This is a genomic window from Actinophytocola sp. (assembly GCF_036402745.1).
Lineage (GTDB): Bacteria > Actinomycetota > Actinomycetes > Mycobacteriales > Pseudonocardiaceae > Actinophytocola.
Genome location: NZ_DASWSJ010000180.1, coordinates 1 through 48,438 on the forward strand (window position 1 = coordinate 1; position 48,438 = coordinate 48,438).

A 48,438-nucleotide genomic window follows, 5' to 3' on the forward strand; every position below is an offset into this window, starting at 1 on the left:
GCATTCGTGCTGCACGACCCGGGCATGGAAGCCTTCGGCCACGCGGTCGATGGCCTGCCCCTGCGGATCGACCCCGGTGTAGCGTATGCGCCTGAAACGCGGCACGACGCCGCGCATGCCGGGTACCGAGAGGCAGCCTTCCCAGTCCTCGTCGGGGTCCGGCATGGTCTCCGGGAGCTCCGTGGTCTCGAGCATCGGGTTGACCACGACCCCGCGCAACTGCACGCCGGCCACCTCGTCGGGGCAGTCGTAGACGAACACCCGCAGGTCGACGCCGACCTGGTTGGCGGCGAGCCCGACGCCGGGAGCGGCCGCCATCGTCTCGAACAGGTCCTCCACCAACGAGCGAAGATCGTCGTCGAACTTCTCGACCCGGCGCACCGGGTTGTGCAGCACAGGGTCACCGACGATCCTGATCGGGCGAATGGCCATGCGGCTGACCATAGCCAAACGACTCGTGCGGCGTTTTCGTCCACACGGCCGGCCGGCACACTCGGTAGCGTGATGTAATGGCACCCGGCGAATCACAGTCGTGTGATTCGCCGGGCAGCAGAGAACCTCGTGGCGAGGAGCCAGATGGACGCCGCAGAGTTGCCGGCACAGCCCTCCGAGCGGCCTGTGCGCGCGCTGCCGCCGACCGGTGAGCCGGTCGAGGAGCCGGCCGACGGCCTCACTCAGCGGGAGCGCGAGATCCTCGCGTTCGAGCGCCAGTGGTGGAAGTACGCGGGCGCCAAGGAGCAGGCGATCCACGAGCTGTTCGGCGTCTCGCCGACCCGGTACTACCAGCTCGTCAACCGGCTGATCGACAAGCGTGAGGCGCTGCAGGCGGACCCGATGCTGGTCAAGCGGCTGCGTCGGCTGCGCAGTGGCCGGCAGCGGGCCCGCTCGGCGCCGCGGCTCGGTCGATGACCTCACCCGACTCGCCCAGCGCCACGCGCCCGCTGCGGGTCGCGGGCCTCGCGTTGCTGGGCCTCGCCGCGGTCGCGCTGGTCATCGGCCTGATCTCGGTCTTCGGCGGCGGTGACGGCGGCAACAACGCCCAGCCGCCCGCGTCGAGCACGGCCAAGCCACCCGGGTCGTCGGGCTCGCCTGCGCCGTCGTCCAGCCGTCCGACGACCTCGAAGGCACCGTCGTCCAGCCGCCCGCCCGGCACCACCACGACGCCGCCCGGTGGCACCGCGACGACCCCGCCCCCCGGCGGTGACGGCAACGGCGAGCCCGGCAAGACCGAGCCGGTCCACGTCTACAACAACAGCACGATCAAGGGCCTGGCCGCCCGCGCCGCCGACGACTTCACGGCGGTCGGCTGGAAGGTCGTCGACACCGGCAACTACTCCGGCGGCATCATCCCGACCACGACGGTGTACTTCCGCCCCGGCACCGCCGAGGAGGCCGCGGCCCGCGCGCTGGGTGCGGAGTTCGGCATGCGGGTGGAGCCGCGCTTCCCGGGCATCGAGGACTTCCCGCCCGGCGTGGTCGTGATCGTGACCAACGACTACGGCAGCGGCGGCAAGAACGGCGGCGGCAAGAACGAGGGCTGACCGCCTTCACCGGCCCGTCAGCGGGACTTCGCGTAGGTCTCCAGGGCGACCAGCTGCGCCGGGTCGAGGGAGCCGCGCACCGACTCGCGGGCCGTCTCCAGGTGGGTGGCCGTGACCACCGTCGCGTCCAGGGACTCGCGCATCGCGGTCAGCGCCGCCTCGCGGATCAGGGCCGCGCAGTCCGCGGCCGAGTAGCCGTCCAGCTCCGCGGCCAGCGACGCGATGTCGACGTCGTCGGCCAGGGGCGTGTTGCGGGCGGCCGAGCGGAGGATCTCGGCCCGGGCCTCGGCGTCGGGCGGGGGTACGTAGACCAGGCGCTCCAACCGGCCGGGGCGCAGCAGCGCCGGGTCGATCAGCTCCGGGCGGTTCGTCGCGCCCAGGATGACCACGTCGCGCATCGGCTCGACACCGTCGAGCTCGGTGAGCAGGGAGGCCACCACGCGGTCGGCGACGCCGGAGTCCGACGACTGCCCGCGCCGTGGCGCCAGCGCGTCGACCTCGTCCAGGAACACCATCGCCGGCGCGGCCTCGGCGGCCCGGCGGAACAGCTCGCGCACCGCCCGCTCGGACTCGCCGACCCACTTGTCCATCAGCTCGGCGCCCTTGACCGAGAACACGTTCAGCTTGCCCGTGCCGGCGAGCGCCCGGACCAGGTACGTCTTGCCGCAGCCGGGCGGGCCGAACAGCAGCATCCCGCGCGGCGGCTCGACCCCGAGGCGCGCGAACGAGTCCGGGTACTGCAACGGCCACAGCACCGCCTCGGTGAGCGCCTGCTTGACCTCGACCATGTCGCCGACCTGGTCCAGCGTGAGCCCGCCGGTCTGCAGGGTGTCCGAAGTGGACATCGAGGTCGGCCGGACGGTGGTCAGCGCGCCGACGAGGTCGTCGAAGGTGACCGTGGGCTCCTCGGCGGCCTTGTGCCGCAGGGCGGCGCGGACGGCGGCCTCGCGGCGCAGCGCCACCAGGTCGGCGGCCACGAAGCCCGGCGTCCGGTCGGCGATGGCCCCGAAGTCCACTTCGGACTCGATGGGCACGTCGCGGAACAGCACGCGCAGCAGTTCCGTGCGCACCTTGGCGTCCGGCAGCGGCAACGACAGCGACCGGTCCAGCAGGTCCACGCCACGCACCCGCGGGTCGAGCGCCTCCGGGTGCGCGGTGGTGGCGACGATGGCGAGCTTCGGCGTGCGGATGGCGGCCCGCAGCGTGTCGATCACGACCGTGGCCACCGGCGCCGGGTTGCTGGCCGGCAGCAGCGCGTCGAGGTCGGTGATGAGCAGCACCGACGGGAGTTCCGGCCGGGTGCGCGCGATGGCCCCGGCCAGCCGGCGGGCACCCGCGTTGGGCTCCAGCGCGGCGATCGTGGGCCCTGCCAGCTCGACGACCTCCGCGCCGGTCGCCTGCGCCACCGACCGCACCAGGGTGGTCTTGCCGACACCCTCCGGCCCGGTGATCAACGCGCCGAGCTGGGCCGCGGCACCCAGCCTGGCCAGCAGCTCCGGGCGTTGGAACGCCAGCTCGAACCACTCGGTGAGCCGGTCGGCCGCCTCGCGGGCGCCGACGAGGTCGGTGATCGGCGGCGGGGGCGCGACGGGCTGGGCGACCGGCTCGACGAGGTCGCCGTCGACCGGCTCGTCGTCGGTGACCACGCGCAGCGTCGCGCCGCCCGGGCCGGCGAGCTGGGCTTGCGGGGCCGCCTCGCCCGTGCGCGCGCCGTCCCGCCAACCGACCACAGTGGACGGATGGACGGCGACCGGGCCGGCCGGCTCGGTGGCGGTGACGGTGAGCAGCTCGTTGGTCCACGTCATGCCGATCGCGCGGGAGAGCTTGCCCCGCACGGCCCCCAGGTCCGACCCGGGCGGCGGCGCGAGGTCCTGCGGCAGCAGCGAGACCGCGTCGCCGACGGTGAGGATCTTGCCGATCAGCGCGAGCCGCACGGTCTCCGGCGGCAGCGACACCGACGCGAGCCGCGAGCCGGCCACGGTCACCGACCGGCCGGGCGACACGGCCGCCGGCGCCACCACGACCTCCGCGCCCTCGGTGACGCCGACGTTGGACATCGTCACGTCGTCGAGCAGCACCACGCCCGGCGCGCTGGCCCGGTCGGCCTCGGCGGCAAGCGCCGCGCTCACCCTGGCCCCGGTCAGCTGCACCCCGTCCCACTGCTCCAGCCCGAGCGCGTCGAACACCTCGGGATGCAGGCGCACCACGCCGCGGCGGGTGTCGAGCGCCGAGGGCTGCAGCCTGGCGGTGAGCGTGATCTGTGGCATGAGTCCGGAGACTACTGGTCCCCGCGGGTGGGCCGGGCCTGGTTGCGGCGCAAGCCCGTACGCCGCCAGCCGCGCCCGCGCACCGCCCGGCGCACCCGGCTGGAGTCGGTGGGCAGCACGACCGTGCCGGAGGTGTGGCCGTTGCCGCCGTTGCGGCGGGCGGCCGAGACCGCGCGCCGGGCGGCGCCGGCGACCTTGCGGATCGGCGGCCGCAGCCCGAGGCGCCGGCCGGCACCGTGGGCCCGGCGGATGGCGCGGCGCTCGCGTGGCGGCACGTCCCACGCCTCCGGGTGGTTGGCGAGCCAGTGGCTGCGCCGCACCGCGTACGGGATGTGCAGCAGGTAGCCGAGCAACGCGCTGGCGAGCGCGACCATGGGATAGGTGATGACCGCGGCGGCCAGCAGGCCGACCAGCACCAGCAGCGGCGCGACCGCGCGCGCCGGCACCCGGATCGTCTTGAGCGACAGCGTGGGGATGCGGCTGATCAGCAGCGCCGCGATGGCCAGCGTCCACGCGGCGACCAGCGGGCCGTTGGACCACCAGCCGTCCCGCTCGATCTGCACCCGCAGGATCAGCGGCAGCAGGAGCAGCAGCCCGCCGGCCGGGGCCGGCACGCCGACGAAGAACTCCTTGGCGTAGGGCGGCTGCTCGGTGTCGTCGAGCAGCGTGTTGAACCGGGCGAGGCGCAGGATGATGCACACCGCGAACACCAGCGCGATGACCCAGCCCAGCCGGTTGCCCTCGAACCGCCAGACGTAGAGCACCAGCGCGGGCGCGACGCCGAAGGAGATGGCGTCGGCGAGGGAGTCGAGCTCCGCGCCCATCTTGCTGGTGGCGTCGAGCAGGCGGGCGATGCGGCCGTCGAGGCTGTCCAGCACCGCGGCGACCGCGATGGCCGCGATGGCCGCGGCGAAGTTGTGGCTGAGCGCGAACTGGACCGCGGACAGCCCGGCGCACATCGCGAGCACCGTGAGCGCGTTGGGCAGGAGCCGAACGCCGGGCGAGCGGGTGACCACTCAGCCCTCCGTCCGCGTCCCAGTCCCAAGTGGACTGTCGGGCAGCTCGGCCAGGATGGTCTCGCCGCCGATCGTGCGCTGCCCCGGCTCGATCAGCACGCGCGAGTCGGTGGGCACGTAGAGGTCGACTCGGGAGCCGAACCGGATGAGCCCGTAGGTCTCGCCGGCGCGCACCTTGTCCCCGGCCCTGACCTGGCAGACGATCCGCCGCGCGATGAGCCCGGCGATCTGCACGACCGCGACCTCGTGGCCCTCGGGGGTGGTGAGCAGCAGCGAGTTGCGCTCGTTGTCCTCGCTGGCCTTGTCCAGGTCGGCGGAGAGGAACTTGCCCGGCTTGTACTCCACGCGGGTGACCTCGCCGGTGACCGGCGCGCGCTGCACGTGGACGTCGAACACCGAGAGGAACACGCTGATCCGCAGCCATTCGCCGGACCCGAGGCCCAGTTCCGGCGGCGGGCTGGCGAGCACGACCTGGGACACCGTGCCGTCCGCGGCGGCGACCGCGATGCCGGCGCGCGCCGGCGTGACCCGCTTGGGCTCGCGGAAGAACCAGGCGACCGCGCCGGTGAGCACGGTGCCGACCAGGCCGAGGCGGCGCGACAGGCGGCGCAGCACCAGCGTCGCGGCCGCGGCGCCGAGCACGAACGGCCTGCCGGCCGGGTGCAGGGGCGGCACGACGCTCCTGGTCAACGCGATGATGTGGGCGAGCCTGCCGGAATCAGGGGGCTCGTGAGGTTCGGTCATCTGGCCGGACATTCCTCGCACGGGTGCGGTTATCAGATACGCAACCACGCTACGCCCATTGCTGACGGTGACCGGTGGGGGAGGCTTCACCCGCCCGTCGCGCCGGCCGGCCGTGCATCCCCCGACGACATGCACCGCCGGCCGGTTGACCTACGGTTCAGCGCACCGGCAGTGTACGCCCGCACACGTGCGGTGAGCAATGGCCTGCTGTAGGTAGTCGGTCACTGACGGTGGCCGGTCCGGCCCCTGCCGGCGGCCTGCACGAGGCGGAGGACCACCAGCAACACGATGGCGCCGAGGGCGGCCACCCCCAGGCTGGGGAAGTCGAACTCGAAGGTCTTCTCGCGGCCGGTGACCCACTTGTAGAGCAGCCCGCCGAGGGCCGCGCCGACCACCCCGACGAGCACGCTGACCAGGCATCCCTGGCGTTGCCGGGCGCGCCCGCCGACCACGATGTTGGCCACCCAGCCGACGATGGCCCCGAACACGACCCACGCGATGAATCCCACGCCGCCACCTTATTGGCCGGCCGGCCCGGTGTGCGGGTCAGCGCAGCAAAACCACGTCGACCTCGGCGCCCGCGGGGATCATCGTCTCGTCCTCGGGCACCACGATGAGGCAGTCGGACGCGGCGAAGGACGCCAGCAGGTGAGAGCCGGGCCCGCCGACTGGGGTGACGTTGCTCCCGTCGCGCTGGCCGCGCCGGTACTGCCGCTTGCCGATCGGTGAGCGCAGCTCCTCGGTCGTCGTGGCGCGGGCCGTCGGCCGGTCCACCGCCTGGTGACCCATCGCGGCCAGCAGGGCCGGGCGCAGGAACAGCTCGAACGACAACGCCGTCGACACCGGGTTGCCGGGCAGCGTCACCACCGGCAGCGACCCGAACCGGCCGCTGCCCTGCGGCCCGCCCGGCTGCATGGCCACCCGCAGGAACTCCACGCCCTGCCCGGACAGCGCGTCCTTGACCACCTCGTACGCGCCCGCGCTCACCCCGCCCGAGGTGATGAGCAGGTCGGCGTCGGCGGCGTGCTCGGCGATCGCGGCGTGGAACGCGGCCACGTCGTCGGGCACGAACCGCAGCACGGTCGGCGCGGCGCCGATCTCGCGCACGGCGGCGGCGAGCAGCACGCTGTTCGACTCGTAGATCTGGCCGTGCAGCAACGGGTTCCCCGGCTCGACCAGCTCGGAGCCGGTGGACAGGACCAGGACCCGCGCCGGCCGGTGCACCGGCAGCCCGGCGCGGCCGATCGCGGCGGCGAGCCCGAGCTGGGCGGAGCTCAGCACGGTGCCGGCCCGCAGCACGGTAGCGCCCTCGGCGACGTCCTCGCCGGCCCGGCGGATGTGCGTGCCGGGCGCGACCGGCGCGCGGACCGCGACCCGCTGCTCGCCGCCGTCGGTGTCCTCCACCTTCACGATCGCGTCCGCGCCCGGCGGGACGGGGGCGCCGGTCATGATCCGGTGTGCGGTGCCGGGCAGCAGCGCCACGATGTCGGTGCGCCCGGCGGGGATGTCGACCGGGACCGGCAGTGCGACCGCGGCGTGCCGCCCGGCGCCGGCGACGTCGGCGGCACGCACCGCGTAGCCGTCCATCGCCGAGTTGTCGAACGGCGGCATCGCGACCGAGGACACCAGGTCCTCGCCGAGCACCAGGCCGAGGCATTCGGCGAGCGGCCGGAGGACGACCGGGGCGGCGGGCACCAGCTCGGCGATCCGCGCGCGGTAGTCGTCCACCGACAGCGGGGACGGGACGGCTGTGCTGCTGGCGGGTTGTGACACGGTTCGCATCCTGCCCTCTCACGCACCGCGCACGGCACCGGTCCCATGCCAGACTGTCCGCCGATCATCGACTCACGGAGCCTCACGGAGGGCTGGTTGTGCAGGTCCGCACTCGGCACACCCCGGCGTTCGGCGTCGCCCGGCTGCTGCTGGCGCCCGGTGAGGTCGTGCAGGCCGACTACGCCGCGATGCTCGCCACCAGCTACGGGATCGTCGTCGTGCCCGGTCGGGGCGGCGCGCGGGGCAAGGTGCGGCGGGCCACGTTCACCGCGCCGGCCGAGGGCGGCTGGGTCGACCTGGCCCCGGCCCTGCCCGGCGACGTGCACACCCTCGAGCTGGACGGGATGGCCGGCTGGTGCGTCGCGCGCGGCAGCTGGCTCGCCGCGGCGGCCACGGTGCGCGCCGACCCGCAGTGGCCGAACTTCCGCGGCCTCTTCGGCGCGGACATCGGGTTCCTCGAGCACGTGTCCGGTGACGGCGCGATGGTGCTGGCCTGCTGCGGCTCGCTCGACGTGGTCGCCCTCGAGGCCGGCGAGGTGATCACCGTCGAGCCCAGCTACCTGCTGGCCTACAGCGAGGTGACGCAGAGCCGGCTGCGTGCGGTGAGCCCGTCGGTGCCGCAGTCGGTGCGCACCGGCGAGGGGCTGCTGCTGGACTTCGCCGGGCCCGGACAGGTACTCGTCCAGACGCGCAACGCCCGCGCCATGGCAGCCTGGTTGGAGGCGGGCGGCGGTCGCTGACCCCGCTCGGTAACGGCCAGGTCCCGGATGCGGGCGAACCGCACGCGGGGTCGACAGGTCGAACGTTAGGCTTCGCGTGGCGATGGGCCAGCCGCACCACCGGCCGAGCTGCGGGGCGCTCGGGTCGTCGCGGACGGCCCTGACGACGAATGGATGGGTTAGTGGCGGAGGACCTCACCGGGCGTCGCCTGGGGCATTACCGGATCGACGGGGTGCTCGGCAAGGGCGGCATGAGCGTGATGTACCGCGCCACCGACATCCGGCTCGGCCGCAAGGTCGCGCTCAAGGTCATCGCCGAGCACCTCACCGAGGACCCCGAGTTCCGCGAGCGGTTCGTCGACGAGGCCCGCAACACCTCCGCCATCGACCACGCCAACGTCGTGCCGCTCTACGACTTCGGTGAGGTCGACGGGCTGCTCTACATCGCCATGCGGCTGGTCGACGGCTCGGATCTCGCCTCGCTCATCAAGGACGAGCCGCTCAAGCCCGAGCGTGCGGTGGCGCTGCTCAACCAGGTCGCCGAAGCCTTGGACAACCTGCACGAGCGGGGCCTCGTGCACCTCGACGTCAAGCCGGCCAACGTGCTGGTCACCAGCCGCGAGTCCACCGCCGAGCACGTCTACGTCGCCGACTTCGGCCTCACCCGGCGCGGCGCCACCGGCCACCGCACCCGCGGCGGCGACTTCCTCGGCTCGCCCACCTACGCCGCGCCCGAGCACCTGCGCGGCGAGCCGGTCGACGCGCGCACCGACGCGTACTCGCTGGCCTGCGTGCTGTTCGCCTGCCTCGCCGGGCGGCCGCCGTTCCAGGGCCCGGTGCCCGAGGTCATCCAGGGCCACCTCAACCGCGAGGTGCCCGCGCTCACCGACTTCGTCCAGCTGCCGCCGGCCATCGACGACGTGATCCGGCGCGGCATGGCGAAGAACTCGAAGACCCGCTACGCGAGCTGCCGCGAGCTCATCGCCGCCGCCAGGCAGGCCCTCACCGCCCCGGTGCCGCCGCCGCGGCCGGTGCACCGCGGTCCCGCGGTGCCGGTCGGCCCGGTGCCGCGGCACAACACGGCGCCGCTCCCCACCGGCCCTGGCGGGCTGCCGCACGGGCCCGGCGGCTACCAGCCGCGGCCGCCGTCGACGCCGCCGGGCGGCTACCCGCGCCCGGTCCCCGTGGGCACGCACTCGTCCTCGGCCGACCCGGTGCGGCTGCGCCCACCGGTGCCGGCCGGGCCCAGCACCGCGTTCACGTCCTCGGAGTCCAATGGCGGTTCGCGGTGGATCGCGCCGGTGCTCGTGGGGCTCGTCGCGATCGGGCTGATCGTCGGCGCGATCCTGTTCTTCTCCGGCGGCGGCAACGGCGACAACAGCCCCGGCGGCGGTGGCGGCGGCACCGAGCAGACCACCACCAAGCGGTCCGTGCCGTCCATCAAGGTCGGCGACGGCGGCGGTTCCCGGGGCAGCGGACCCACCGGCAGCGGCTCCGCGAACCCGCCCCCGAGCGGCGGACGCTGACCTGCGTTTCTTGCACTCTCCGGGGTAGAGTGCTAAACACGGTTCTGGCAGTCGGTACATCCGAGTGCCAGCACACCTGAGGTCGGGACGGTGAGGCAAGCTTCCGTGTTGCGGAGGCGGGCCGTCCGTCGCGGGCACCGAGCCTGGCCGAGCTATGTGACGTCCAAACGATCCCGGGCCCGCCCGGGATCAACAACGGAGGACTAACACCGCAATGGCCAAGTTGATCGCGTTCGACGAGGACGCGCGCCGCGGTCTCGAGCGCGGGCTTAATACCCTCGCTGACGCCGTCAAGGTGACGCTCGGCCCTCGTGGCCGCAACGTCGTGCTCGAGAAGAAGTGGGGCGCGCCCACCATCACCAACGATGGTGTCTCCATCGCCAAGGAGATCGAGCTCGAGGACCCGTGGGAGAAGATCGGGGCCGAGCTCGTCAAGGAAGTTGCCAAGAAGACCGACGACGTCGCTGGTGACGGCACCACCACCGCGACCGTGCTCGCCCAGGCGCTCGTGCGCGAGGGCCTGCGCAACGTCGCCGCCGGCGCCGACCCGCTGTCGCTCAAGCGCGGCATCGAGCAGGCCGTCGAGGCAATCACGGAGCAGCTGCACAAGATGTCCCGTGAGGTCGAGACCAAGGAGCAGATCGCCGCGACGGCGTCCATCTCCGCCGCTGACACCACGATCGGCGAGCTCATCGCCGAGGCGCTGGACAAGGTCGGCAAGGAAGGTGTCGTCACCGTCGAGGAGAGCAACGCGCTCGGCATGGAGCTGGAGCTCACCGAGGGCATGCGCTTCGACAAGGGCTACCTGGCCGGTTACTTCGTGACCGACCCGGAGCGCCAGGAGGCCGTCCTCGAGGACCCGTACATCCTTCTGTACGGCTCGAAGATCTCCGCGGTCAAGGACCTGCTCCCGGTTCTCGAGAAGGTCATGCAGGCTTCCAAGCCGCTGCTGATCATCGCCGAGGACGTCGAGGGCGAGGCCCTGGCCACCCTGGTCGTCAACAAGATCCGCGGCACGTTCAAGTCCGTCGCCGTCAAGGCCCCGGGCTTCGGCGACCGTCGCAAGGCGATCCTCCAGGACATCGCCATCCTCACCGGTGGCCAGGTCATCAGCGAGGACGTGGGTCTCAAGCTGGAGAACGCGGACATCTCGCTGCTGGGCCGCGCCCGCAAGGTGGTCGTCACGAAGGACGAGACCACCATCGTCGAGGGTTCCGGTGACCCGGAGCAGATCCAGGGCCGGGTCAACCAGATCCGCGCCGAGATCGACAAGAGCGACTCCGACTACGACCGCGAGAAGCTGCAGGAGCGGCTGGCCAAGCTGGCCGGCGGCGTCGCGGTCATCAAGGCCGGTGCCGCCACCGAGGTCGAGCTCAAGGAGCGCAAGCACCGCATCGAGGACGCGGTGCGCAACGCCAAGGCCGCCGTCGAGGAGGGCATCGTCGCCGGTGGTGGCGTCGCTCTGCTCCAGGCTGCCGAGGAGGCCTTCGCCGGTCTCAAGCTCACGGGCGACGAGGCCACGGGTGCCAACATCGTGAAGGTCGCGGTCGAGGCTCCGCTCAAGCAGATCGCCATCAACGCCGGCCACGAGGGCGGTGTCGTGGTGGAGAAGGTCAAGAGCCTGCCCCAGGGCCACGGCCTCAACGCCGCCACCGGCGAGTACGAGGACCTGCTCGCCGCCGGCGTGCCGGACCCCACCAAGGTGACCCGCTCGGCACTGCAGAACGCCGCGTCGATCGCCGCACTGTTCCTCACCACCGAGGCCGTCGTCGCCGACAAGCCGGAGAAGACCCCGGCTGCCCCCGGCGGCGGTGACCCGACCGGCGGCATGGACTTCTGATCCAGCCGTAACCGCTTTACCCGCTTCACCCCGCGAAGGGCCCGGACCGTGTGTCCGGGCCCTTTCGCCGTGCGGCTCAAGTTCGGGCCCAGGCGGTTCCAGGTCTCGTCGGGCCGCATGGCGCGGCGTGATCTGCTCAGTCGTCCAGGGGGAGGCAGGTCCGGCAGAAGTCCTCGCCGAAGGGGGTCAGGTGGATGCTGCGTCGCACGGTTCGCGGGGCGCGGCCGGCCTTCGCCATCGCGGACTGGACCTCGGGTTGGACCTCCACCACCTGGTACCGCGACGGCTCGACCTCCTCGCGGGAGAACCACAGCAGGCCCAGCCGGAACAGGTTGTTCAGGTAGGCGTTGGTACGGCCGAGGTTCCGCACGCCCGCCTGCCGGCCGATCATCGACAGGCCGGCCTCGATCAGCTCAGAGCCGATGCCCAGCGGCCGGTTCGTGCGCACGTCGACCGTCGGCTGCGGGCCTTCCTTCGCGAGCAGGCGCAGGATGCGGGCCTCGTCCGGGGTGAGCTCGCCCAGGATGCGCTCGTACGCCGGGTGCATGTCCTCCACGAACTGCACGTCCGCGGACCGGCGCAGCAATTCGGCGCCCCGGGCCCGCAGCTCGGCGGCCGACGAGTGGTGCCCGGTCGGCGCGGGATCGGGCGGCGGGCCGGCCCCGAGCGCCGACTCCGCGGCCGACCGCAGGTCGACGCCCAGCTCGGTCACGATCTTCACCGGCGACTCGCCGGCCGCGATGCCCCGCACCACCCGCGTTCCTGTGTGGACGGTCGTCCGCACCATCCACCGCACGGTGCTGAAGCCCGCGCCGGCCGCGATCCGCAGCAGGCCCACGCCCTCGCGCAAGGCCTCCGCGGCGCCGTTGGACCCGCTGGGGTCAGCAGACATGTCAGACTCCGAAGATCGCTAGATGGATCAGCCCGGCGCCGATGCCGAGCACGCCGCCGTGCACGAACAGCAGCCACTCGTCCTGCTTGATCGCCGAGCGCAGCAGCTCGTTGAACTCGTCGTAGCGCAGCTGGCGCAGCTGCCGCGCCACGAACCGCTTGATCTTGGTCGACTGCCGCCTGCCGAACTCCGCGTCGCCGAACGCGGCGGCGAACTCGACCGCCTCGCTCGCCACGGCGTCGCGGATCCGGTCGTAGCGCTCGGTTCCCATGCCGACCCGCACCGCCGACCGGGCGAAGCCGACCGCGCTGTCGATCGCCGGGCGCAGCGACCGCTCCAGCATCTGCCGGGTCCGGTCCGAGCGCGGGCCGTGCAGCAGCTCGTCGCCGATGTTCTTCATGTTGATGATGTCGTCCGCGATGATCCCGGCCAGCACGTCGCTCACCTCGGGCTGGCGGCGCAGGAACAGGCCGTGGAAGAGCACCGGACCGATCTTGCGCGGGAACACCGGCTCGAAGATCAGCTTGATGCCGATCCAGTTCACCACCCAGCCGATGACCGCGCCGCCCAGCGGCAGCACCCACCAGTACGGCAGCACGTCGAGGACGAACACCAGCCCGATGCCCATGGGGAAGCCGAAGTAGAAGCCGAAGTTCTGCATGAACCGCAGCTCCTTGCGGCCGACCTCGCGGAGCATGTCGTTCATCAGCTCCGGGTGCTCCTCGAAGTGCCGGATCACCAGCAGCTTCGCGTCGATGAGCTGGTCGATGTACTCGCCGAGCTGGTCGGTGAGCCCACGCACGATCACCGGCAGCCGCTGCTCGATCCGCGCGTGCACGGCCTCCTTGACCACGGGCGGGAGGTCGTGCCACAGCTGCGGGTGCTCGCGCAGCATGATCCGCTCGACGACGCCGCGGATCTCGCCGCGCGCGGTGGCCGCGATGTGGTCGGCGATCTTGTCCGGCTCGAACTCGCGGTAGAAGTCGCCGATGCTGCCGACCTTCAGCAGCGCCTTGTCGACGGAGATGCTGGCCATCTTGGACACCCGCGACGGGATGATGCCCTGCCAGCCGAACCGGCCGTCGTGGGTGATCGCGGGGATCACCTGGACCCGGCGCGGCAGGTAGGAGTACAGGAACCGCAGGCCCGGGATCCTGATGCCGTGGAAGCGCATCGGCTGGAACAGCATGATCACGCCGGTCCAGTTGGTGATGTAGCCGATGACGCCGGTGAACAGCGGGACGGAGATCAGGTGCGTCAGGAAGCGCGGGTCACTCCACGCACTCGCCATGACAACCATCCCGATCCCGCCCGTCGTCGCGCGACGCCCCGCCGGCCACCATGGTCAGCTGCCGGCGATCTTTACACAAACCCCCTCAACCGGCGCCGAGCAGGATGAACGGCCGGCGCAGCGGGTCGGCGGCGGTCGCCTCGGCGAGCGCGCGGGCCGGCCGGGTGCCGGACGCGAGCCTGCGGTGGTAGTCGGTCATCGTCTCGGCCAGGTCCTTCGCGGAGCCCGTGCTGGCCAGCCGCCGGTGGTAGTCGGTCATCGTGAGCGCGGCCGAGCGGTGCCCGACCCGGTTGACCGCGGCCACCACCGTGCGCGAACCGCTGGCCAGCATCGCCCCGGCGAACCCGAGCGGCTCGTCACCCGGCCGGATGTGGGACAGCGCCAGCTCGCACGCGGCCAGCACGATGTGCTCCGGCGAGCGGTGCAGCCGGGCCACCTCGTGCGCCAGCAGGCCGCCGTCGGCGAGCTCGAGCCGGGAGAACATCGCGTTGGCAGGCTCGTGCGTGCCGTGCGCGGCGATGTGCACGAGCTTGGCGCCGTCCATCGCCTCCAGCACCGCCGCGCTCGTGGCCTGCTCGCCCTGCAGCACCACCGCGTCCGGGTACACCTCACGCAGGTGGTTGAGCTCGAGCACCGACTCCGGCAGCTCCGGCCCGCTCACCAGCACGACCCGCCCCGCGGTCGGCTCTGCCTCGGCCGCGCTCACCCACGCCGTCGCCGACGGCGCGACCGACACCGCGCGCCCGTGCAGGGTCGGCAGCGACTCCCACGGCACCGAGTACAGCCCGCCGAACGGCACGACGACGAGCTCGCGGCCCTCCAGCAGCTCGACGGGGATGCGGCCGGGACCGAACAGCTGCTGGTCCAGCGTCGCGATCCGGTGCAGTGCCGAGTGGGACACGGCGTTGACGAGCGGCGCGATCAGGTCGTCCGGCGCGAGCGCGTCGAGGTCGGCGTGCAGCTGCCGGGCCACCTCGAGCACCTGCTCCTGGCTGCCGAGCCGGAACAGCCGGGTGCGCCCGCCGCTGACGACGATCGCCGCGAGGTCCTCGCCGGGCCCCGCGAAACTGATCATCGCCCGGTCCCCGAGCCGCTCGATGACCTCGCCCGAGGAGGACACCGGCCGGGGCTTGCCCCAGTGGCTGGTGTGCCAGCCGAGCCGGTTGACCTCGCGCTGCAGCGCGGTCATCCGCCGCTCGAGGTACCCGGTCGGCCGCCGCTCCAGGCGGGCCTGCTGCACGGTCCGGGTGACCGATCGCAGCTCGCTCACCCGGCTCGCGAGCTCGGGGTCGTCGATGACGGGCAGCGGCTCGTAGCGGTACACCTGCGCGCGGGTGCGCTCCTGCCAGTCCAGCAGCCGGCGCGCGTCGGCGTCGCTGCGCGCGCCCTCCAGCACGAGGTTGACCGCGAGCCGGGCCAGCTCCAGGCCGTGGACCGCGGTGCCGCACACGAGGTCGAGCCCACCCATCCGGTCGCGCGCGGCGCCCAGCTCGGTGAGCCCCGCGCGGGCCTGCGCGAGCGCGCGGCGGGTCTGCCCGCGGGCGAGCGCCACCTCGGCCCGGCACAGCCGCAGCAGCATCTTGTGGTCGATGGGCGCGATCTTGCGCGGTGGCGGCACCTGCTGGAGCAGGGTCTCGGCGGTGTCGGTCTGCCCTCGGCGCAGCGCCAGCCGCACCGCGAGCATCGTCGCCATCGCGGCCTCGTCGACGAGGTTGACCGCGGCGAGGCGCTCGGCGAGCGAGGCCGCCTTGGCCGGGGTGGCCGCGGTGGACCGGCCGGCGAGCGTGGCGGTGGCCTCGGCACGCATCTTGGTGAGCGCGGCGACCTCGGCCCACGGCGCGCTGCCGCGCTTGACGAACCGGCGGTAGGCGGAGCCGGCCAGCTGCTTGGCGAGGGTGAGGTCGCCCATCAGCAGCGCGGCGCCGGCCCGGGCCACCTCGGCCTCGGCGAGGTCCTGGCTGATCCGGTACTCCCGCAGCACGGGCAGCGCCTCGTCGAGGTGGCGGGCGGCCTCGTCGGCGAGCCCGGCGGTCATCAGCGCGCGGGCCTGGTCGATCTGGGTGCGCGGCACGAGACCTGGCGCCAGCGTGCGGAAGGCGCGGTCGGCCTCGCCGTAGTGGTGCAGCGCGCTGGGGATGTCGCCGACGAGCTGGGCGACGTCGCCGAGGTTGCTCTGCGCCTTGGCCTTCTCCTGCGGCATGCCCGCCGCGACGGCGAGCGCCATGCAGCGGCGCATGTTGGCCTCGGCGCGCCCGGGATCGCCGAGCGTGATGTAGGTGAGGCCGCGGTTCATGATCGCGCTGACGAGCAGCTGCGGGTTTCCCGCGGGCGTGCCCTCGGCACGCTCCAGCAGCGGGATGGCGCGGTCGAACAGCTCGAGCGAGTCGGCGGTGCGGCCCTGGCGCAGCAGGATCAGCGCGTGCTGGTGCTCGACGAGTCCCTGCAGTGCCAGCCGGTGCGGGCCCGAGTGCAGGCCGCGGACGAGGTCGCTCGCGGTGCCGAGATGGACCAGGCCGTCATCGACCGAGCCCGTCTCGGCCTCCGCGTACGCGAGCGTCGACAGGACCCTGATGCGCACCGCGGTCGCGTCGAGGTTGCCCGACGTGACCGGGAGTGCGCGCAGTGCCTGGTGAAGCAGCTTGATCGCGTCGGCGGACCGGCCGCCCCGGGCCACGTCCACGGCCCGCTGACGCAGCTCGCCGGCCGCCTTGATCCCCGCGCCGAGCGTCTCGTCCGGCGTTGGCTGGGGTCGCGCGGTCACAGGGTCCGCAGAGCGGGAACGTGGCACGCCTCCATCGCAGCACATGAACGCAACCGAGGCGTGCCCAGGTCCCGAAGGAAAAATCAGACCTCGTCGGTTCCGGTCGGCGCGGCCCCGGTGCTGTGGTGCCCCGTGGTGTGGTCCGTGGAACCACAGATGGTGCACGGCGGACGCGGGTCGATCGGAGGCTTCGGTGGCTGTGGGTTGGTCATGATTGCTTACTCCCCTTTCAGCAGGCTTGCTGTGCTTCGCCTTCCAAGAGACAAGAGGCACTCATGCACAGCGAGATACATGACAATATCTGCCGAATGGGGGAATGGGGCCATCTGGGTTACAAGTCGACAGTGGGAGTTACGACTGTCCGTGACTGTTCGGCGTTCATCCGCACCAGCAACTGGGTGGTCCCGCGCGGCACCTCGGTGAGGACGAAGCGGCCGCCCTCGTCCGCCGTGGTGGTGGACGAACCGTGCTCGGCGACCCGCACCTCGACCCCGTGCGCGCCGGCCGGCACCAGCCAGCCGTCGATGCGCTGGCGCTCCCCGGTGCGGGTGACGTTGACCATCACGGTCAGGTCTCCGACGAAGAACGTGATCGTGCCGGGCAGCCCGCCGCGCACGCCGGCCAGCGCGTGGCTGTCCGCCCAGAGCGCGACCTCGAGCTCGACGTCGTCGATGTCGTCGATGGCGACGGCGAACTGGGCGCGTTCGACCAGCCCGGGCGGGGGTGGGTCGAGCTCGTCGACCAGCCGTGCCACCTGGTCCATCAGCTCGTCGTCAGCCGGTTGCGTTCTCATGATCCACTGTCCCCGTGGTACAGGGCGCGGAGGCTGTTGAGGCAGCGCCCTCTGGTCGGTCCGATACTGCCGTGCGGCATGTGCAAGGCCTCGGCGACGGCGCGGTACTCCGCGCGGCCGGCGAGGACGGTGAGCCGGAGCAGCTCCTGGCAGCGCTGCGTGAGCTTGTGGAAGGCACCCCAGAGCTGGCGGTCCCGCTCGTCGCGCAGCACCTCGTGCTCGGGTGACGGGTCCGTGGTCGGCAGCTGCTCGGCGACCTCGCTGGACAGCTCCACCTGGCCGGAGCCGCGGTGGTTGACCCGCTGGGCCTCCCGGCGCGTGGTGGTGATGAGCCAGCCGGCCAGCGCCCGCGGTTCGGACAGCCGGTTGATGTGCCGTAGCAGCGCGAGCCACACGGTCTGCACCACGTCCTCCGCACTGGTCCGGTCGAGCCCGTTGCTCCGCGCCACGTGCCACACGAGAGGCGTGAGCTCGGCGACCAGGACGTCGAACGCCGAGCGGTCACCCGCCTGCGCGGCGATCATGCATGCCGCGTGCCGGTCCCGCCCGTCGAGCCCTTCCCATGGTTTCGCCACGCTCGCGGTCTGGAGTTCTGTCACCGCTTCCCACCCCGCTTTGGTGGTTGAGTTCCTCGCCACTGTTCTCGCCACTGTTAAACGATAGATCGTCTCACCACTCAAGAGCGTGAGCTTATTGGCCAGATACCGGCCATTCGGGTGGTTACCGGCCGGTTCACCCGTTTCTCGAGATCAACAGGAACAACGCCGCAAGACCGAGCACGGTCCCCGCGAGCAGTGTCCCGCAGCCGCGGCCGACGACGGTCCCGATCGTGCGGGCGCGGAGGGCGAGCACGGTCGCGGTGACGGCGGAGATGAGCACGACCAGGCAGAACACCGCCGTGGCCAGCACGGCGGCGCCGGTGAGGTGCGGTTTGTCCAGAACGGAGGAGCCGAAGGCGAGAACGACGAAACAGACCAGTGCGCTCGCCCCGAACGACAGCACGGCGGCGAGCAGCACCAGTGCCCGGGCCGTGCCCAGGCGCGAGACGGTCCGGCGTCCTGGCTCCTCGGTCACGGCCGCCACTGTAGAGCCGCCCTGTCAGCGCTGTTGTCCGTGCTGTGGTCCGCGGTCCTGGCCGCGGGTGTTGGCCGTGGCTCAGGCCTCGGGGACGACCAGCCAGGCGATCAGGTAGAGGACGGCGCCGGTGCCGAAGCCGAGCAGGGTGGCCGCGACCAGGATGATGCGGACGAGCGCGGCGTCGATGCCGAACATCTCGGCCACGCCCCCGCACACCCCGGCGACCATGCGGTCGGAGCGGCTGCGGCGGAGCTTGCGGACGGGTGCGGTCTGGGTCTCTGTGTCGTACATGGCTCCAGCCTCGCTCGCCGGCGGGCGCCCGGCATCGGGGACTAACCCTGGTCGGACCCGGATCCCGGGTCGGGGTAGGCCCGGGACAACTACAGTCGCAGGCGTGGTGAATACGTCGTGGGCGCCGGTGGACTCCCCGGAGGGGCTGGCCGACTCGCTCGACCGGGTCGGTTACCTGGCGGACGAGGGGGTGTCGACGGCGGCGTTCCTCGCGCTGCGGCTGGGCAGACCGCTGTTCTGCGAGGGCGAGCCGGGCACCGGCAAGACGTCGCTGGCCGCGGCCCTGGCCGAGGCGCTCGACGTGCAGCTGATCAAGCTGCAGTGCCACGAGGGCATCGACTTCACCCAGGCGCTCTACGACTGGGACTTCCCCCGCCAGCTGCTGCACCTGCGCGCGCTGGAGGCCGCCTCGCACGGCGAGCTGGACTCCGAGGTCGCGGAGCGCTCGCTGTACTCGCGGCGCTTCCTGCTGGCCCGGCCGTTGTTGCGGGCGCTGGAGGAGTCGCCGTGCGTGCTGCTGATCGACGAGGTCGACCGCGCCGACGACGAGTTCGAGGCGTTCCTGCTCGAGGTGCTGGGCGAGAACGCGGTGACCGTGCCGGAGCTGGGCGAGGTGCGGGCCACGGTCCCGCCGCTGGTGATCCTGACCTCGAACCGCACGCGCGAGGTGCACGACGCGTTGAAGCGGCGCTGCCTCTACCACTGGCTCGAGCACCCGGCGCTGGCCCGCGAGGTGGCGATCCTGCGCCGCCGGCTGCCCGGGTTGTCCGCGCAGCTGGCCACCCAGGTGGCGAGCGCGGTCCGGCGGCTGCGTGAGCTCGAGCTGCTGAAGCCCCCGGGGGTCGCGGAGTCGATCGACTGGGCGGAGGCGCTGGCGGCCCTGGGCAGGTCGGAGCTCGACGCCGCCGCTGCCGCCGCGACGCTGGGCGCGGTGCTCAAGTACCGCGAGGACGCGCAACGCGTGGTGGCCGCGGGCCTGGACCAGATCCTCGCCGGCTGACCGCGAGAAAGCGGCCGCGGCGCGGGGAAAATCGGTCGCGGTCACGCGAGGGCTTGGCGCATAGTTGGTCCCGGCGCGCCGACCACAGGAGGACATCGTGAACACCGCACTCAGGGGGAGCCTGCGGTAGTCCGGTGTCCCCAACCGGATGCGGCCGTCGCGGCTGCGCGGGCCTGTCGCGGTGCCCCGCCCGCGGCGGCTGCCATCCGGTCGCCGGAGCCGTCCCTTCAGCTCCGAAGCGGGCGGCTCCTCGAGCCACCTTCCGGCACCCGCGCCCGGCTCCGCTACCTGGCCATGGTCGCGGCGGGGAGCCCCCGCCTGACGCCGGCCGCGACCCGGCCGGCGTCAGGTCAGGCTCGCTTCCCGGCGACGGTCTCGGGACCACCGTCGCGGCCGCGGGCATTATTGCGAGACACATCGCGGGCAATTCATATCGTTTTGATCACCCGCCTTTGTTGGCTATAATTTGGCCAAATGTCCGGTCCATGGCCGACCCGAGTGGGCGGAAAGGGTGAATTCCTTGCTCCGCTATGGTCGGCGCCGCGCCCACCGGTAAGGCTGCTTCCTTGTCGAGATCGACGGACAGGACGACACCCACAATTCAATCCCTGTGTGTCAGGTGACGCAGAACAATTGCCACCCCCATGTGACTCTCGAATTGTCGAGGTGGTCGGGGACGAAGGGGGGCAAGAGCGTGCAGACTTACCTGCCGATGTCGTTCGCGCTCAAGCTGGCGGTGTTCTGCCTGGTCGTGGGGTTCGTCGCCGGAATGTGGCTCAGCTCGGCAGCGATGTCCACACCGGACTCCCAACCGAACCGCCCGCCGTCGACCCAGGTGCCGGATGGGGCGCCTGGGCAGCCGGTAGGAGAGGACGGGTCATGGAGTCGCACCGGTTCGGGGACCTGGTGACGTGGTTGCTGTCGTTGGTGTCGGCCACTGCGTGAGATGACTGGGGGTAGGGACCGCCGGCCGGTGCTCGGAACCGGCCGGCCCACTCTTTTTCAGCCTTTCCATTGCACCCCGTAGGCGAATCCCTGGCGCGGCTCGGGGAATACCTGGTGGATTTCCCCGGCGGCATCGGGACTGAGCAGCTCGCCACTCGGCTGACCGTCGTCGACCACCCGCAGCGGGCTGTCGGTCACCCGCCACAGCGTCCGCGGCAGCCGCAGCGGGTCGAACCGCAACCGCAGCTCGAACGCGTCGCACCGGCGGTACGGCACGAACAGGTAGTGCGGTCGCACCGGTTGTCCCGCCGGCACCCGCAGCCGCAACGCGTACTCGTGGTCCTGCCCGATCGCGAGCTCCGCCGGCAGCTCGACGGTGAACTCGAAGTGGCTCTCCGAGCGCCGCTCCCGCCGCACCAGCCGCCCGCCGTAGAGCATCGACACGCCGAGGTCGTGCGTCGGCCGCCGGTCGGCCGGATGCCGGGGCAGGCTGAACTCGGTCTCCAGCTCGCCGATCCCGTCCCGGGTGGCGACGATCGTCCGCGTCTCGGTGACCTCCGGCGCCTGTCCGTCCAGCCGCACCAGCGCGCTGAACCGCCGCACGTACCAGCCGTCGCCGGGCTCGGCCGGCTCGTCGGGCAAACCGTCGACGACCTCGGCCAGCAGCTCGCAGGCCTGGTCGGCGCGCCGCCGCGCGGTCCGCGAGTCCCTCGCCAGCCGGGCGGCGAGCCACTCCAGCCGCTCGCCGAGCCGCGGGTGGGTGGTGTCCTGGTGCAGGCCGAGCGCGGCCAGCAGGGCCAGCCGCAGGTCGTCCGGCAGCCGGCCGGAGAGATCCCGCAGCGTGGTGACGAGCCGGTCGCGCACGGCGGCCGGCGGGTCGTCCGGGCCGATGCCGCACAGCCGCCGCAGCGCGGGCCCGGCCCGCTCGGTGATGTTGGCAGAGTTCACGCCGCGGCCCTTGCGGAGGCGCTTGAGTTCGTCGGTGAGCGTCGCGTGGTCCGGCATCCGAGATCCGTCGTGGGAAGTAACCCTGAAACTAGCGGGTTGAACAAGTAACAATAGGAGGATGCCGTTGTCCGACAAGCTCGACCCACTGCCGGGTCTGGTCGGGTTCGCCGCCGCGCTGCGCGAGGCGGGGCTGCCGGCCGACGCGCAGCGGGTGCAGGCCTACCTCGGGGCCGTGCGGGCCGTGGACATCGCCGATCCGGACCAGCTGTACTGGGCGGGCCGGCTGACCCTGTGCGCCGAGCCCGACGACCTGCCTCGTTACGACGACGCGTTCGCCGCCTGGTTCACCGCCACGCAGCCGCGCCGGCGCCGGTCGTCGATGCCGCCCAAGCCGCGCCAGGCCACGATGGCCGCGCTCACCGACGTCGCCGGCAACGGCTCGTCCCCGGAGCCCGCGGACGAGGACCTGAAGGTCGCGGCCAGCGACACCGAGGTGCTGCGGCACCGGGACATCTCCGCGCTCACCGCCGCCGAGCGCGAGCACCTGCGCGAGCTCATCGCCACCCTGCGGCTCGACCCGCCGCGGCGCCGGTCGATGCGCCTTCGCCCCATGAAGTCCGGCCGGCTCGACGTCGCCAAGGTGCTGCGGGCGATGCGGGCCGCGGGGGGCGAGCCGATCCGGCTGGCCTACCGGGGACGCGGGCGGCGGCCGCGCCGGGTCGTGCTGCTCGTCGACGTGTCCGGCTCGATGACCCCCTACGCCGACGCGCTGCTGCGGTTCGCGCACGCGCTGACCCGGGCGGCGCCGGCCACCACCGAGGTGTTCACCGTCGGCACCCGGCTCACCAGGCTGTCGCGCCAGCTGCGGGCCCGCGACCCGCAGGAGGCGCTGTCCGCGGCGTCGCGTGCGGTGCCCGACTTCGCCGGCGGCACCCGGCTCGGCGAGACGCTGCGCGCGTTCCTCGACCGGTGGGGCCAGCGGGGGCTGGCCCGGCGGGCGGTCGTCGTGCTGTTCTCCGACGGCTGGGAGCGCGGCGACGCGTCGCTGCTGGGCGAGCAGCTGGCCCGGCTGCGCCGGCTCGCGCACGCGGTGCTGTGGGTCAACCCGCACGCCGGCCGGGACGGGTACGCGCCGGTGCAGTCCGGCATCGCCGCGGCCCTGCCGCACCTGGATCTGCTGCTGGCCGGGCACAGCCTGGCCACGCTCGAGGAACTACTGATGGAGGTTCGCCGTGCGTGACGTGCTGGACGAGCTGATGCGCCGGTACTCGGCCGGTGAGACGACCGCGCTCGGGACGGTCGTGGCCACGTTCTCCTCGGCGCCCCGCGCGCCGGGGGCGGCCATGCTGGTCGCGTCGGACGGGACGGTGTCCGGCAGCGTGTCGGGCGGGTGTGTCGAGGGCGCGGTCTACGAGCTGGGCCAGCAGGTCCTCGACGACGGCGAGCCGGTGCTGCAGCGCTACGGCGTCAGCGACGACGACGCGTTCGCGGTCGGGCTCACCTGCGGCGGGATCATCGACATCTACACCGAGCGGATCTCCGCGGCCGACTTCCCGGAGTTCGTCGACCTCGCGAAGTCGATCCAGAGCGAGGATCCGGTCGCGCTGGCGACGGTCGTCGCGCACCCCTCGCCGGAACGGATCGGGCGGCGGCTCGTGGTGTGGCCCGAGCGGACCGTCGGCGACCTGGGCACCACCCGGATCAACGACGCGGTCGCCGACGACGCGCGCGGCATGCTCGCCAGCGGGCGGACCGGCACGCTCCACTACGGCGTCGAGGGCGAGCGGCGCGGCGAGGGCATGTCGGTGTTCGTCAGCTCGTTCGAGCCGCCGCCGCGCCTGCTGGTGTTCGGCGCGATCGACTTCGCCGCCGCGATGGCCCGGCTCGGCTCGTTCCTCGGCTACCGGGTCACCGTGTGCGACGCGCGCCCGGTGTTCGCGACGAAGAGCCGGTTCCCGGAGGCCGACGAGGTGGTGGTCAACTGGCCGCACCGGTACCTGGCCGCCGAGGTGGAGGCCGGCCGGATCGACCGGCGGACCGTGATCGCGGTGCTCACCCACGACCCGAAGTTCGACGTGCCGGTGCTGGAGGTCGCGTTGCGTGCCGACGTGGGCTACGTGGGCGCGATGGGCTCCCGGCGCACGCACGACGACCGGATGGCGCGGCTGCGCGAGGCCGGCCTGTCGGACGAGGAGCTGGCCCGGCTGTCCTCGCCGATCGGGCTCGACCTGGGCGCGCGCACCCCGGAGGAGACGGCGGTGTCGATCGCGGCGGAGATCATCTCCCTGCGCTGGGGCGGCGTGGGCAGCAGGCTCACCGAGGCGAGCGGCCGCATCCACCGCGACACCTAGGCCGGCCGCGGCGGTTCCAGCGCGCGCGGGGTGCGTGACCGGCGCATGCCGTCGGTCGTCAGCACGACCAGGCCCAGCCACACGATCGCGAAGCCCAGCCAGCGCTCCGGCGGCATCTGCTCGTGGAACACCAGCACGCCGAACGCGAACTGCAGGACCGGCGCGAGGTACTGCAGCAGCCCGATCATCGACAGCGGGATCCGCACCGCCGCGCCGCCGAAGGCGAGCAGCGGGAACGTGGACACGACCCCGCCGCCGACCAGCAGCAGCGCGTGCCCGACGCCGAGGGAGAAGAACGTCCCCGACCCCGACGCCTCGAGGAGGCAGAGGTAGGCGAGGGCGGGGACGAGCGTGATGCCGGCCTCGATCGCCACCGACTCGAAGGCGTCGACCCCGGCGAGCTTCTTCACCAGGCCGTACGTCGAGAAGCTGAACGCCAGGATCAGCGCCACCCACGGCACCTGCCCGTACCCGATCGCGAGCACCACCACGGCGACCGCGCCGAGCCCGACCGCCACCCACTGCCAGGTCCGCAGCTTCTCGCCCAGCAGCAGCACGCCGATCAGCACCGACACCAGCGGCCCGGTGAAGTACCCGAGCGCCGTCTCGACCACCCGCCCGTGGTTCACGCCCCAGATGTAGGCGCCCCAGTTGAACGCGATCAGCACCGCCGCGACGGCGAGGAGCCCCAGCTTGCGGCGCGACGCCAGCACCGCGCGGACGGGTGCGAAGCCGGTGCCCCGCCGCCGGCCCAGCCACCACAGCACGCCGACCATGACGACCAGCGACCACACCATCCGGTGCGCGAGCGTCTCCAACGCGCCGGCCGAGCCGAGCAGCGTCCAGTACAGCGGGAACAGGCCCCACAGCCCGTACGCGGTCGCGCCGAGCACGACGCCGCGCCGGTACTCGGGAAAATTGTCCGTATCAGCCCGCTGACCAGCGACGGAGGAGACCACGTAGTCGATCGTAAGCGCTGCGAACGACCCTACGCGCGGATGTAGCGGAGGATCACATGCCCGCTGTCGAACGTGGTGACATCGCCCGTCCGCTCCAGCGCGGCCACGTCGAACTCACCCGACATCATCGGCACGCCCGTGCCGATGATGATCGGGTACAGCTTGACGATCACCTCGTCGATCTCGGCCTTCAGCGTGCCGGCCAGCCGGGCGCCGCCGGCGAGGTAGATGTCCAGCCCGTCCTCGGCCTTGAGCTCGCGGACCCGGGCCACCGGGTCGCCGGAGACGACCTCCACGGCCGGGTCGGCGGCGGACAGCGTCGTCGAGACCACCAGCTGGCGCAGGTGCGCGTACGGGCTGGTGACCCCGAGGTCGAGCGCCGGCTGGTAGGCCACCCGCCCCTGGATGACCGTGTCGAAGTGCTTGTTCGGCGCGTCGGCGATGCCCAGGTGCGGCCGCGCGTGCGTGGGCAGCGTCTCCGGGTACTCGTCGCACAGATACCGCAGGTAGGGCTCGGGTGTGGGGTACATGTCGAACTCGCCGCCCGGGCCGGCGATGAACCCGTCGACCGACATGGCGACCAGGTACGTCAGCTTCCGCATGGGCGCTCCCCTCCGATTTCGCGCACAGATCCACTTTTCCACGCCTGGACTTGTCCGATCGCTCCGGCGGGGGCAGGCTCGAGGGCTGTGAGTCAGCTCACGCACGTCCCGAACCGACCAGCCGAGGCCGTCTGTGTCGTATTGGAGGCCCCATGCGCATCACCGTGACCGTTGACGGAACCAAGTACACCGACGATGTCGAACCACGCCAGCTGCTCGTGCACCATCTGCGCGAACGGCTGGGGAAGGTCGGCACGGTCGTCGGCTGCGACACCAGCAACTGCGGTGCGTGCACCGTGCATCTCGACGGGCACAGCGTGAAGTCGTGTTCCGTGCTGGCCGTGCAGGCCGACGGGTGCGAGGTCACCACGATCGAGGGGCTCGCCCGCGACGGCCAGCTCCACCCCGTCCAGCAGGCCTTCCATGCCAACCACGCCCTGCAGTGCGGTTTCTGCACGCCGGGGATGATCATGCAGTCGATCGACCTCCTCGCCGACAACCCGGACCCGGACGAGCAGGCCGTGCGCGAGGGCCTCGAGGGCAACCTCTGCCGCTGCACTGGCTACCAGAACATCGTCCGCGCGGTGCGCGACGCCGCGAGCCACATGAGCGGCGGCGCCGGCCCCGAGGCCGAGCAGGTCAGCAAGACCAGCGGCGTGGTGGGAGGCGGCAACTGACATGACAGCCACCATCGAGCCCGAGGTCGGCAAGGCCCGCAAGCGCAAGGAGGACGCGCGGCTCATCACCGGCCGCACCCGCTGGACCGACAACCTCACCCTGCCGGGCCTCGTGCACATGGCGATCCTGCGCAGCCCCTTCGCGCACGCCCGGATCACCAACGTCGACGTGTCCGCGGCGAAGGACATGCCCGGCGTGCTCGCCGTCGTGACCGGCGCCGACCTCGCCGACGAGCAGGGCAGCCTGCCGTGCGCGTGGCCGATCACCGCGGACATGAAGTCCCCGAGCGCCCCGTCGATCGCCGTGGACAAGGTCAACTTCGCGGGTGAGGCGGTGGCCATCGTGGTCGCGCGCAGCGCCTACGAGGCCGCCGACGCGCTCGAGTCCATCGACATCGACTACGCCGAGCTGCCCGTGGTGCTCGACATGGCGGCCGCCGTCGAGGACGGCGCCGACCTCGTCCACGAGGACCTCGGCACCAACTCCAGCGCCACCTGGATCTTCGACTCCGGCGAGGCCGGCTCGGGCGGCGACGTCGAGCAGGCCATCGCCGGGGCCGAGGTGCTGATCGAGCGGACCTTCCGCCAGCAGCGGCTGATCCCGGCGTTCATGGAGCCCCGCTCGGTGGTCGTCGACCCGACCGGCGAGCAGTTCACCATGTGGTCCTCCACCCAGGTCCCGCACATCCTGCGGGTCATGCTCGCGATGACGCTGTCCGTGCCGGAGCACAAGGTCCGGGTGATCGCGCCGGACGTCGGCGGCGGGTTCGGCGGCAAGCTGCAGGTCACGCCGGAGGAGATCCTGACCTTCCTGGTGGCGCGGCGGATCGGCAAGCCGGTGAAGTACACCGAGTCGCGCAGCGAGAGCCTGCTCTCGGCCCACCACGGCCGCGACCAGATCCAGAAGCTCACCCTGTCCGCGCGCCGCGACGGCACGGTCACCGGCCTCAAGGTCGAGCTCCTCGCCGACATGGGCGCGTACCTGCGGCTGGTCACCCCGGGCGTGCCGATCCTCGGCGCGTTCATGTTCAACGCGATCTACAAGTTCCCGGCCTACCGGTTCGTGTGCACCAACGTCTTCACGAACAAGGTGCCGACCGACGCCTACCGCGGCGCCGGCCGCCCGGAGGCCACCTTCGCCATCGAGCGGCTGATGGACGAGCTGGCCGCCGAGATCGGCGTGGACCCGATGGAGATCCGCGAGCGGAACTGGATCAAGCACGAGGAGTTCCCGTTCACCACGGTCGCCGGCCTCACCTACGACTCGGGCAACTACGAGGCGGCCACCGACAAGGCCAAGGAGCTGTTCGGGTACGACGCGCTGCGCGCCGAGCAGGCCGAGCGCCGCGAGCGCGGGGACAAGGTCCAGCTGGGCCTCGGCATCTCGACGTTCACCGAGATGTGCGGCCTCGCGCCGTCGCGGGTACTGGGCTCGCTGTCCTACGCGGCCGGCGGCTGGGAGCACGCGGCGATCCGCATGCTGCCCACCGGCAAGGTCGAGGTCGTCACCGGCTCCTCGCCGCACGGCCAGGGCCACGAGACGGCGTGGAGCCAGATCGTGGCCGACCAGCTGGGCGTGCCGTTCGAAGACGTCGAGGTCCTGCACGGCGACACCCAGTCCTCGCACAAGGGCATGGACACCTACGGCTCGCGCTCGCTGACCGTCGGCGCGATGGCGGTGGTGCAGGCCGCGGACAAGGTGAAGGCCAAGGCCGTGAAGATCGCCGCGCACATGCTCGAGGCCAACGAGGCCGACGTCGAGTTCGCGGCGGGCTCGTTCCGGGTCAAGGGCGCGGGCACCGAGGCGTCCGGGGCCAAGTCGGTGTCCATCCAGGACATCGCGCTGGCCGTGTTCGCCGCGCACGACCTGCCCGACGGCGTGGAGCCGAACCTCGACTCCGAGGCCACGTTCGACCCCGAGAACTTCTCCTTCCCGCACGGCACCCACCTGTGCGCCACCGAGGTGGACACCGAGACGGGCCGGGTCACCATCCGCTCGTACGTCTGCGTCGACGACATCGGCCGGGTGGTCAACCCGCTGATCGTCGAGGGCCAGGTGCACGGCGGGCTCGCCCAGGGCATCGCGCAGGCGCTGTTCGAGGAGGCCGTGCACGACGAGTCGGGCACGCTCACCACGGGCACGCTCGCCGACTACCTCGTGCCGTCGGCGGCGGACCTGCCGAAGTTCGTCACCGACCGGACCGAGACGCCGGCGACGTCGAACGTGTTGGGTGTCAAGGGTGTCGGCGAGGCCGGCACGATCGCCTCGACCCCGGCCGTGGTCAACGCCGTCGTGGACGCGGTGCGCCACCTCGGGGTGTCCGACATCCAGATGCCGTGCACGCCCATGCGCGTGTGGCAGGCCATCCGCACCGGCCGGACCGACGCCGGTGGGCTCGGGAGTGAGGCCGGCGGCGGCCTCGGTTCGATCGACACCTCCGGAGGTGCCCAGTGATCCCCGCCGCTTTCGACTACGTCGCACCGACCACTGTGGACGACGCGGTCCGGGCGCTGGCCGAGGCGGGTGAGGACGCCAAGGTGATCGCCGGCGGCCAGAGCCTGCTGCCGGTGCTGCGGATGCGCCTCGCGGCGCCCTCCAAGCTCATCGACCTGGGCAAGGTCGCGGAGCTGCGCGGCATCCGCGAGGACGGCGACAGCATCGTCATCGGCGCCATGACCACGCACTACGACGTGCAGCGCGACCCGCTGGTCGCCGAGCACGCCGCGCTGCTGGCCGAGGCGACCAACACGGTGGCCGACCCGCAGGTGCGCCACCGCGGCACGTTCGGCGGCTCACTCGCGCACGCCGACCCGGCCGGCGACCTGCTGGCTCCGGCGCTCGCGCTGGACGCCGAGCTGGTCGTGTCCGGAATGGACGGTCGGCGCACGGTCGCCGCGGCCGACTTCTTCACCGACTTCTTCACCACCTCGCTGCGCCCCGGCGAGATCCTGGTCGAGGTGCGGGTGCCGAAGAAGACCGGCTGGACGGCGCACTACGAGAAGTTCAACCGGGTGGCCCAGGCGTGGTCGATCGTCGCGGTGGCGGCCGCGGTGCGCGTCGAGGGCGGCTCGATCGCCGAGGCCAGGGTCGGGCTGACGAACATGGCCGCGACCCCGGTCCGGGCCACCGCGGTCGAGCGGGCGCTGGTCGGGCAGCCGGCCACGGCCGAGGCGATCAACGCGGCGGCCCAGCACGCGGCGGAGGGCACCAGCCCCACGGCCGACGGCAACGCCGACGCCGAGTTCCGCCAGCACCTCGCGAGGGTGCTCACCTCTCGCGCGGTATCGGCGGCTGTCGGCGCCTAGTCTGGACACACGGCCCCGGGCGACGGAGTCCCGTCGCCCGGGGCCTTGGACTTCCCTGAGGGAGGGCTTGTCGTGAAGCTCGAGCACTCGTTCGTCGTGCCGGCGGACCTGGACACCGTGTGGGCGGCGGTGCTGGACCCCGAGCGGGTCGCGCCGTGCATGCCCGGCGCCAGCCTCAGCGAGGTCGACGGCGACGCCTTCAAGGGCACGGTGAAGGTCAAGGTCGGCCCGATCTCGCTGCAGTACAAGGGATCCGGCGAGTTCCTGGAGAAGGACGAGGCGTCCCGCAAGGTCGTCATCAAGGCCTCCGGCAAGGACACCCGCGGCAACGGCACGGCGTCGGCCACGGTCACCGTCACGCTGCGGGCCGAGGGGGAGGCCACCGCGGGCTCGGTCGACACCGACCTGTCGATCACGGGAAAGCCCGCGCAGTTCGGCCGCGGGCTGATCTCCGAGGTCGGCGGCAAGATCCTCGACTCGTTCGCGGCGTGCCTGGCCGACAAGCTCGGGCCGGAGCAGGCGAGCGAACCGGCCGAGGAGGCGCCTGCCGCCGACTCGCCCAAGCTCTCCGTCGTGGAGTCCGACAAGGCCGAGGCGGTCGCTGCCGGTGCGAAGGCCGGCGCGGCAACGGCCAAGGCGAGCAAGCCCGCGAGCAAGCCGGCGGCCAAGCCCAAGCTCGCCGCGGTGGAGCCGCAGCCGGAGTCCGAGCCGATCGATCTCCTGGCCTTCGCGGGCCCGTCGGTGCTCAAGCGGGTCGTGCCGCTGGTGGCAGCGGTCGTCGCTTTGCTGGTCCTGATCTCGTTGCGTCGGCGAAGGGGCTGACTTTCGGGTCTTGAACACACCCCGGCGTCAGGGAAGGATGTCGCGGGTGCGCCGGTGGCTGGTGGTCTTATGCGGTATCACCGCGCTGGTCACGGGCTGCGCGAAGCCGGGTGGGGTCGGGGTCCCGGAGCCCGTGCCGCCGCAGGTCAGCGGCCAGACGGTCACGCCGTCGCGCACGCAGGCCCCGGCCGAGCAGGCGTTCACCGTGCTGGCCACCGGCGACGTGCTGATCCACCCGGCGCTGACCGGGCAGGCCACCGCGGACGGCGGTGGCAAGCGGGACTTCACCGACCTGTTCGCCGGGGTCCGCCCGGCCGTCGAGACCGCCGACCTCGCCGTCTGCCATCTCGAGGTCCCGCTCGCCGGCAAGAACGGGCCGTTCGAGGGCTACCCGCTGTTCTCCGCGCCGCCCGAGGTCGCGACCGCGCTCGACCAGACCGGCTACGACACGTGCTCGACGGCATCGAACCACACCTTCGACCACGGTGCCGCGGGCGTGACGACGACGTTGGACGCGCTCGACGGCGTCGGCATCCGCCACACCGGCTCGGCCCGCACCGAGGCCGAGGCGGCCACCCCGCTCGTGCTCGATGTCGCGGGCGTGAAGGTCGGCCAGGTGTCGTTCACCTTCGGGTTCAACCGGGGCGCCGAGGCGCCGGCGCCGTGGATGGGCAACGTGATCGACGTCCCGCGCGTGCTCGAGGCCGCGCGGGCGGCCCGCAAGGCGGGGGCCGAGGTGGTGATCGCGAGCCTGCACTGGGGGATCGAGAACCAGCACGAGCCGACCGCGGAGCAGCGCGCCATCGCCGCGCAGGTGCTCGCCGACCCGGCGGTGGACCTGATCGTCGGGCACCACGCGCACGTCGTGCAGCCGTTCGAGAAGATCAACGGCAAGTGGGTCGCGTACGGGCTCGGCAACCAGGTGGCCCGGCACGAGACGCCGCGCGGCACGACGGAGGAGGGCGTGATGGCCCGCTTCCGGTTCGTCCGCGGGGCGTCCGGCTGGACCGTCGACCGCGCCGAGTACCTGCCGACGCTGGTCGACCTGGGCCCGCCGATCCGGTTGCGCGACCTCACCGCCCCCTCCGACGTCGACTCCGCGCGCCGGGCCGAGGCGCTCGCCAGGACCGACCAGGTGGTGCGCTCGCTGGGTGCTGCCGAGGAGGGCCTGCGCCGGCCCGGTGAGTAAGTTCAAAGCCATGGAGAGTGTGCGTGCGGTGGCCGGCTGGCCGGTGGACAACGCGGCCGCGGCGGTCGTCGGTGCCGACGGCTCGGTGCTGGCCGGTCAGGGTTCGATGGCGCGGGAGTTCAAGCTGGCGTCGGTGACCAAGCTGCTCACCGCGTACGCCACGCTCATCGCGGTCGAGGAGGGCGCGGTCGAGTGGGACCAGCCGGCCGGGCCGGAGGGCTCCACGGTGCGGCACCTGATCGCGCACACGTCCGGCCTGGCGTTCGACGAGCACAAGGTCGTCGCGCGGCCCGGCACCCGCAGGCTGTACTCCAACCCCGGGTTCGAGGTCCTCGCCGACACCGTGCACGAGGCGTCCGGGATCCCCTTCGCCGAGTACCTCACCGAGGCCGTGCTGGGGCCGCTGGGCATGACGTCGTCCCGGCTGGCCGGCACCGCGGGCGCGGGCGCGGTGTCCACATGCGACGACCTGGCGCTGTTCGCCGCGGAGCTGCAGGCACCGACGCTGCTCTCGCCGGACACCCTCGCCGAGGCGACGACGGTGGCGTTCCCGGGCCTGGGCGGGGTCCTGCCGGGCTTCGGCTACCAGAAGAACAACGACTGGGGTCTGGGCTTCGAGCTGCGCGACCATAAGAGTCCACATTGGACGGGCAAGAACAGCTCGTCGCGCACGTTCGGTCACTTCGGCCAGTCCGGCACGTTTGTCTGGGTGGACCCCGAGGCGCGGCTGTCCTGCGTGGTGCTCACCGATCGGGCGTTCGGCCAGTGGGCCGTGGACGCCTGGCCCGAGTTCACCGACGCCGTGCTGGCGGAGGTCGCCTGATGCGTCGCATGTCGCGTGCGGAGTGGCTGGCCTTTGCGCTGCAGGGCACCCGAACGGGGAAGCTCGCCACGGTCCGGGCGGACGGGTCGCCGCATGTCGCGCCCGTCTGGTTCGTCATCGACTCCGCCGACCGGATCGTCTTCACCACCGGGGCCGACACCGTCAAGGGGAAGGCTTTGCGGCGGGACCCTCGGTTCTCCCTGTGTGTCGACGACGAGCGGCCGCCGTTCTCCTACGTCGTGTTCCACGCCCGTGCTTCGCTGTCCGACGACGCGGCCGCGAAGCTTGCCTGGGCCACCCGGATCGGGGCTCGGTACATGGGGCCGGAGCGGGGGGAGGAGTTCGGGCGGCGCAACGCCGTGCCCGAGGAGCTTCTCGTCATCGGCACGATCACGTCGGTCGTCGCCGCGGCCGACATCGCCTCCTGAGCGGCAGCGTCCGGAGCAACGGCGGTCTAAGGCCTGTCTCGTAGATCATCGTGTGAAGTCCTGCGCCGACCACCGGAACCTCAGGGGACCGTGACGGCACCCAGCCACCATCCACCTCGATACCCGCACTATTCGCTGGAACGCAACGCACACTGTTAATCCCGGGGAGGCGGACTAGCCCGTGACCTCCGGAAGTGCCGGGCCCAGGAAGTCGTCCGCGTCTCGGATCGTGTACGCGTAGCCCTGCTCGGCCAGGAAGCGCTGCCGGTGGGCGGCGTAGTCCGTGTCCAGGGTGTCGCGGGAGACGACCGAGTAAAAGTGGGCCTGCCGGCCGTCCTCCTTGGGGCGCAGCAGTCTGCCCAGGCGCTGGGCCTCCTCCTGGCGTGACCCGAACGTCCCGGACACCTGCACCGCGACCGTCGCCTCCGGCAGGTCGATCGAGAAGTTGGCCACCTTCGACACCACCAGCACCCGCAGCTCGCCGCGACGGAAGAGGTCGAACAGCCGCTCGCGTTCCGCGTTGCGGGTCGAGCCCTGGATGACCGGGGCCTCCAGGGCCTCGCCCAGCTCCTCGAGCTGGTCCAGGTACGCGCCGATCACCAGGGTGGGCTCGTCGGGATGGCGATCGAGAATCTGGCGCACCACCGGCATCTTCGTCTCGACCGTGGAGCACAGCTTGTACCGCTCCTCCGGCTCCGCGGTGGCGTACGACAGCCGCTCGGCGTCGGTGAGGGTGACGCGTACCTCGATGCACTCCGCGGGCGCGATCCAGCCCTGCGCCTCGATGTCGCGCCACGGGACGTCGTAGCGCTTCGGGCCGATCAACGAGAAGACATCACCCTCGCGGCCGTCCTCGCGCACCAGGGTGGCCGTGAGACCGAGCCGGCGCCGGGACTGGAGGTCAGCGGTCATCCGGAACACCGGGGCGGGCAGCAGGTGCACCTCGTCGTAGACCACGAGGCCCCAGTCGCGGGAGTCGAACAGCTCCAGGTGCCGGTACTCACCCTTGGACTTGCGGGTCATCACCTGGTACGTGGCGATGGTGACGGGACGGATCTCCTTGCGCTCGCCGGAGTATTCGCCGATCTCGTCCTCGGTGAGCGACGTCCGGGCGACCAGCTCGCGCTTCCACTGCCGGCCCGCGACCGTGTTGGTGACGAGAATGAGCGTGGTGGCCTGCGCCATCGCCATCGCGGCCGCGCCGACGAGGGTCTTGCCGGCCCCGCAGGGGAGGACGACCACGCCGGACCCGCCGGCCCAGAACGTGTCCGCCGCCTGGCGCTGGTAGTCGCGCAGGTGCCAGCCCTCCTCGTGCAGCGAGATGGGGTGGTGCTCACCGTCGACGTACCCGGCGAGGTCCTCGGCCGGCCAGCCGACCTTCAGCAGCGCCTGCTTGAGCCGCCCGCGCTCGCTGGGGTGCACGATCACCGTGTCGTCATCGACCCGGTCGCCGAGCATGGGGCCGATCTTCTTGTGCCGCAACACTTCCTCGAGCACGGCGCGATCGGTGGTGGACATGGTGAGCCCGTGCGCGGGGTGGTTCTGCAGCTGCAACCGGCCGAACCGGCCCATCGTGTCGACGATGTCGATCAACAGCGGCTGCGGCACGGGATAGCGCGAGAACCGGGTGAGCGCGTCGACGACCTGCTCGGCGTCATGCCCTGCGGCACGGGCGTTCCACAGCGCGAGCGGCGTGACCCGGTAGGTGTGCACGTGCTCCGGCGCGCGCTCGAGCTCCGCGAACGGCGCGACGGCCATCCGCGCGTCGTTCGAGCTCGGGTGACCGACCTCGAGCAGCAATGTCTTGTCGGACTGCACGATCAGCGGGCCATCGGTCACGTCTCGCGGTCTCCTCGTCTAGATTGCCGTCATGACAACGCCGCCGTACCGGTCGTCACAGCCAGGACCCTACGGGCAACAGCCCAACCCCTACGGCCAGCAGCAGCCGGGTCAGGGTCAGCCGGGCAGATACGGCGAGCAGCCCGGCGGGTACGGCCAGCAGCCGGCCCAGCCCTACGGCGGCGGGCAACCGTCCTACGGCAGCGGACAGCAGCCCTACGGCCAGCCACAACAACCGTACGGCCAGCAGCATTCCTACGGCCAACCATACGGCCAGCAGCCCGGCGGCGGGTTCGGCCAGTACGAACCGCCCGAACCGCCCAAGGGCAACAGGACGACGATCATCATCGTGGTCGTCGCCGTGCTCGTGCTGATCGGCGCCGGCGCGGGCGTGTACCTGCTGACCCGCGGCGACAACACGCCGAGCAACGCGAGCGGCAAGAACACCACCGGCCGGTCGGCCCCGGCGACCGGCGAGTCCGGGCCGGCCCAGCAGACCACAGAGGACACCCCGGTCGGGCCGGGCGCGGTCACCGACGCCGCGGTGGGCGACTGCATCAAGGTCAACAACGCCAGCGCCACCAACGCGGACGTCGAGACCATCGACTGCGCCGACCCGCTCGCCGTCTACAAGGTGGGCGTGAAGAAGGAGAGCGACAGCGAGAGCTGTCCCCAGGGCGACTACGTCGAGTACACCGAGACGGGCAGCTTCAAGCTCTGCCTCGTGCTCAACGCCAAGCAGGGCGAGTGCTTCAACGAGAGCTCGCAGGAGGACAAGCGGGTCGACTGCTCGTCGCCGGACGCGAGCTACTCCGTGCCCGCGATCCACGAGGGCAGCGCCGATCCCAGCCAGTGCGGTGCCAACGCGGACAACGCACTGACGTACGCGGAACCCCCGTTGGTGGTGTGCAGAGCCCCGGTCGGTTGATGTCTGCGCGACCGGCCGATGACGGACGGTGTTCGTTCGGTGCGGTTCGTCGGGTTCCGCCCACAGCGGTCGGTGCTACCGCGTACATTGCTGCTCTCCGAACAGGACTCTCTTCATCTGGTCGGTGACCAGAATCCGCGAGGTGCTCATGAACAACCCCAACTACCCGCCGTCCGGCCCATACGGCCAGCCGCAGGGGGGCCCGCAGCAGGGCGGCCCCTACGGTCAGCCCGGTGGCCCCTACGGTCAGCCCGGCGGCCGGCCGCCGCAGACCCCGCCCGGTGGCCAGCCCTACGGCCCGCCCGGCGGTCAGCCGTACGGTCCGCCTGGGGGCGGTCCCGGCGGTGGCCCGTACGGCCCGCCCGGCGGTGGCCCGGGTGGCCCCGGCCCCGACAGGCCTGGCGGCCCCGGTGGGCCCGGTCCGCAGACGCCGCCCGGTGGCCAGCCGTACGGCTCGCCGGGTGGCCCGCAGCCGCCCGCCGGCTTCCCGGTGGCCACGCCGCCCGCCGCGCCCGCGCCCAAGAAGAGCGGCGGCAGGACCATCAAGATCGTCATCGGCCTGGTCATCGTCGCGGGCATCATCGCCGCGGTGATCTACTCGCAGACCAAGTCCGCGTCCACCGCCGAGGTCGGCGACTGCATCAAGGTCAACAACGCCAGCTCCACCAACGCCGACGTCGAGAAGATCGACTGCACCACCAAGGAGGCGGTGTACAAGGTCGGCGTCAAGAAGGAGAGCGACGGCGACAAGTGCCCCGCCGGTGACTATGTCGAGTACACCGAGCAGGGCGGCTTCAAGCTCTGCCTCACCCTCAACGGCAAGGTGGGCGACTGCTTCAAGGAGGACACCCAGCAGGACCTCCGGGCCGACTGCGCCACGGCGGACTACAAGGTGTCCAAGGTGACCAACACGGGCAAGGCGGAGGACTGCGGACCGGCGGACGCGCCCAACGCGCTCGTCTACTCCGATCCCAAGCAGACCATCTGCCGGGTGGCGGCGGGGGCCAACGCCGGATAGCTCCACTCGTGTTCCCGCCCGGGCGACGACTCGGGCGGGAACACGCTTTCCGTGAGGTAGCTTGATCGGGTGAACCGCTGTCTCACCCCACGTCAGCAAGAGCTCGTCGACATCGCCGGGAAGCTCGCGGACACGTTCGCCGAACGCGCCCCGGAACACGATCGGGACAACACGTTCCCCCGCGAGAACTACGACGACCTGCGTGCCGCGGGCTTCCTGCGGCTCACCGTCCCCACCGAGCTGGGCGGCCAGGGCGCCTCGCTGGAGGAGCTGGTGCCGGTCCTGGAGCGGCTCGCCATGGGGGACGGCTCGACCGCCCTCGCCGTGGCGATGCACATCTCGCCGATCGGCCAGTGGGCCGGCGTCTGGCGGCGTACCCGGAACCCGCGGCTCGCGGACCTGCTCACCCAGGCCGCGGAGGACAAGCTGATCTGGGCCTCGGTCACCAGCGAGCCGGGCATGCGCAACGACATGACCGACGCGAAGACCGCCGCGGTCAAGGTCGACGGCGGCTTCCGGCTCACCGGCCGCAAGGCCTACGCCACCAACACCGCGGTGGCCACCCACTGCTCCACGACGGCCCGCTACGAGGAGGCCGAGGGCGGCCCGCGGCTGCTGCTGTGCCGGGTGGCGCTGACCGATCCCGGGGTCACGATCCACCAGACCTGGGACACGATGGGCATGCGTGGCACCCAGAGCAACGACGTGGTGTACGAGGACGTGTTCGTCGCCGACGAGGACGTCGTGCACTCGCTGCCCGTCGGCCACCTCGACGCGCGGGTGTTCGAGACCGTGTGGTCGTGGGCGATGGGCGCGTTCGCGGCGGTGTACACCGGCATCGCGGCCGGCGCGCTGGACTGGACGGTCACCCAGCTCGCGGCCCGCGGCAAGGGCGCGGATCCCTTGGTGCAGGACACGATCGGCGAGTGCGAGATCCTCGTGGAGAGCTCGCGGGCGCTGAACTACCGGCACGCCGAGGAGGTCGCCTCGCGCCGGCTGTTCGACCTCGGCGTGCAGGAGGGCATCGCCCGCTGCGCCCTGGTGAAGTACGTGGCCAGCAACAACGCGACGCTCGTGCTGCGCAGGCTGGTCGACGTGCTGGGCGGCGCGAGCTTCTCCCGCAAGCTGCCGTACGAACGAATGTGGCGCGACGCCCAGGCGGGCACCTTCATGCCGATGAGCAACCAGGCCGCCCGCAAGATCATCGGCGCGAGCGCGCTGGGGGTGGAGATCGCCCCGGTCATCGGCTTCGCCGAAACCGGCCCCGAAAGCCGGGCACGTGAGCGGTAGCGACGGAGCGTTCGCCGTCTGGACCGTGAGCGGGAGCGCCGGAGCGTTCGCCGTCTGGACCCGTGAGCGGGAGCGCCGGAGCGTTCGCCGTCTGGACTGACGAGCGCGCGCAGGCGCGTCAGCGCCGAGCACGGGAGGAGGGAAGACGGCGAGTAGCGCAGGAGCGAAGCGAACCATCCAACACTGTGAGCGAAGCGAACCATCAGACACAGGGCACGTGACGAGGGAAGACGGCGAGTAGCGCAGGAGCGGCGCGAACCATGAACACAGTACGAGAGGTCACCCGGGACCTCATGCGGTCGCTCGGGCTCACCACGATCTTCGGCAACCCCGGGACCACGGAGATCGGTTTCCTGCGTGACTTTCCCGAGGACTTCCGGTACGTGCTCGGCCTGCAGGAGTCGGTCGTCGTCGCGATGGCGGACGGGTACGCGCACGCAAGCGGCCGCGCGGTGCTGGTCAACCTGCACTCGGCCGGCGGGGTCGGGCACGGGCTCGGCCACGTGTTCACCGCGTACCGCAACAACACCCCGATGATCGTGCTGGCCGGTCAGCAGGTGCGTTCGCTCCTGCCGGGCGAGCCGTTCCTGGGCGCGCTCGACGCGACCAACTTCCCGCGCCCGTACGTGAAGTGGGCCGTCGAGCCCGCGCGGGCCCAGGACGTCCCGGCCGCGCTGGCGCGGGCGTACCACGTCGCGACCCAGCCGCCGTTCGGGCCGGTGTTCGTGTCGGTCCCGGCCGACGACTGGGACGCCGAGACCGACCCGTACCCCGAGCGCCCGGCGATCCCCGGCTTCGGCCCGGATCCGATGGCGCTGGCGGCGCTCGTGTCCGCGCTGGACGCCGCCACCAACCCGGCGCTCGTGGTGGGCCCGGGGGTGGACGCCGAGGGCGCGATCCCCGACGTGGTCGAGCTGGCCGAGCGGGCCAGGGCCGGGGTGTGGGCGAGCCCGATGTCGTGGCGCAGCTCCTTCCCCGAGGACCACCCGCAGTTCCTGGGCTTCCTGCCGCCGGAGGAGCGCGGCACGGTCGAGGCACTGCAGGGCCACGACCTCGTGGTCGTGCTCGGCGCGCCGGTGTTCCTCTACCACGTCTACCGCGGCTCGTCCGACCTCACGTTGCCGGCGTTGTTCCTGGTCAGCGACGACGAGCAGGTGCTGGCGAGGGCCCGCGAGGGCGTCGGCATCCGGTCCGGCGTGCGGGCCGCGGTTCGCGCCCTGGCCGACTCGGTGGCCGAGCCGGCGCGCCCGGTCCCCGCGGGCCGCACCCGCCGGCCGCGACCGCCGGAGTCGACGCCGATCACGGCCGAGTGGGTCTTCGCGACGATTGCCGACGAGCTGCCCGAGGACGTGCTGCTGGTGGAGGAGATCCCGAGCCACCTGCTGGTGCGCCGGGAGTACCTGCCGGTGCGGGCCACCCGCACGGGTCTGCTGAGCACCGGCGGCGGCGCGCTGGGCTACGGCCTGCCGGCCGCGGTCGGGGCCGCGCTGGGCGCGCCGCATCGCAAGGTGGTGGCGGTGCTGGGTGACGGGTCGAGCATGTACTCGATCCAGGCGTTGTGGACCGCGGCCCGCGAGCACCTGCCGGTCACGTTCGTGATCGTGGACAACGCCCAGTACGCGGCCGTGGACATCCTGGCGGGACCGGAGAACGGCAAGATGCCCGGCGTCGAGCTGGGCGGCATCGACTTCTCCGCGCTCGCGGCCGGCATGGGCTGCCACACCCACCGGGTCGAGCACCCGCACGAGCTGAAGGCGGCGCTGACCAGCGCCCTCGCCGACGACCGGCCGACCGTGGTGCACGTCCACGTGGACCCGAACCCGACCGTTCTCTACTGACCCGGCGTCGAACGAGGCGCGCTGCCGCTCCCGAGGGGCCGGCTCAGCGCGTGGACTGCTGGCGTGCTTCCTCCCGCTCCGCCTCGAGGAAGCGTTCCGCGGCCCGCTCCTCGTCCGACTTCGACGAGTCGGCCGGCGCCGGCTCCGCGGTGGTGGCCGGCGTCTTGTCGTGCAGGAGCCGGGCGATCTCGGTGCGGAGCTCGACGAACGTGGCCGACCCGCGGGTGGTGATCTGGTCCCGCTCGGCCGGCAGGTCCACGGTGAGGTCGGCGACGATCGACGCGGGGGAGCGGGACAGCACGAGCACCCGATCGCCCAGGTAGACGCTCTCGTCGATGTCGTGGGTGACCAGCAGCACCGTGCTTTCGTGCTCGCGGCGAACCCGCAGCAGCAGGTCCTCGAGCTCGGCCCGGGTCTGCGCGTCGACCGACGCGAACGGCTCGTCCATCAGCAGCAGCGACGGCTGGCAGGCCAGCGCGCGGGCGATCGACACCCGCTGCTGCATGCCGCCGGACAGCTGCCACGGGTACTTGCCCGCGGCGTCGGACAGCCCCACCCACTCCAGCGCCTCCAGTGCCCGCGCGCGCCGCGCCGAGCGGTTGGACACCCTGGTACGCAAGGGAAACTCGACGTTGCCGCGCACCGACAGCCACGGGAACAGCGAGCGGCTGTAGTCCTGGAACACCACCGCGAGGTCGTCCGGCACGCCCTGCACCGGGTCGCCGTGCAGGGTCACCGAGCCCTCGGTGGGCCTGATCAGCCCGGCGATGCACCGGAGCAGGGTCGACTTGCCGCAGCCGGACGGCCCCACGATGCACGCGAGCTCGTCCTCGGCGACGGTGAACGTGAGGTCCGACACCGCCACGTGCGCGCCGGCCCCCGCTCCGTACCGGTGCGCCAGGTCGCGCACCTCAAGCATGGTCGGCATGTCACCCTCCTGCCTTGGCGGTCTGAACGGCGGCCCGGGTCGGCTGCCAGCGAAGTGCCCGGCGCTCGACGGCGAGCAGTGCGAGGTTCAGGCCGTATCCGATGATGCCGAGCAACACGATCCAGGCCCACATCGTCGTGAACTCGAACAACGACTGCGCGTTCCGCAGCTGGTAGCCGATGCCGCTGGTGACGCCCACCATCTCGGACACCACCATCAGGATCACCGAGATCGCGAGGCTGAGCCGCAGCCCGGCGAAGATCTTGGGCAGCGCCGCCGGCAGCACCACCATCATCACCCACTGGCTGCGCGGCGTACGAAACGATTTGGCCGTATCGGTCTTCACCGAGTCGACCGAGCGCACGCCGTCGACCGTGTTCAGCAGGACCGGCCAGATCGCGGCGAACACGATCAGCGCGATCTTCATGCCGGACTCGATGCCGAACAGCAGCAGGAACACCGGCAGCAGCGCCGGCGAGGGCAGTGCCCGGAAGAACGCGAACAACGGGCCGACGTAGTCCATGCCGGTCCGCGACCGGCCGAGCGCGGTGCCGACGACGATGCCGATCACCGCCGCGAGCGCCCAGCCGAGCAGCACCCGGCCCAGGCTCGGGAGGATGTCGACGTAGACCGTGTCGGCGATGGCGAACCCGCCGGTCGGGCTGGTGAGCCACAGCTCCTTGCAGCGCCGCAGGATCTCCAGCGGGGTGGGGAAGTAGGGGTCGGCGCCGGCCTGCGTGACCAGCTGCCAGGCCACGACGGCGACCGCGAACACCAGCCACCGCGTCGCGAACCCAGAAACCCGCCTCACGACGACCCCTCGCTCGCACGCTCACTCATGACAGCGCCTCCGCGCGGGTGGTGTCGCTCCACCGGAACATCCGCTTGCCGAGGCGCTCGAAACCCTCGTTGACCAGGTAGCCGACGAGGCCGATGACGATCGTGCCGGCGAGCACCTCGTCCATGCCGTCGACGCTGTTGGCGCCGTTGATGATGAACGCGCCGACGCCGAGGTCGCTGCCGGCGAGGTACTCCGTCGAGACGGTGACGATCAGCGCGATCGCCGCGGAGAGCCGCAGGCCGGTGAACGCGAACGGCGCCGCGTGCGGCAGCGCGACCGTGGCGGCGACCCGCAGCCGGCTGTTGCCGAACGAGCGGGCGGTGTCCACGAGCAGCGGGTCGATGTCGTCGAGCGCGTAGATGATGTTGAACAGGATGGGCCACACGGACGCGTACACGGCGAGGGTGATCTTCGCCTCGGGTCCGGAGCCGAGCGTCATGATGATCAGCGGGATCAGCGCGACCGGCGGGATCGGGCGGAGGAACTCCACCAGCACCCGGGTCGCCATCCGCACGGACGGGAGGCTGCCGAGCAGCAGGCCCGCGGGGACCGCGATCGCGATCGCGACCACCAGCGCGATGAGCCACGCCAGCACGGTCGCGATCACGTCACGGAGAAAGGTCTCCTGACCGAGCAGGCCTACCAGCCGGGCGAACACGTCGGTCGGCGTCGGCAGGAAGACCCGCTCGATCAGGTTGAGCCGGACGGCTCCTTCCCAGAGCAGGAAGAAGCCGACCAGCCCAATCAGGTTTCTGATGAATGGACGCAACGAACTCAGCTGGACGGAGCAGACGCGACGACCATCTTCGACGCGTCGATCGTGTTCTTGATGACGCCGAACTCCAGCATCAGGTCCGGCACCCGCTGGAGGCGCGTGGCGTCGAGCTTGGACTGGAAGGTCAGCAGCGTCGCCATCTTCGCGGTGTCCTCGTCGACGCCGGAGAACTCGACCAGCAGCGGCTCGACCAGCGAACGGTCGGACAGCGCCAGGTCGGTGCCCTTCTGCATCGCGCGCTGGAACGCGGCGATGGTGTTCGGGTTGTCCTTGACGAACTTGCCGGTGGAGCCCCAGCCGGCGACCGGCATGTCAGCGGTCGGGCCGACGGCGGTGTCGAAGATCGGCTGCGCGCCCGCGACCCGCATCGTCTGGGTGAGGAACGGCTCGGTGACGAAGGCCGCGTCCACCTCGTGCGCCTTGAGCCGCGCGGCGGTGTCCGGGAAGGGGGTCTTGACCCAGGTGATGCCCTTCCAGTCCACGTTGTTGGTCTTGAGCGTGGACATCGTGAGCAGGTCGGAGATGGTGCCGGTCGCGGTGATCGCGACCCGCTTGTTCGCCATGTCCTTGACCGACTTCACCGACGAGTCCGGCGTGGCCACGACCATCGTGCTGCCGGGACCGGCGGACGCCGCGTCGGCGACGATCTTGATGCCGCCGTTCTTCTGTGCCGCGCCCTTGCTCTCGGCGAGGAAGAAGGGGGTGTAGCTGGAGTAGGAGATGTCCACCTCGCCGGCGACCAGCTTGGTCACCGACTCGCCACCACTGGGTGCCTGGACGAACTCGACCTTGAGGCCCTCTTTGTCGAAGAAGCCCTTCTTCATGGCGAGGTGGAAGGGCGCGAGGTCGGTGGTCTTCATGATCGAGACCTTGATGGAGGTCTTCTCGAGACCGCCGCTCCCGCCTTGGGCGGGTGCGTTGCTCGCGTCGGAGCCGCCAAGCAGCCCACAGCTGGTCAGGGTCGTGACCAGCGTCAACGCGGTCGCGACTAGGGGAAGACGGGAGCGGAGGCCGCGCCCGGTGACGCCGTTCGGCATTGGAGCCTCTCCTCGTGGGTGAGGGTGTCGTGAAAAGCCAACATGGGTGGTGCCCCGTACACCAGGTCGCCACTCTAGAGAGTGTCTCCCCGAGGTCACAATCAGTGCCCGGGTTCTGCTATCCAGGTGATGACTACGGGTGAAACGGAGCATGTCGAGCGTCATCCCACATGCACAGAGTGGATGTTGGAGACAAACAGACGTCACGACCTGCGATGCAACCGCTACTGTGAGGGACCTTCATCACCCGTTGGTGGACGCCTCGAGCTAAACCGATCGAGAAAAATCGTTGTCTGGGTGTGACTTTTCAGACCCTGATGTGTGACCATCCGTCCGGAGGGCTTACATCAACGGGTAGACTCCGCTACCTTCTGTGGCCACAGTGAGGTAGAGGTTCATCGAAGCGGTTAAGGAGCGCGCCCAGATGTTCTTGCGCGTGCTTCCCGGCAGTGGGAGCTGGGAAGTGGAGCTGCATGGGTGCGCAACCGCTGGGGGCGCCCGGTGGGTCGGCGTCCTCACTGGGGTACTTGTCCGTTCGAGCTGGCGGGCTACCGGCTTGACAACCAGGGAGAGTGCTGGGAGTGCCCGACCACACTGCTGACGTCCCACGCCGCGCCGGCAACCGCACCGACTATGGTGCCGCCGTGCCTGACCAGAAATCCGCACCCGGCCGCCGTCCGGTGCCGCCGAACGCCATGAAGGGCGGCTCCCGCCTGCGTATGCGCAACTGGCGGCTGCGAACCAAGGTCATCGCCGTCATCATCGTGCCGACGCTCACCGCGTTGATCCTCGGCGGGCTGCGCGCGAAGGTGGACCTCGACCGAGCCGGCGAGTTCCGGCAGACCGTGAGCCAGGTCGACCTGGCCCGGAACGTGACCAGCGTCGTGCACGAGCTCCAGAAGGAGCGCACGATCGCCGTCGCCCGGGTCGCCAACGGCCGCCAGGGCGCGCGCACCGAGCTGGACACCCAGATCAACCTGGTCAACCAGGCCGTCGAGTCGGCCCAGGCCGCGGCCCGCACGCTGGACACCAGCGACGAGGCCGCGAAGCAGCGCTACAACATCGGCCTGCAGCGGCTGTCCGCGCTCACCGCGATCCGGCGTACCGCCAACGACACCGCGTACCCGGACTCCGCCGTCTTCGCCGCGTACTCCGCGGTGCTCGACGCGCTGGTCCGGCTGGGCCGCGAGATCAACACCGCGGTCACCGACCGGGACCTGCTCCGCGAGAGCAACGTCATCCAGTCGCTGGCGGAGTCCAAGGAGAACGTCGGCAAGGAGAACGCGATCCTGCAGATCGCGGCCGTGCGCGACGAGTTCCCCGCCGACCTGCTGCAGCGTGTCCGTGACGCGCAGTCCAGCGCGGCCAGCGCGCTCGCCGACTACCGCGCGAACGCCTCGACCGAGCAGCTGCAGCTCTACTCCGACACCGTCTCCGGCCGCGAGGTCGACGACCGGCAGCGGATCAAGGCGCAGGCCGTCGCCGCCGCCGAGGCGTCCACCCCGGAGAACCGGGTGTCGCTCAACATCGACGACGCCAAGCTGACCAACACCGGCTCGGCGACGCTGGAGCACCTGCGCGCGGTCGAGACCGACCTGCTCAACGGCCTGCGGGACGACGCGAACGCCCTCGCCGACCAGGCCACCCAGTCGGCGTGGCGGGACTCGGCGATCGTGCTCGCGGCCCTGCTGCTCGCCCTCGCCCTCATGACCATCGTCACCCGGTCGCTGCTGAAGCCGCTGCGGGTGCTGCGCCGGGAGGCGCTGGAGGTCGCGAACCGCAGGCTGCCGGCCTCGGTGCAGCGCATCCTCGCCGACCCGGACCCGGCCGAGGCCGCCAAGCACGCGGTCGAGCCGGTCGCGGTGTTCACCCGCGAGGAGACCGGCCAGCTGGCCCGCTCGTTCGACGCGGTCCAGGAGCAGGCGGTCCTGATGGCGACCGAGCAGGCCCTCCTGCGCGACAACATCAACTCGATCTTCGTCAACCTGTCCCGCCGGTCCCAGGCGCTGGTCGAACGCCAGCTGTCCCTGATCGACCGGCTGGAGCAGGACGAGCAGGACCCCGACCAGCTGGCGAGCCTGTTCGAGCTCGACCACCTGGCCACCCGGATGCGGCGGAACTCGGAAAGCCTGCTGGTGCTCTCGGGCACCGGGCTGTCCCGCCAGCTCAACCGTCCGGTGCCCGCGTCCGAGGTCGTCGGCGCGGCGGTGTCCGAGGTCGAGCACTACGCCCGGATCGAGGTCGCCTCGGCGCCCGAGGTCGCGGTGCAGGGTCGCGCGGTCTCCGACCTCGTGCACGTCATCGCCGAGCTGCTCGACAACGCCACCTTCTTCTCCGAGCCGGAGAAGAAGGTCATCGTCCGGATGGCGATGACGCGCAAGAAGGAGCTCGCCATCCAGATCACCGACCAGGGTGTCGGTATGTCCGAGGACGAGATCGAGGCGGCGAACGCCCGGCTGGCCGACCCGCCGGACCTGGACGTCGCGGTGACCCGGCGCATGGGTCTGTACGTGGTCGCCCGGCTGGCCAAGCGGCACAACATCATCGTGCGGCTGCGGGACAACGAGGACATCGAGGGCGGCCTGATCGCCCGGATCAACGTGCCGGCGGAGCTGGTCCAGCCGGCCGGCCAGGCGCCGAGGTCGATGTCGGCCACGTCGACGACGTCCTCGCTCGCCGCGGCCGCCTCCGACGCGCCGACCGGTATCGGCCTGGGCAGCCCCAACGTGAACCTGCCCACCCGCAACAGTGGTATCGCCGGCGCGTTCACCGGCGGCATGCCGCGGCTGCGGCCGGACGGCACCTCGGCGGGCGAGCCCGGCCAGGAGACCCGGCAGGACCGCACGCCCGAGGAGGTCGCCGGCTACCCGGCCTTCACCCTCGGCTACGACAACACCGGCTCGGCCACCGCCAACGGCGTGTCGACCGAGCCGCCGACCGTTCGCCAGCCCGAACCGGGCCCGCAGAACGGCCGGCAGGACGAGCAGCACACGGTCGCCCTGTTCGGCAACCCGCTGCCCGAGCCTGGGCCCGCGGACAGTACGGACACGGGAACCGGCGGCTACCCGCCGCTCGGTGCCGGCCGCCCGGTGCAGGACGGGGTCGACCTGAGCGTGGACGCGCCGACCGAGCGACTGCCCATCTATGAGGCCGTGCTGTCGCAATGGTTCGAGGCCGCGGACACCGGGTCCACCCCGCGCCAGCCGGCGCAACCGCCCGAGCAGCCCCCCGCCGGGGTGCCGGTCGAGACGATCACCAACGGCACCAACGGTTCGAACGGCACCAACGGCACCAACGGCTCGCACCACGCGGCGCCTCCCCAGGAGGCACCGCCGCCGCCCGAGCCGGAGCCGGTGCCGGCCGCGTGGACCTCGCCTGGTGACGACGGGTGGCTCGCCGCCCAGGCACTACTCGAGACCACCCCGGAGGCGCAGACCACAGCGGGTCTGCCCAAGCGGGTGCCCAAGGCACACCTCGTGCCGGGCTCTGCGGCTCCGCGCCACGCGGAGTCCGCTGCGGAGACCCCAGCGGCTCCGCCTCTGCCACCGCGCTCGGCCGATGCCGTCCGAGGTCGCATGTCAAGCTTCCAGCAGGGTGTCCGGCGTGGCCGGCACGCCTTGATCGAGGCATACGCTGGTGACCAGTCCGGTCCCGAGGACAGCCGTCAAGACGAGGAGCAGGAGTGACGACCGCGTCCGCAAATCAGCCCGGAAGTTTCGGGTGGCTCATCACAGATTTCGTCCGTCAGGTTCCCGGCGTGGCCCATGCCGTCGTCGTGTCGGCGGACGGCCTGCTGCTCGCCGGCTCTCAGGGCCTACCGCGGGACCGCGCCGAGCAGCTCTCGGCGGTGTCCTCCGGCCTGGTCAGCCTCACCCAAGGCGCCGCGAGGTGCTTCGAGGCAGGCGGGGTCAACCAGACCGTGGTCGAGATGGACCGCGGGTACCTGTTCCTGATGTCCATCTCGGACGGCTCGTGCCTCGCGGTACTGGCCGCGCCGAACTGCGACATCGGGCTGGTCGCCTACGAGATGACACTGCTGGTCGAGCGGGTCGGCCAGCAGATGACTCCGGAATTGCGTGCCCAGCTACAGGGCGCACAGCGCAGGTAAGCATGCTCACCGCGCGGAAGCGGAAGCGGAGCGGAGGCTGGGCCTTATGCGTCCAACTCGAGGCCACCTGCAGCGCCGATTGCCGCGCGCCGGAGAGTCAGAGCGGAGGCGAGTAGAGATGCCGGAGAAAGGTTGGGAGGACCTCCCCGAGCATGATGTCGGCGACGCACCGAACCGGTTCGACGTCGACGGTTTCCGGGCGCGGTTGTTCGGGGGGCCCGGGGCGACGCTGTACGGCGATTCGGGGATTCCGGCGCAGTCCGCCTGGGACAGCAAGGAGATCCCCAGTATCGGTCCGGAGGACAGTGGGATCGGTGCCGTCTCGGGCAGCGGCGTCTGGGGTTCCAGCGCCGACCTGCTCGGCAGCGGCCCGATCGGCCGCGGCGCTCCCGCCGCCCACGAGACCGGATCGCTCGTACGGCCGTACACCAAGACGGGTGGCCGAACGAGGTCCGACTATGATCTTGCGATCGAGGCGCTGGTGTCCACCAGCGATCGGGGGAAGGCCCCGGACGCGGCCGTGCTACCTGAGCACCGGTCGATCTGTGGCCTTTGCTTGGACACCAGGTCCGTCGCGGAGGTGGCCGCTCATCTGCGGCTCCCGCTCGGGGTGGCCAGGGTGTTGATCGGAGACATGGCCGGTATGGGGCTGGTCCTGATCCATCAGAGCGGCATGGTCGTTGGCGACCGGCCGTCGATCGAATTCATGGAAAGGGTGCTCAGTGGTCTCCGCAGGCTCTAGTCCCCTCAGCCCGCGCGGCACGTCACCGCAGCCGACAACCTCGGCCAAGATCGTTGTCGCCGGCGGGTTCGGGGTCGGCAAGACGACCCTTGTCGGCTCCGTGTCCGAGATCGTCCCGCTCACCACCGAGGCCGTCATGACCGAGGCCAGCGTGGACGTGGACGACCTCTCGGCGACGCCGAACAAGGTCACCACCACGGTGGCCATGGACTTCGGGCGCGTCTCGCTGGACAGTGACCTGATCCTGTACCTGTTCGGTACGCCGGGTCAGCACCGGTTCTGGTTCATGTGGGACGACCTCGTGCGCGGCGCCATCGGAGCCGTGGTCCTGGTCGACACGCGCAGGCTCGCCGACGCGTTCGCGTCGATCGACTTCTTCGAGGACCGCCAGCTGCCCTACGTGGTGGCGATCAACTGCTTCGACCGGGTGCTCCACCACCGCGTCGACGACGTGCGCGACGCGCTCACGATCGAGCAGTCGGTCCCGGTGGTCACGTGCGACGCACGCGACCG

The 48,438-nt window shown here is 71.7% G+C and carries 44 protein-coding genes; 23 read left to right on the forward strand and 21 right to left on the reverse strand.

Features of this window, described 5'->3' with window-relative positions:
- The coding region (locus VGD70_RS17620; protein WP_331082569.1) for a peptide deformylase at positions 1-432 on the reverse strand (432 nt) is incomplete at its 3' end.
- Positions 433-576: 144 nt separating this feature from the next.
- Here VGD70_RS17620 and VGD70_RS17625 point away from each other — a divergent pair.
- Positions 577-909: a DUF3263 domain-containing protein gene (locus VGD70_RS17625; protein WP_331082571.1), complete on the forward strand. Its 333-nt coding sequence runs from the start codon at positions 577-579 to the stop codon at positions 907-909.
- Entirely contained in the window at positions 906-1,541 is a 636-nt protein-coding gene (locus VGD70_RS17630; RefSeq protein ID WP_331082573.1) for a LytR C-terminal domain-containing protein, read from the forward strand. The genes VGD70_RS17625 and VGD70_RS17630 overlap by 4 nt, the downstream gene beginning before the upstream one ends.
- Before the next feature lie 17 nt (positions 1,542-1,558).
- On the opposite strand, the gene VGD70_RS17635 is transcribed toward VGD70_RS17630, so the two are convergent.
- From VGD70_RS17635 to glp, 5 genes are all read right to left on the reverse strand, one after another.
- Positions 1,559-3,808 (reverse strand): AAA family ATPase, encoded by a 2,250-nt coding sequence (locus VGD70_RS17635; protein ID WP_331082575.1) that lies wholly within the window; start codon positions 3,806-3,808, stop codon positions 1,559-1,561.
- 11 nt (positions 3,809-3,819) lie between these two features.
- The gene (pssA, locus tag VGD70_RS17640) at positions 3,820-4,767 is read right to left on the reverse strand and encodes a CDP-diacylglycerol--serine O-phosphatidyltransferase (RefSeq protein WP_414637988.1); all 948 of its coding nucleotides are present in this window, start codon (positions 4,765-4,767) and stop codon (positions 3,820-3,822) included.
- A gap of 57 nt (positions 4,768-4,824) precedes the next feature.
- A complete protein-coding gene (locus tag VGD70_RS17645; RefSeq protein WP_414637986.1) occupies positions 4,825-5,580 on the reverse strand; it encodes a phosphatidylserine decarboxylase in 756 nt (251 codons plus the stop codon).
- Between the two features lie 209 nt (positions 5,581-5,789).
- The gene (locus VGD70_RS17650; RefSeq protein ID WP_331082580.1) at positions 5,790-6,077 is read right to left on the reverse strand and encodes a GlsB/YeaQ/YmgE family stress response membrane protein; all 288 of its coding nucleotides are present in this window, start codon (positions 6,075-6,077) and stop codon (positions 5,790-5,792) included.
- Positions 6,078-6,114: 37 nt separating this feature from the next.
- Positions 6,115-7,341 (reverse strand): gephyrin-like molybdotransferase Glp, encoded by a 1,227-nt coding sequence (gene glp / locus VGD70_RS17655; protein ID WP_331082582.1) that lies wholly within the window; start codon positions 7,339-7,341, stop codon positions 6,115-6,117.
- 98 nt (positions 7,342-7,439) lie between these two features.
- Here glp and VGD70_RS17660 point away from each other — a divergent pair, with 98 nt between their 5' ends.
- From VGD70_RS17660 to groL, 3 genes are all read left to right on the forward strand, one after another.
- Positions 7,440-8,081 (forward strand): AIM24 family protein, encoded by a 642-nt coding sequence (locus VGD70_RS17660; RefSeq protein WP_331082584.1) that lies wholly within the window; start codon positions 7,440-7,442, stop codon positions 8,079-8,081.
- A gap of 161 nt (positions 8,082-8,242) precedes the next feature.
- Entirely contained in the window at positions 8,243-9,586 is a 1,344-nt protein-coding gene (locus tag VGD70_RS17665) for a serine/threonine-protein kinase (RefSeq protein ID WP_331082586.1), read from the forward strand.
- Between the two features lie 214 nt (positions 9,587-9,800).
- Positions 9,801-11,426: a chaperonin GroEL gene (gene groL / locus VGD70_RS17670; RefSeq protein ID WP_331082588.1), complete on the forward strand. Its 1,626-nt coding sequence runs from the start codon at positions 9,801-9,803 to the stop codon at positions 11,424-11,426.
- 136 nt (positions 11,427-11,562) lie between these two features.
- Here the strand turns inward: groL and VGD70_RS17675 are convergent, their stop codons facing one another.
- From VGD70_RS17675 to VGD70_RS17705, 7 genes are all read right to left on the reverse strand, one after another.
- Positions 11,563-12,318: an Abi-alpha family protein gene (locus tag VGD70_RS17675; RefSeq protein ID WP_331082590.1), complete on the reverse strand. Its 756-nt coding sequence runs from the start codon at positions 12,316-12,318 to the stop codon at positions 11,563-11,565.
- A gap of 1 nt (position 12,319) precedes the next feature.
- Positions 12,320-13,609 (reverse strand): hypothetical protein, encoded by a 1,290-nt coding sequence (locus VGD70_RS17680; protein WP_331082592.1) that lies wholly within the window; start codon positions 13,607-13,609, stop codon positions 12,320-12,322.
- Positions 13,610-13,694: 85 nt separating this feature from the next.
- A complete protein-coding gene (locus VGD70_RS17685; RefSeq protein ID WP_331082593.1) occupies positions 13,695-16,370 on the reverse strand; it encodes a CHAT domain-containing protein in 2,676 nt (891 codons plus the stop codon).
- A gap of 331 nt (positions 16,371-16,701) precedes the next feature.
- Complete coding sequence (locus VGD70_RS17690; protein WP_331082595.1) at positions 16,702-17,163, reverse strand: carboxypeptidase regulatory-like domain-containing protein; 462 nt, start codon at positions 17,161-17,163, stop codon at positions 16,702-16,704.
- The gene (locus VGD70_RS17695) at positions 17,160-17,762 is read right to left on the reverse strand and encodes a sigma-70 family RNA polymerase sigma factor (RefSeq protein ID WP_331082597.1); all 603 of its coding nucleotides are present in this window, start codon (positions 17,760-17,762) and stop codon (positions 17,160-17,162) included. The genes VGD70_RS17690 and VGD70_RS17695 overlap by 4 nt, the downstream gene beginning before the upstream one ends.
- A 133-nt stretch (positions 17,763-17,895) precedes the next feature.
- Positions 17,896-18,237, reverse strand: coding sequence for a hypothetical protein (locus VGD70_RS17700; RefSeq protein ID WP_331082599.1), 342 nt, complete (start codon positions 18,235-18,237; stop codon positions 17,896-17,898).
- Positions 18,238-18,318: 81 nt separating this feature from the next.
- Positions 18,319-18,531: a PspC domain-containing protein gene (locus tag VGD70_RS17705; RefSeq protein WP_331082601.1), complete on the reverse strand. Its 213-nt coding sequence runs from the start codon at positions 18,529-18,531 to the stop codon at positions 18,319-18,321.
- 103 nt (positions 18,532-18,634) lie between these two features.
- On the opposite strand from VGD70_RS17705, the gene VGD70_RS17710 reads away from it, so the two are divergent.
- Complete coding sequence (locus VGD70_RS17710; RefSeq protein ID WP_331082603.1) at positions 18,635-19,531, forward strand: MoxR family ATPase; 897 nt, start codon at positions 18,635-18,637, stop codon at positions 19,529-19,531.
- Between the two features lie 1,002 nt (positions 19,532-20,533).
- Here the strand turns inward: VGD70_RS17710 and VGD70_RS17715 are convergent.
- Positions 20,534-21,481, reverse strand: a complete 948-nt coding sequence (locus tag VGD70_RS17715) for a hypothetical protein (RefSeq protein ID WP_331082605.1) — start codon at positions 21,479-21,481, stop codon at positions 20,534-20,536.
- Positions 21,482-21,542: 61 nt separating this feature from the next.
- Between VGD70_RS17715 and VGD70_RS17720 the strand changes: the two genes are divergently transcribed.
- Both VGD70_RS17720 and VGD70_RS17725 read left to right on the forward strand, forming a co-directional pair.
- Positions 21,543-22,664, forward strand: coding sequence for a vWA domain-containing protein (locus tag VGD70_RS17720; RefSeq protein WP_331082607.1), 1,122 nt, complete (start codon positions 21,543-21,545; stop codon positions 22,662-22,664).
- Entirely contained in the window at positions 22,657-23,775 is a 1,119-nt protein-coding gene (locus VGD70_RS17725; protein WP_331082609.1) for an XdhC/CoxI family protein, read from the forward strand. Before VGD70_RS17720 ends, VGD70_RS17725 begins: the two co-directional genes overlap by 8 nt.
- Here VGD70_RS17725 and rarD read toward each other — a convergent pair.
- Both rarD and VGD70_RS17735 read right to left on the reverse strand, forming a co-directional pair.
- Positions 23,772-24,734 carry an EamA family transporter RarD gene (gene rarD / locus VGD70_RS17730; protein WP_331082612.1) on the reverse strand — a complete coding sequence of 321 codons (963 nt, stop codon included), beginning with the start codon at positions 24,732-24,734 and terminating at the stop codon, positions 23,772-23,774. The two genes, VGD70_RS17725 and rarD, sit on opposite strands and share 4 nt — an antisense overlap.
- Before the next feature lie 29 nt (positions 24,735-24,763).
- Positions 24,764-25,336 carry a dihydrofolate reductase family protein gene (locus VGD70_RS17735; protein ID WP_331082614.1) on the reverse strand — a complete coding sequence of 191 codons (573 nt, stop codon included), beginning with the start codon at positions 25,334-25,336 and terminating at the stop codon, positions 24,764-24,766.
- Between the two features lie 152 nt (positions 25,337-25,488).
- Here VGD70_RS17735 and VGD70_RS17740 point away from each other — a divergent pair, with 152 nt between their 5' ends.
- The 7 genes from VGD70_RS17740 (at position 25,489) to VGD70_RS17770 (ending at position 32,581) form a co-directional block, all read left to right on the forward strand.
- On the forward strand, positions 25,489-26,013 hold the full coding sequence (locus VGD70_RS17740; protein WP_331082616.1) for a (2Fe-2S)-binding protein: 525 nt from the start codon (positions 25,489-25,491) through the stop codon (positions 26,011-26,013).
- 1 nt (position 26,014) lies between these two features.
- Positions 26,015-28,468: a xanthine dehydrogenase family protein molybdopterin-binding subunit gene (locus VGD70_RS17745; RefSeq protein ID WP_331082618.1), complete on the forward strand. Its 2,454-nt coding sequence runs from the start codon at positions 26,015-26,017 to the stop codon at positions 28,466-28,468.
- A complete protein-coding gene (locus VGD70_RS17750) occupies positions 28,465-29,319 on the forward strand; it encodes a xanthine dehydrogenase family protein subunit M (RefSeq protein WP_331082620.1) in 855 nt (284 codons plus the stop codon). Before VGD70_RS17745 ends, VGD70_RS17750 begins: the two co-directional genes overlap by 4 nt.
- 72 nt (positions 29,320-29,391) lie before the next feature.
- Complete coding sequence (locus VGD70_RS17755; RefSeq protein ID WP_331082622.1) at positions 29,392-30,141, forward strand: SRPBCC family protein; 750 nt, start codon at positions 29,392-29,394, stop codon at positions 30,139-30,141.
- A gap of 37 nt (positions 30,142-30,178) precedes the next feature.
- A complete protein-coding gene (locus VGD70_RS17760; RefSeq protein ID WP_414637987.1) occupies positions 30,179-31,330 on the forward strand; it encodes a CapA family protein in 1,152 nt (383 codons plus the stop codon).
- A gap of 10 nt (positions 31,331-31,340) precedes the next feature.
- Positions 31,341-32,153, forward strand: coding sequence for a serine hydrolase domain-containing protein (locus VGD70_RS17765; RefSeq protein WP_331082625.1), 813 nt, complete (start codon positions 31,341-31,343; stop codon positions 32,151-32,153).
- Positions 32,153-32,581, forward strand: coding sequence for a PPOX class F420-dependent oxidoreductase (locus tag VGD70_RS17770; RefSeq protein WP_331082627.1), 429 nt, complete (start codon positions 32,153-32,155; stop codon positions 32,579-32,581). Before VGD70_RS17765 ends, VGD70_RS17770 begins: the two co-directional genes overlap by 1 nt.
- A gap of 174 nt (positions 32,582-32,755) precedes the next feature.
- On the opposite strand, the gene VGD70_RS17775 is transcribed toward VGD70_RS17770, so the two are convergent.
- Complete coding sequence (locus VGD70_RS17775) at positions 32,756-34,420, reverse strand: DNA repair helicase XPB (RefSeq protein WP_331082629.1); 1,665 nt, start codon at positions 34,418-34,420, stop codon at positions 32,756-32,758.
- A gap of 31 nt (positions 34,421-34,451) precedes the next feature.
- Here VGD70_RS17775 and VGD70_RS17780 point away from each other — a divergent pair, with 31 nt between their 5' ends.
- The 4 genes from VGD70_RS17780 (at position 34,452) to mdlC (ending at position 39,494) form a co-directional block, all read left to right on the forward strand.
- The gene (locus tag VGD70_RS17780; RefSeq protein WP_331082631.1) at positions 34,452-35,348 is read left to right on the forward strand and encodes an LppU/SCO3897 family protein; all 897 of its coding nucleotides are present in this window, start codon (positions 34,452-34,454) and stop codon (positions 35,346-35,348) included.
- Between the two features lie 124 nt (positions 35,349-35,472).
- Positions 35,473-36,366: an LppU/SCO3897 family protein gene (locus VGD70_RS17785; RefSeq protein WP_331082633.1), complete on the forward strand. Its 894-nt coding sequence runs from the start codon at positions 35,473-35,475 to the stop codon at positions 36,364-36,366.
- 69 nt (positions 36,367-36,435) lie between these two features.
- Positions 36,436-37,656 carry an acyl-CoA dehydrogenase family protein gene (locus tag VGD70_RS17790; protein ID WP_331082635.1) on the forward strand — a complete coding sequence of 407 codons (1,221 nt, stop codon included), beginning with the start codon at positions 36,436-36,438 and terminating at the stop codon, positions 37,654-37,656.
- 260 nt (positions 37,657-37,916) lie between these two features.
- The gene (mdlC, locus tag VGD70_RS17795; RefSeq protein WP_331082637.1) at positions 37,917-39,494 is read left to right on the forward strand and encodes a benzoylformate decarboxylase; all 1,578 of its coding nucleotides are present in this window, start codon (positions 37,917-37,919) and stop codon (positions 39,492-39,494) included.
- 43 nt (positions 39,495-39,537) lie between these two features.
- Here the strand turns inward: mdlC and VGD70_RS17800 are convergent, their stop codons facing one another.
- From VGD70_RS17800 to VGD70_RS17815, 4 genes are read right to left on the reverse strand one after another with little or no spacing between them, the layout of a single operon-like run.
- The gene (locus tag VGD70_RS17800) at positions 39,538-40,422 is read right to left on the reverse strand and encodes an ABC transporter ATP-binding protein (RefSeq protein ID WP_331082639.1); all 885 of its coding nucleotides are present in this window, start codon (positions 40,420-40,422) and stop codon (positions 39,538-39,540) included.
- A gap of 1 nt (position 40,423) precedes the next feature.
- A complete protein-coding gene (locus tag VGD70_RS17805; RefSeq protein ID WP_331082641.1) occupies positions 40,424-41,233 on the reverse strand; it encodes an ABC transporter permease in 810 nt (269 codons plus the stop codon).
- A gap of 25 nt (positions 41,234-41,258) precedes the next feature.
- On the reverse strand, positions 41,259-42,032 hold the full coding sequence (locus tag VGD70_RS17810) for an ABC transporter permease (RefSeq protein WP_331082642.1): 774 nt from the start codon (positions 42,030-42,032) through the stop codon (positions 41,259-41,261).
- 5 nt (positions 42,033-42,037) lie between these two features.
- A complete protein-coding gene (locus VGD70_RS17815) occupies positions 42,038-43,075 on the reverse strand; it encodes an ABC transporter substrate-binding protein (RefSeq protein WP_331082644.1) in 1,038 nt (345 codons plus the stop codon).
- A 644-nt stretch (positions 43,076-43,719) separates the two neighbouring features.
- On the opposite strand from VGD70_RS17815, the gene VGD70_RS17820 reads away from it, so the two are divergent.
- The 4 genes from VGD70_RS17820 to VGD70_RS17835 all read left to right on the forward strand — a co-directional run.
- Complete coding sequence (locus VGD70_RS17820) at positions 43,720-46,761, forward strand: nitrate- and nitrite sensing domain-containing protein (protein ID WP_331082646.1); 3,042 nt, start codon at positions 43,720-43,722, stop codon at positions 46,759-46,761.
- Complete coding sequence (locus VGD70_RS17825) at positions 46,758-47,183, forward strand: roadblock/LC7 domain-containing protein (RefSeq protein ID WP_075134342.1); 426 nt, start codon at positions 46,758-46,760, stop codon at positions 47,181-47,183. Before VGD70_RS17820 ends, VGD70_RS17825 begins: the two co-directional genes overlap by 4 nt.
- 118 nt (positions 47,184-47,301) lie before the next feature.
- Entirely contained in the window at positions 47,302-47,925 is a 624-nt protein-coding gene (locus VGD70_RS17830) for a DUF742 domain-containing protein (protein ID WP_331082648.1), read from the forward strand.
- Positions 47,906-48,438 (forward strand): GTP-binding protein (locus VGD70_RS17835; RefSeq protein WP_331082650.1); only part of this gene is annotated, 533 nt, incomplete at its 3' end. The genes VGD70_RS17830 and VGD70_RS17835, both read left to right, overlap by 20 nt.

Coding starts and splice junctions, on each gene's coding strand:
- VGD70_RS17675 (WP_331082590.1), bottom strand. CDS start 12,318: ATGTCTGCTGACCCCAGCGGGTCCAACGGCGCCGCGGAGGCCTTGCGC.
- mdlC (WP_331082637.1), top strand. CDS start 37,917: ATGAACACAGTACGAGAGGTCACCCGGGACCTCATGCGGTCGCTCGGG.
- VGD70_RS17705 (WP_331082601.1), bottom strand. CDS start 18,531: ATGTACGACACAGAGACCCAGACCGCACCCGTCCGCAAGCTCCGCCGC.
- VGD70_RS17830 (WP_331082648.1), top strand. CDS start 47,302: ATGCCGGAGAAAGGTTGGGAGGACCTCCCCGAGCATGATGTCGGCGAC.
- VGD70_RS17765 (WP_331082625.1), top strand. CDS start 31,341: ATGGAGAGTGTGCGTGCGGTGGCCGGCTGGCCGGTGGACAACGCGGCC.
- VGD70_RS17815 (WP_331082644.1), bottom strand. CDS start 43,075: ATGCCGAACGGCGTCACCGGGCGCGGCCTCCGCTCCCGTCTTCCCCTA.
- VGD70_RS17680 (WP_331082592.1), bottom strand. CDS start 13,609: ATGGCGAGTGCGTGGAGTGACCCGCGCTTCCTGACGCACCTGATCTCC.
- VGD70_RS17780 (WP_331082631.1), top strand. CDS start 34,452: ATGACAACGCCGCCGTACCGGTCGTCACAGCCAGGACCCTACGGGCAA.
- pssA (WP_414637988.1), bottom strand. CDS start 4,767: ATGTGCGCCGGGCTGTCCGCGGTCCAGTTCGCGCTCAGCCACAACTTC.
- VGD70_RS17630 (WP_331082573.1), top strand. CDS start 906: ATGACCTCACCCGACTCGCCCAGCGCCACGCGCCCGCTGCGGGTCGCG.
- VGD70_RS17770 (WP_331082627.1), top strand. CDS start 32,153: ATGCGTCGCATGTCGCGTGCGGAGTGGCTGGCCTTTGCGCTGCAGGGC.
- VGD70_RS17625 (WP_331082571.1), top strand. CDS start 577: ATGGACGCCGCAGAGTTGCCGGCACAGCCCTCCGAGCGGCCTGTGCGC.
- VGD70_RS17735 (WP_331082614.1), bottom strand. CDS start 25,336: ATGCGGAAGCTGACGTACCTGGTCGCCATGTCGGTCGACGGGTTCATC.
- VGD70_RS17715 (WP_331082605.1), bottom strand. CDS start 21,481: ATGCCGGACCACGCGACGCTCACCGACGAACTCAAGCGCCTCCGCAAG.
- VGD70_RS17745 (WP_331082618.1), top strand. CDS start 26,015: ATGACAGCCACCATCGAGCCCGAGGTCGGCAAGGCCCGCAAGCGCAAG.
- VGD70_RS17720 (WP_331082607.1), top strand. CDS start 21,543: ATGCCGTTGTCCGACAAGCTCGACCCACTGCCGGGTCTGGTCGGGTTC.
- VGD70_RS17645 (WP_414637986.1), bottom strand. CDS start 5,580: ATGTCCGGCCAGATGACCGAACCTCACGAGCCCCCTGATTCCGGCAGG.
- VGD70_RS17760 (WP_414637987.1), top strand. CDS start 30,179: ATGTCGCGGGTGCGCCGGTGGCTGGTGGTCTTATGCGGTATCACCGCG.
- VGD70_RS17740 (WP_331082616.1), top strand. CDS start 25,489: ATGCGCATCACCGTGACCGTTGACGGAACCAAGTACACCGACGATGTC.
- groL (WP_331082588.1), top strand. CDS start 9,801: ATGGCCAAGTTGATCGCGTTCGACGAGGACGCGCGCCGCGGTCTCGAG.
- VGD70_RS17635 (WP_331082575.1), bottom strand. CDS start 3,808: ATGCCACAGATCACGCTCACCGCCAGGCTGCAGCCCTCGGCGCTCGAC.
- VGD70_RS17690 (WP_331082595.1), bottom strand. CDS start 17,163: ATGAGAACGCAACCGGCTGACGACGAGCTGATGGACCAGGTGGCACGG.
- VGD70_RS17800 (WP_331082639.1), bottom strand. CDS start 40,422: ATGCCGACCATGCTTGAGGTGCGCGACCTGGCGCACCGGTACGGAGCG.